Annotated in this window: 43 protein-coding genes (1 of these 43 running past the window's edge); 11 read left to right on the top strand and 32 right to left on the bottom strand. The window is 48.2% G+C overall.

What is annotated here, in order from left to right; genetic code table 11:
* The 5 genes from ACYVH9_RS25465 to ACYVH9_RS25445 all read right to left on the bottom strand — a co-directional run.
* Positions 1-256, bottom strand: the beginning of a protein-coding gene (locus tag ACYVH9_RS25465) for an alpha-L-fucosidase (protein ID WP_460639248.1). Its footprint begins 1,763 nt before the window's first position; the window shows 256 of its 2,019 coding nt (coding positions 1-256); its start codon is at positions 254-256; its stop codon lies beyond the left edge, outside the window.
* Between the two features lie 13 nt (positions 257-269).
* Positions 270-704: an L-rhamnose mutarotase gene (locus tag ACYVH9_RS25460; protein ID WP_460639247.1), complete on the bottom strand. Its 435-nt coding sequence runs from the start codon at positions 702-704 to the stop codon at positions 270-272.
* A gap of 16 nt (positions 705-720) precedes the next feature.
* Positions 721-3,072, bottom strand: a complete 2,352-nt coding sequence (locus ACYVH9_RS25455) for an alpha-L-fucosidase (RefSeq protein WP_460639246.1) — start codon at positions 3,070-3,072, stop codon at positions 721-723.
* 126 nt (positions 3,073-3,198) lie between these two features.
* Positions 3,199-4,701, bottom strand: a complete 1,503-nt coding sequence (locus tag ACYVH9_RS25450) for a RagB/SusD family nutrient uptake outer membrane protein (protein WP_460639245.1) — start codon at positions 4,699-4,701, stop codon at positions 3,199-3,201.
* A 19-nt stretch (positions 4,702-4,720) separates the two neighbouring features.
* Positions 4,721-7,795: a SusC/RagA family TonB-linked outer membrane protein gene (locus ACYVH9_RS25445; protein WP_460639244.1), complete on the bottom strand. Its 3,075-nt coding sequence runs from the start codon at positions 7,793-7,795 to the stop codon at positions 4,721-4,723.
* A gap of 270 nt (positions 7,796-8,065) precedes the next feature.
* Here ACYVH9_RS25445 and ACYVH9_RS25440 point away from each other — a divergent pair, with 270 nt between their 5' ends.
* Both ACYVH9_RS25440 and ACYVH9_RS25435 read left to right on the top strand, forming a co-directional pair.
* Positions 8,066-8,914 carry an AraC family transcriptional regulator gene (locus ACYVH9_RS25440; protein WP_460639243.1) on the top strand — a complete coding sequence of 283 codons (849 nt, stop codon included), beginning with the start codon at positions 8,066-8,068 and terminating at the stop codon, positions 8,912-8,914.
* Between the two features lie 274 nt (positions 8,915-9,188).
* Positions 9,189-10,262, top strand: coding sequence for a redoxin domain-containing protein (locus tag ACYVH9_RS25435; RefSeq protein WP_460639242.1), 1,074 nt, complete (start codon positions 9,189-9,191; stop codon positions 10,260-10,262).
* Positions 10,263-10,497: 235 nt separating this feature from the next.
* Here the strand turns inward: ACYVH9_RS25435 and ACYVH9_RS25430 are convergent, their stop codons facing one another.
* Positions 10,498-10,752, bottom strand: a complete 255-nt coding sequence (locus tag ACYVH9_RS25430) for a hypothetical protein (RefSeq protein WP_460639241.1) — start codon at positions 10,750-10,752, stop codon at positions 10,498-10,500.
* A 559-nt stretch (positions 10,753-11,311) separates the two neighbouring features.
* Between ACYVH9_RS25430 and ACYVH9_RS25425 the strand changes: the two genes are divergently transcribed.
* The gene (locus ACYVH9_RS25425) at positions 11,312-12,472 is read left to right on the top strand and encodes a DUF1624 domain-containing protein (protein WP_460639240.1); all 1,161 of its coding nucleotides are present in this window, start codon (positions 11,312-11,314) and stop codon (positions 12,470-12,472) included.
* Positions 12,473-12,599: 127 nt separating this feature from the next.
* Here the strand turns inward: ACYVH9_RS25425 and ACYVH9_RS25420 are convergent, their stop codons facing one another.
* The 4 genes from ACYVH9_RS25420 to ACYVH9_RS25405 form a co-directional block, all read right to left on the bottom strand.
* A complete protein-coding gene (locus tag ACYVH9_RS25420; RefSeq protein ID WP_460639239.1) occupies positions 12,600-13,070 on the bottom strand; it encodes an RES family NAD+ phosphorylase in 471 nt (156 codons plus the stop codon).
* A 3-nt stretch (positions 13,071-13,073) separates the two neighbouring features.
* Entirely contained in the window at positions 13,074-13,499 is a 426-nt protein-coding gene (locus tag ACYVH9_RS25415; protein WP_460639238.1) for an antitoxin Xre/MbcA/ParS toxin-binding domain-containing protein, read from the bottom strand.
* Between the two features lie 384 nt (positions 13,500-13,883).
* The gene (locus ACYVH9_RS25410) at positions 13,884-14,444 is read right to left on the bottom strand and encodes a GAF domain-containing protein (protein WP_460639237.1); all 561 of its coding nucleotides are present in this window, start codon (positions 14,442-14,444) and stop codon (positions 13,884-13,886) included.
* A 372-nt stretch (positions 14,445-14,816) separates the two neighbouring features.
* A complete protein-coding gene (locus ACYVH9_RS25405) occupies positions 14,817-16,040 on the bottom strand; it encodes an FAD-dependent monooxygenase (RefSeq protein WP_460639236.1) in 1,224 nt (407 codons plus the stop codon).
* A gap of 130 nt (positions 16,041-16,170) precedes the next feature.
* Between ACYVH9_RS25405 and ACYVH9_RS25400 the strand changes: the two genes are divergently transcribed.
* Complete coding sequence (locus ACYVH9_RS25400) at positions 16,171-16,797, top strand: MarR family winged helix-turn-helix transcriptional regulator (RefSeq protein ID WP_460639235.1); 627 nt, start codon at positions 16,171-16,173, stop codon at positions 16,795-16,797.
* A gap of 63 nt (positions 16,798-16,860) precedes the next feature.
* Here the strand turns inward: ACYVH9_RS25400 and ACYVH9_RS25395 are convergent, their stop codons facing one another.
* A complete protein-coding gene (locus tag ACYVH9_RS25395; protein ID WP_460639234.1) occupies positions 16,861-18,315 on the bottom strand; it encodes a S41 family peptidase in 1,455 nt (484 codons plus the stop codon).
* Positions 18,316-18,923: 608 nt separating this feature from the next.
* On the opposite strand from ACYVH9_RS25395, the gene ACYVH9_RS25390 reads away from it, so the two are divergent.
* A complete protein-coding gene (locus ACYVH9_RS25390) occupies positions 18,924-19,397 on the top strand; it encodes a Dps family protein (protein ID WP_460639233.1) in 474 nt (157 codons plus the stop codon).
* A 364-nt stretch (positions 19,398-19,761) separates the two neighbouring features.
* Positions 19,762-20,622 carry an AraC family transcriptional regulator gene (locus ACYVH9_RS25385; RefSeq protein WP_460639232.1) on the top strand — a complete coding sequence of 287 codons (861 nt, stop codon included), beginning with the start codon at positions 19,762-19,764 and terminating at the stop codon, positions 20,620-20,622.
* Positions 20,623-20,686: 64 nt separating this feature from the next.
* Here the strand turns inward: ACYVH9_RS25385 and ACYVH9_RS25380 are convergent, their stop codons facing one another.
* Together ACYVH9_RS25380 and ACYVH9_RS25375 are read right to left on the bottom strand one after the other, a co-directional pair.
* On the bottom strand, positions 20,687-23,002 hold the full coding sequence (locus ACYVH9_RS25380) for a tetratricopeptide repeat-containing sensor histidine kinase (RefSeq protein ID WP_460639231.1): 2,316 nt from the start codon (positions 23,000-23,002) through the stop codon (positions 20,687-20,689).
* 395 nt (positions 23,003-23,397) lie between these two features.
* Positions 23,398-25,464 (bottom strand): sigma 54-interacting transcriptional regulator, encoded by a 2,067-nt coding sequence (locus ACYVH9_RS25375; protein ID WP_460639230.1) that lies wholly within the window; start codon positions 25,462-25,464, stop codon positions 23,398-23,400.
* A gap of 428 nt (positions 25,465-25,892) precedes the next feature.
* Here ACYVH9_RS25375 and ACYVH9_RS25370 point away from each other — a divergent pair, with 428 nt between their 5' ends.
* Both ACYVH9_RS25370 and ACYVH9_RS25365 read left to right on the top strand, forming a co-directional pair.
* On the top strand, positions 25,893-26,321 hold the full coding sequence (locus ACYVH9_RS25370; protein WP_460639229.1) for a nuclear transport factor 2 family protein: 429 nt from the start codon (positions 25,893-25,895) through the stop codon (positions 26,319-26,321).
* Between the two features lie 274 nt (positions 26,322-26,595).
* The gene (locus tag ACYVH9_RS25365) at positions 26,596-27,417 is read left to right on the top strand and encodes an alpha/beta fold hydrolase (protein WP_460639228.1); all 822 of its coding nucleotides are present in this window, start codon (positions 26,596-26,598) and stop codon (positions 27,415-27,417) included.
* Positions 27,418-27,489: 72 nt separating this feature from the next.
* On the opposite strand, the gene ACYVH9_RS25360 is transcribed toward ACYVH9_RS25365, so the two are convergent.
* Positions 27,490-29,925 (bottom strand): TonB-dependent receptor, encoded by a 2,436-nt coding sequence (locus ACYVH9_RS25360; RefSeq protein WP_460639227.1) that lies wholly within the window; start codon positions 29,923-29,925, stop codon positions 27,490-27,492.
* Between the two features lie 245 nt (positions 29,926-30,170).
* Positions 30,171-30,551 carry a DUF6249 domain-containing protein gene (locus ACYVH9_RS25355; protein WP_460639226.1) on the bottom strand — a complete coding sequence of 127 codons (381 nt, stop codon included), beginning with the start codon at positions 30,549-30,551 and terminating at the stop codon, positions 30,171-30,173.
* Between the two features lie 122 nt (positions 30,552-30,673).
* Between ACYVH9_RS25355 and ACYVH9_RS25350 the strand changes: the two genes are divergently transcribed.
* Together ACYVH9_RS25350 and ACYVH9_RS25345 are read left to right on the top strand one after the other, a co-directional pair.
* Entirely contained in the window at positions 30,674-31,216 is a 543-nt protein-coding gene (locus tag ACYVH9_RS25350; protein WP_460639225.1) for an RNA polymerase sigma factor, read from the top strand.
* Between the two features lie 6 nt (positions 31,217-31,222).
* Positions 31,223-31,699 (top strand): hypothetical protein, encoded by a 477-nt coding sequence (locus ACYVH9_RS25345; RefSeq protein WP_460639224.1) that lies wholly within the window; start codon positions 31,223-31,225, stop codon positions 31,697-31,699.
* Positions 31,700-32,044: 345 nt separating this feature from the next.
* Here ACYVH9_RS25345 and ACYVH9_RS25340 read toward each other — a convergent pair whose 3' ends face one another.
* From ACYVH9_RS25340 to ACYVH9_RS25270, 15 genes are all read right to left on the bottom strand, one after another.
* Positions 32,045-34,066, bottom strand: coding sequence for a PKD domain-containing protein (locus tag ACYVH9_RS25340; protein ID WP_460639223.1), 2,022 nt, complete (start codon positions 34,064-34,066; stop codon positions 32,045-32,047).
* 162 nt (positions 34,067-34,228) lie between these two features.
* Positions 34,229-35,680 (bottom strand): SusD/RagB family nutrient-binding outer membrane lipoprotein, encoded by a 1,452-nt coding sequence (locus tag ACYVH9_RS25335; RefSeq protein ID WP_460639222.1) that lies wholly within the window; start codon positions 35,678-35,680, stop codon positions 34,229-34,231.
* A 12-nt stretch (positions 35,681-35,692) separates the two neighbouring features.
* Complete coding sequence (locus ACYVH9_RS25330; protein WP_460639221.1) at positions 35,693-39,181, bottom strand: SusC/RagA family TonB-linked outer membrane protein; 3,489 nt, start codon at positions 39,179-39,181, stop codon at positions 35,693-35,695.
* A 305-nt stretch (positions 39,182-39,486) separates the two neighbouring features.
* Entirely contained in the window at positions 39,487-40,608 is a 1,122-nt protein-coding gene (locus tag ACYVH9_RS25325) for a FecR family protein (protein WP_460639220.1), read from the bottom strand.
* A gap of 167 nt (positions 40,609-40,775) precedes the next feature.
* Entirely contained in the window at positions 40,776-41,381 is a 606-nt protein-coding gene (locus ACYVH9_RS25320; protein ID WP_460639219.1) for an RNA polymerase sigma factor, read from the bottom strand.
* 472 nt (positions 41,382-41,853) lie between these two features.
* Positions 41,854-43,374, bottom strand: a complete 1,521-nt coding sequence (locus ACYVH9_RS25315) for an aminotransferase class V-fold PLP-dependent enzyme (RefSeq protein ID WP_460639218.1) — start codon at positions 43,372-43,374, stop codon at positions 41,854-41,856.
* Between the two features lie 379 nt (positions 43,375-43,753).
* Positions 43,754-44,518, bottom strand: a complete 765-nt coding sequence (locus tag ACYVH9_RS25310) for a helix-turn-helix domain-containing protein (RefSeq protein ID WP_460639217.1) — start codon at positions 44,516-44,518, stop codon at positions 43,754-43,756.
* Positions 44,519-44,824: 306 nt separating this feature from the next.
* Complete coding sequence (locus ACYVH9_RS25305) at positions 44,825-45,562, bottom strand: SDR family oxidoreductase (RefSeq protein WP_460639216.1); 738 nt, start codon at positions 45,560-45,562, stop codon at positions 44,825-44,827.
* A gap of 83 nt (positions 45,563-45,645) precedes the next feature.
* Positions 45,646-46,512, bottom strand: a complete 867-nt coding sequence (locus tag ACYVH9_RS25300) for a helix-turn-helix domain-containing protein (protein ID WP_460639215.1) — start codon at positions 46,510-46,512, stop codon at positions 45,646-45,648.
* Between the two features lie 212 nt (positions 46,513-46,724).
* On the bottom strand, positions 46,725-46,940 hold the full coding sequence (locus tag ACYVH9_RS25295; protein ID WP_460639214.1) for a hypothetical protein: 216 nt from the start codon (positions 46,938-46,940) through the stop codon (positions 46,725-46,727).
* A 154-nt stretch (positions 46,941-47,094) separates the two neighbouring features.
* Positions 47,095-49,551 carry a TonB-dependent receptor gene (locus ACYVH9_RS25290; protein ID WP_460639213.1) on the bottom strand — a complete coding sequence of 819 codons (2,457 nt, stop codon included), beginning with the start codon at positions 49,549-49,551 and terminating at the stop codon, positions 47,095-47,097.
* A 62-nt stretch (positions 49,552-49,613) separates the two neighbouring features.
* On the bottom strand, positions 49,614-50,267 hold the full coding sequence (locus ACYVH9_RS25285) for a MarR family winged helix-turn-helix transcriptional regulator (protein ID WP_460639212.1): 654 nt from the start codon (positions 50,265-50,267) through the stop codon (positions 49,614-49,616).
* A gap of 374 nt (positions 50,268-50,641) precedes the next feature.
* Positions 50,642-51,637, bottom strand: a complete 996-nt coding sequence (locus ACYVH9_RS25280) for an alpha/beta fold hydrolase (protein WP_460639211.1) — start codon at positions 51,635-51,637, stop codon at positions 50,642-50,644.
* Positions 51,638-51,855: 218 nt separating this feature from the next.
* Complete coding sequence (locus ACYVH9_RS25275) at positions 51,856-52,659, bottom strand: helix-turn-helix transcriptional regulator (RefSeq protein WP_460639210.1); 804 nt, start codon at positions 52,657-52,659, stop codon at positions 51,856-51,858.
* 334 nt (positions 52,660-52,993) lie between these two features.
* Positions 52,994-53,833, bottom strand: a complete 840-nt coding sequence (locus tag ACYVH9_RS25270; RefSeq protein ID WP_460639209.1) for a helix-turn-helix transcriptional regulator — start codon at positions 53,831-53,833, stop codon at positions 52,994-52,996.
* 109 nt (positions 53,834-53,942) lie between these two features.
* Between ACYVH9_RS25270 and ACYVH9_RS25265 the strand changes: the two genes are divergently transcribed.
* Positions 53,943-54,821 (top strand): 3-keto-disaccharide hydrolase, encoded by an 879-nt coding sequence (locus ACYVH9_RS25265; protein WP_460639208.1) that lies wholly within the window; start codon positions 53,943-53,945, stop codon positions 54,819-54,821.
* Between the two features lie 159 nt (positions 54,822-54,980).
* Here the strand turns inward: ACYVH9_RS25265 and ACYVH9_RS25260 are convergent, their stop codons facing one another.
* Complete coding sequence (locus tag ACYVH9_RS25260) at positions 54,981-55,613, bottom strand: hypothetical protein (protein WP_460639207.1); 633 nt, start codon at positions 55,611-55,613, stop codon at positions 54,981-54,983.
* Between the two features lie 416 nt (positions 55,614-56,029).
* Positions 56,030-57,472, bottom strand: a complete 1,443-nt coding sequence (locus ACYVH9_RS25255) for an outer membrane beta-barrel family protein (RefSeq protein ID WP_460639206.1) — start codon at positions 57,470-57,472, stop codon at positions 56,030-56,032.
* Positions 57,473-57,671: the final 199 nt, after the last annotated feature.

Genomic DNA, 57,671 nt, shown 5'->3' with positions numbered 1-57,671 from the left:
GCGTTGGGTAACTGGAATACCCCGGATGCCCTTTGCTGTCTACCTGGATAAAGTCCGGGCGAGTCCGACGCAAGAATTCCGACAGCAGAACGGTATCCTTATTTTTTCCCAATTCCATATCGGCGGCCGTCGCGTGAAAATCGAAATGAAAACCGAAGAAGCGCTCCGAGCGTTTCGCATACCGGTGGCCCTGGGCCACTGAATTCCCGACGTAGGCAAGAAATAGCCCCACGATCAGAAGACTTGCTTTAGACATCATCGCGTTCTTTTCAGTCGGTGTGAAAAACTTCCTCCATTTCCGCCCAGATTTTCTGTTGAACCGCGGCTTCCGGTAGAGGGACCTGGCAGGGGGCCGTTTCGCGCCACCAGCGTAGAGTTACTGAGTCGGCCGCTATTCGCTTCATGTCTTCCTGGTGGTTGTTTCCCACATACTCGTAATAACTAAACAGGTAGGGTTTCCCGGCAATTTCGTGCAGGTAGATCGAGTAATTCCGGATGTTGCATTCGTTTATTTTCTTCAGTACCCCCGGCCAAGTGTCGGCATGCAGTTGCTTGTAGTAAGCCACTTTTTCCGGGTGTAAGCCGGTGACGGCCCCAAAGCGTTGCAAAGGTTGAGCGGAATTCTTTCCCAGCGGGTCTGTCTGGCAGGTCGCCAGCAACAGAATAGCCCCAAGGAGTTTGGTGGTGTGTAGCAGGTAAAGCATCGCTCTTTTCCGTTTGTTAAAGCCCATATACCGTGATCTGCTTTAAGGGAATGTCAGGTCGGCTGGTGGTGGCACTGAATCTCAAGCGACCGGCTTCCAGGGTGTCTATCGGCTGAATCCGTTTTCTTCCGATGGTGCTCCCGCTCGCCACCGTCCTCCACTGACCGTTGGCCCAGGCTTCGAGTTTGTAAGTACTGATGTGTTGTCCTTTGGCAATATCTTCCTCGATCTCCAACCAGCCGAGTTTTGTTTTTTTGCTTAAATCGATGACGGTTTCCTCCGCGGAACTGACTAACTCCAGCTTTTTCACCGTTTTGGAAAACATAGCTTCGATATTCCTGCCAAAATCGGCCAGTCGCTGGCGCTCGGCCGCGACAATTACTCCGCTGGTATCGGGCGTCATGTTGATCAACAGATTGGCCCCCCGGCCGATGGATTCCAGGTAGACTTTGGTCAGAAAATCGACACTTCGTAGGGTTTTGTCCGAGTCTGGATACCAGAACCATTTATTACGGGTGTGAATGTTTGCTTCGGCCGGAAGCCATCCTGCATTTTCGGGTCCCACCCAGTTTTCTCTCCAGGCTCCTGGGGCAACCGTGTTCCATAATGGGTAGGTGGCCCAGCCCTGCTCACTTCCGGACCATCGTACATCCGGCTTCGTGCTGCCGAACACCACCGCCTGCGGTTGTAGATTCCGTACCATGGTTCTGATGGCGTCTCCGTAGCCAGTTCCGTTTCGCTCCATCGTTTTGCCGTTCATGACATCCCATCCAAACGGATCGTAGGCACCGTCAAACCAGACGTAATCAATTGCGCCGTAGTTGCTGAGCAGTTCGTGCAGTTGGGCAATAAACTTGGTAAAATAGGTGGCGACATCGCCAACGATCTTCCGTTTTTCCACGGGGTCCGGTGTACTCGTGCAGTTTTCATGTTTGTCCCCCCCCGATATATACAAGCCGGGCTTAACCCCGTATTTCCGGCAGGCTGCCACAAATTCGGCCACCACATCCCCCTGGCCATTTTTCCAGGGCGAATTTTTGACTGAATAGTCCGTGGTTGCCGTGGGCCACAGGCAAAATCCATTATGATGTTTCGCGGTAAGTACGACGTGTTTCGCCCCGAAAGAAACGGCGGTTTTGATCCATTGCTCGGCATCCAGCTGGGTAGGATTGAAAACCCGGGCATCGGGTACGATCATCATGTTCGAACCCGTGTAGGTAGCGGGACCGAAGTGAATAAACGCACCCAGCTGGCGTTGCTGGAATTCTAGCTGTTGCCGTGACGGTATCAGCGGGGCGTTGGAACGGGTTTTCCCTTCCTGCCTGGCCGGTTGGTCGGGTGCAATCAGGACGGGCGTCCAGTTTCCTTCGTGTTTCGGTGTTTTTTCGGCCACCGAGGGTTTCGTAAAAAAGTGCTCAAAAAGCTGCCTGGGTGTTCCCGCGTAGGTGGCCCACTGCAAGTCTCCGGCGGTGCTCTGATCGCTGCCCGTGAAATACAAAATGGTTTGGCCGCGGTGATAACACAATTCGACGTCGGAAGCATTGCTTTCAGGAATTCCGGGGGGGAGCAGCGGGAGGTTACGAATGGATGGATCGAACGTGATGAAGGGTCGGCTGGCGGGTGCATCTTCCCAGGTAACGAGGTTTTTTGAACGGGTGATTCGGGTTTCGTATCCTTTTTTGAGGTCTTCCAGGTACAAGGTATAATACCAACCGCCTTCGTAGTAAAGCGCGGGGCCGCCAACGTATTTTTCCTTCCCATAGATCGCTCCCGGAATTTCTTTCCAGTTGATCAGGTCATCCGATTCCACATACCGAAACGTAAAGGGTTTCCAGGCCGGATCGTTGGTTTCGTAGAGCAGGACAAACCGGTCTTTCCCCCGGCACACGGCCGTATTGAAAAAGAATTCTTTGGCGTGTGCTTTCAGCACGGTCACGGGTTTCGTCCAGTTTTTGAGATCGGCGGAACTGGTCATGGAGATCTCCGTCATGCGTCGCCAGGGTTTTCCTTCGCCGTAGCTGCCAGCAAATACGTAGACCCGGTTGTCATGTACCAGCACCGTTCCGAAACCGTGATTTTTTAAGGGAACCGATACAACCTGACCGGACTGAAGATCGCGTATTCGTACCTCGTCTTCGTGAAAGTAGTCCCCCGGTTTGGCGCCTTTTACGTCCCAGAAACGTTGATTGTTTTCCAGAAGGTACAACTGATCCTGGAATACAAAAGGCGACGTTTCGACCAGGGGCGATCCGATGCGTCCCTGCTTGACGATGGGGTTGGTCCAGGTATCCTGCGCGAAAACGACACAGTTGGTGACCGCCCAGATCAAGAGGATATAGGCAGTTGCCAGCCCCTTTTTGGTATTCATTGTCATTTTACGGTACATAAGCTCTTGGATTAGTGTTGAAATACGGTCGGTACGCGGCCTGGTTACAATACGGTGGATTGGCCTTTTTAGGCACTGCACCCGGCGATTTTTCTCCGATTCAGGGTGCTAGTATCCCGCATTCTGTTTCAGTAAGGGATTGTTATCGAGTTCGCCCTGCGGAAAAGGGAACCGGTAGTGCTTTTGTTCGAATACCAGCCGAACACCACCGGGGTTAACTAAGGTGGGAAGTTTCTGGTGGGCAATTCCCCAGCGTTTGATATCGAAGTACCGGTGGCCCTCCAGGGCAAGTTCTACCCGGCGCTCGTGCCGGATAAAGTCGCGGAGTGTTTCTTTGGTAGTATACCGGCTCCGGTTGACGGGAGGCATATTGACGCCTGGTCTTGCGCGTATTTTATTCAAGGCATCGTAGATGCTGGCATCTGGCCCATCCGCTTCATTTTTGGCTTCAGCATACATCAGTAACACATCGGCATACCGCATGAAAACCATGTCCTGGTCCGAATCCGTCTTGGCGTAACTGAAGGGAGCATGCGAAAAATCGGCGTACTTCCGCATCACATAGCCGGTTTGCCCCGGATGCTGTGGTTCCGGCCAAGCCTCTTCGGCGACCCGGCGCATGTTCAGCACCAGCCGGGGGTCCCGGTTTGCGAACGGTTTTTCAGGACGGTAAAGCGGGGATTCGGTTATTTTCAGGCCATCGGTGCATTCAAACTCATCCACCAGATCCTGGTAAGGATTGATGCAGCCGTACCATCCAAGCTGGACATCCATGCTTTCGGTAAACGCGGTTGGGTTCGTGGGGCTGAGGTATTGGGTGGAAAAGATGATCTCCGGGTTAGTGCCCTGCGTGGCGGTCAGAAAGATGCCGAGGTAGTTATCAGCGAGGCCAAATTTTCCGGACTGGATGGTCTGCAGGGCGTAAGAGGCTGCTTCAGACCACTTTTGTTCATACAGCAGTATCCGGGCTTTGAGGGCAGTGGCGCTGCCTTTGACGGCGTGGCCTTTGTAGACGGCATCCGGCAGGGCATTGATGGCTGCATCCAGATCCTCATGAATGAACGCCAGCACCTCGGCTTTCGGACTTTTGGCAACTTTAGCCGCATCCGCATTCCCAGGGGATTCCCGGTAAAGAATAACATCCCCAAAAAAATCGACAAGGTGAAAATACATCAGCGCGCGGAGGAATCGGGCTTCCGCTTTATACATGGATTTTTTAGCTTCATCCAGGGAGACCTTGTCGATATTCGCCAGGAAGTAGTTGCAGTTGGCAATCCCGCGGTAAGTGGAATAATAGGCCATATTGACAGCTCCGCCAGAGGTAGCACTCGTGACACCGAGGGTCATGGCCGGGATGTTGTAGTAGGACCATTCGGCAAAGGCGTTATCGGAAAGGCAGTCCAGCCAGACACGCTGGTAGCCCAGAAAATCCGCCTGAAGACTTCGGTAGCAGCCAGCTAATCCCATTTTTACGTCGTCTTCGGTTCGCCAGAAAGTGCCACTTGATATTTGGTCGAGCGGGTGACGGTCCAGGAAAGTGTCCGTGCACGATGCCGAGGTGAAGAGCAAGGCCATCAACACGGATATCCGTATTTTTATGATAGATTTCATGGTTAATCTCTTTGGCTGCTTAAAATTTTACATCGAGTCCAACATTCAGAATTCGGACCTGGGGGAATTGCGCGAAGCGCCCCCAACCGGCGGTAGGGCTGCCGGATCGGGACAAGGTTTCCGGATCGGCTCCTTCAAATCGAGTGAAGGTAAGTAGGTTGTCTCCGGATGCGTACACCGTAATTCCTTTGGACCACAGCTTGTCGGTAATCTTTTTGGGCAGCACGTACGAAAGATTTATGTTTTTCAGACGGAGGTACGAGGCATCCTGCAAGTAGTAGGTAGATGGGTAGGCAGAAACTCCTCCATAGGTCCAGGATTCGTAAATGGCCGGTACGGTGTTGCTCGGGTTGGTAGGCGTCCAGGCATCTCGGAACTTGGTCGTTGGCGGTGTTCCCTGGAGAAAGGGATCCACGCCCCAGCCGTTGAGCGGTATTTTATTGCCTTGGGTTCCCTGGAAAAAGACACTGAGGGCAAAACCCTTCCAGGAAGCGTTCATGCCAAACGAATAGGTAAAATCGGGAAACACGCCTTTGATCGTTTTGCGATCCTCCGCATTCACAATTCCATCTCCATTTTGATCCTTGATTTTTAGATCTCCGGGCCTGGGCGGAAAAAAGGGCTGTTTGGGCGACGAGTCAATTTCTTCCTGACTCTGGAAAATTCCGATCCACTCGTACATGTAATACGATCCGTAGGGCAAACCCACTTCATTCACTCCCTTAACCGGTACCCGAATCTTCAGGAGCTTGTTTCGGAAGGTACTGAAAAGGAAGTAGCCGCCGTAGCTGAAATCGCCTACCTTATTCTGATGACGTACCTGGGCTTCCCAGCCAATATTCTGGAGCATACCATCGTTGGTTACAGGCCCACTTAAACCGAGGCTGCCGGGGACCGGTTGCGTGGTGAGAATATCGAAGGTATTCTTCCGAAACCAGTCCAACGTTACCCCAAGCTTCCCTTTGGCCACTTCCATGTCCAACCCCACATTAATGACCCGAGTCGACTCCCACCGGATATTTTTGTCGGTCAGCCGGGTCAGCAGCGTCGCAGGCTGAAGGGTCGATCCATACGGGTATTCGGAAAGATTCAGGATATCCTGGTAGGGATATAGACCTATTTCCTGGTTGCCGAGTGTGCCAAGCGAGGCACGCAGTTTCAGATCATCCAGCCATTTTACATGATCCTCCAAAAATGATTCTTTGGAGATTCTCCAGCCTGTCGATACAGAAGGAAAGGCACCCCAGCGGTGTTTCTGGGCAATCCGGGAGCTTCCATCGTAACGAAGGTTCCCCTCAAGGAGGTACTTGCCCTTGTAGTTGTAGTTAACCCGACCGAAGAATGACCGTAAGGCCCATTCCGATGAGGTACCCGAAAGACTCTGGCCTGTGGGGGAGCCGGCGTTGATTTCGGCCAGGGAAGGGGTTGGAAAGGTCTGTCTGGCGCCCTGCAGGAATTGCGTCTTAAACGACTGTTGCTCATAGCCCGCCAAAGCCTGGAGGTTGTGCGATGCCCCCAGCGATGTTTCATAGGTAAGCGTTGAGAAAACCGAAGGCAGGACATTCTGGGTATACCGATCCGTTACGCCCCCACTTTTTCCACCGTCATCCACATACGGAAAGTCGGCAGCTCCCGCTGGCTTGATAAACGCATACTGCGGTACCACCTGCTGATGACTTTTATACGTCTCGGCATTGAAGTTGAAACCTCCCTTGATCTGCCACTGGAGGCCCTCCAACAACTGAATATCTGCGTACCCCTGGGCATTCACGGCGTGCGAGTTAGTATGCTGATAGTTGCCGGGATGAAAATCTGTTTCCGGGCTGCGGTTGTGCCCTTCCCCAGCGTACGCGTAGCGGGCAACCCGTCCACTTCCGTCCGGCAGGAAAGGCGTATAATTGGGAGCCCCCTGGTAAACCAGCAACACCACATCGCTGTTGATGCTTCTTGGCTCCGCAATCCGCTTTTTTACCATGTTGACAATGGTTCCGATTCTTACTCTTTTGTTGATCTGGGAGTTCAGGTTCAGGATGGCGTTGTAGCGTTTGTAGTTGAAGGACGGGAGAATACCGTCCTGATCGAGATGCCCCAGCGAAATGCTGTAATTGGTGCGGTCATTTCCGCCGGAAAAACGGAGATTGTGATTAATAACCGTTGCCGGATTGAAATAATGGTCTGTCCAGTTGAAGTTGGGGTACTGCGCCGGATTGTCGGGTTTTTTATAGGCATCGATCTCCTGCTGGGTATACAGCGGACGAAGGCCAACCCGTTCTTTGGCCGCATTGAACATTGTCATGTATTCAACCGAGTTATCTATAAAATCCGGGAGTCGGGTAGCCGCATGGGAGCCTACATCGACCCGGTATTCCAGCAGAGGAGTACCTTTTTTGCCACTTTTGGTCGTCACCAGGATAACACCGTTTGCCGCACGGGAGCCATAAATGGCCGCTGATGCTGCATCTTTCAGAACCGATACACTTTCGATGTCGTTCGGGTTCAAATTACCAATGGAGCCGACAAGACCATCTACCAACACCAGCGGACTGGAAGATGCGCCGAACGAGCCCAGCCCCCGAATCTGAAACTGAGGGTCATCTCTGCCCGGTGAACCCGTAGGCTGGATCACCTGCAGACCGGTCACTCGCCCCTGCAACAGATTCGCGGCATTGGTAGCAGGGCGTTCCGTGAGGGTGTTGCCAGCCACGGTGGCTACGGAGCCGGTGAGGTTTACTTTTTTTTGGGTTCCGTACCCGACAACCACCACTTCGTCCAGGGCTTTGGCGTCGGGCTGCAGAACCACATCAATCGTAGCCCTATTTGCAACGGTTATTTGCTGGGTGCCATACCCAACAAAGGAAAACGTGAGGACGCCCTCCGAATTGGGTAGATTGATACGGTATTTTCCGTCCGCATTCGTCACCTGCCCCACAGCACTTCCTTTTACTATAATGTTGACGCCCGGAAGCATCTCTCCGCTCTCGTCACTAACCTGCCCCGTCACGGTATGCTGAGCCAGCAAGCCGCCCGGCAGCAAGCCGGTTAGCATAAAGAGCCAAAGCTTCAGTGTCTTGAATTTAAGTAAAGATCCCGGCATAAGCTGTTTCGTTTGGTAGTGTATAGTTGACTAAAACCACTAAAAATCAGGACGAAACAAAACTATACCGCTAAACACACTGACACTCTCCCTTTTTTAGCCTATTTCGGCACTTTTTAATCCAATTGTATGAATAACGAGCATTTTTACGCCGTTTCTGGTAATATTTTGATACAACAAGTAGATTCAGAGCACTTTTGAGTTTGTTTGAGGTAAGAATAATGCCTGTAAACCACCGTGAAGCCCCTTCTGATTGATCTGGACTATACGTTGACCGATACGTTTCTTGTCAAGGAGCTTAATGTTCCTTACTTTGTCAATACGCATCACTTTCATAAAGACTATGAAATCGTCTTTGTCAAAGAAAGCACGGGGAAGCGCATTGTCGGCGATCATGTGGAAGCTTTCAGTGAGGGGGATATTGTATTGGTGGGACCGGATTTGCCGCATGCCTGGTTCAATGACAAAGAATATTACGAGGGGCGCGGGAATCTGCTGGCCCGGTCGGTGGTCGTCTATCTAAAGAAAGCCTGGCTTGAAAAGGAACTCTTGCGTTTTCCGCAGACTGCGCGGCTCAAAAACCTGCTGGATAATGCGTACCGAGGGATAAAGTTCGTGGGCGAATCCCAGCGTCTGATCGGGCAGATTGCGTCGCGGATTTACGCGGCCGAAGGGCTGCAAAAGAGTGTCGATCTGCTAGCCATCTTATGCCATATGTCGGAAAGCAGGGATTATCAGTTGCTGGCGACAGCTAACTACCTTACGAACCATAACGAGCATGAAACCGCCCGGCTCAACCAGGTTTATGAATATGTAATGCGCAATTTTTCTTCTCAAATCACGCTCGGAGCTGCTGCGAATGTCGCTAATATGACGGCTAATGCTTTCAGCAGGTATTTCAAAAAACAGACACAGAAAAATTTCTCCCACTTCGTCAATGAAATCCGCGTAGGTCACGCCTGCAGGCTGCTGCAAAAGAAGGACCTTAATATAGCCCAGGTGTGTTATGAGTCCGGATTTCAGAGTGTTACCAACTTTAACAAGTTTTTCAGGCGACTAACCGGAAAGAGTCCGCTGGAATACCGGAAACAGATTTTCCGTGAAATTACCATGTTTTGAGGAGAGCGGCCTGGGTTCGTGACCAAACGGCCTATCTCCATAATAGTAGAAGCGTACGTCAAACATTGAAAATTGGACCTGCCATGCAACTATTAATAACATCAAAAACTTGCTGAGGGGCACACGATGAGCCACTATCTGCTTTTTTGACGACCATTGCCGACCCGTTCAAGGGTGAAAAAAGAAGCGTTTTCAAGATTGAACGGGCCAGTGACAATAACTGATTTTTGATTCTCGTTTATCTTCCGAATAGCCCGCTTTTTTCCTTTCCTCAATGAAATCGCTCTCCTTTTTACTCACCATTTGCGGATTCTTTACCCTATCCGTAAATGCCCAAACCGCCAAAAAAAGCAAACCCGGATTTGTATTCTCCGGCCAACTTTCAAACGCAGGGGGTAAAAAAATTTACCTCTACGAACGGGCTTTTTATAAAAAGAATAACCGTGTCGACTCCACACTGGCCGATCCATCTGGTAGATTTGTTTTTCGCGGAATGGTGAGTGAGCCGACCTACTACATGCTGCAGACCAGTGCCAATTCCCAAGTTATTGGTTTTTACCTCGAAAACCGGTCGATGCATATGGATGGTCATGCCGACTCGCTGTATGCGGCAAGGATAACGGGGTCACCCGAAGAAACGATCCGGCAGCACTATGACCAGGTTTATCGCAGATTCGATACCAATGGCCTTGAGGAAAAGGAAAATCAAGCCAAGAGCCGGGGCGATACGGCTGCGGTGCGGGGGTTAAAGAGTCAATTGGAGCAACTGCTCCGCCTGCAAAAGCAGGCTCAAGTAGACCTCATGAAGCAGTATCCGTTAGCGGCTGCCTCCGTTAATCAGGTCTCCGGGTATATAGCCAGCCGTCAGGCGACCGATCTGGCCGTAGCCGACTCCCTTTTACGAATCTACGAAGCGTCCCCTATTGCCAACTCGGGACAAGTAAAGTTCTTCAGAAAAGACTGGCTTATCGCTCAGAAAACCGCCATTGGAGCACGGGCTATCGACTTCGTCCAACCGGATACAGCGGGTCGGCCCGTCAGCTTATCCTCCTTCAAAGGGCGTTATGTATTGGTTGATTTCTGGGCCAGCTGGTGCGGCCCCTGTCGGCAAGAAAGCCCTTTTCTTGTGAAAGCTTATGAGGCATTTTCCCAGAAGAACTTTACCATTCTTTCTGTTTCCTTAGACAAAAACCGATCGAATTGGCTGAAAGCCATTGCGGACGACCAGCTGAACTGGAGCCACGTGAGTGATTTGAAATTCTGGCAGAATGAAGCCGCAAAACGCTATGCGATCAGTAGCATTCCCTTCAATATGCGATCAGTAGCATTCCCTTCAATATGCTATTAGACCCGGAAGGGAAAATTCTGGCCCTGAACGTACGAGGGGACGGTTTGTATGAATTTCTGAAAGCTACTTTACCCTAGCTTTCCGTCAATGCACCCAGAAGTCCCTTTTTCGGTAAGATCCTACCAGCTCGTATTCTATTGAAACACCCTACCCCCTCCTGCAATGCCGCCAGACAACCCCGCGTTTTCAGGAGTCAACACAAGGAGCGTCATTCGTTGCGTTACGGCGGGGCTCATTAACGAACTGTATCTCTACGGTTGATTTCCGCTTGAATGTTCTTCAAATCTTGGGAATTTCTGTAACCAATCAGAAAAGAGAAGATGAGCAAAATAACAGGGAGGATAAAACTTTTCTGGGTAGCAGCATAAACCGCAATGCCAACTAACATACCGATGAACACAGCCGTTGTGGTTTTCTGTGATTTTATTTTTTTCTCTTCAGACACCAGTTCATCGAGTGGCATTTTAGAGTAATCTTTACTTGAAAACATATAATGGTTAGGTTAACAAAAATCTGAACTTATGGACTCGTCCCTGCGCTCAACGTTGTCTTGGCGGTTTTTAAGGCCGGGCGCCTACCCTACTGGTCCACTTCGTCAGTCGCCGGCCAACTCTAGCGGTTAACCTGTCAACGGGGATTTTCTGATGAGTCAAAGACCTGAACTGTCGGGACCTTTAGCCTGGAAGTTAACCGAGCACTCCTCCTTTTCTCCTTTTCCTGCTTGTCGATGGCATCCAACGCAGCATGGCGCCCAATTTTACGGATTTCTTGCTGAGTATAGGAGGTTCGCTCACCTACATTCCTTTTTTTCAACTCACTGGGCCAATCTGACCCCTACAACAAAGAAATCTCTTTTTGTTATAGAATGACAATTTTAAGTATATTATTTCCTGTGCACATTGCTTTTCTGAAACTGCACGTTGAAACGATTCCGTTGGGTTTGGCTGACTCATGTTCCCAAAACATTATCGAACCCACTGGTGGCTAACTGGTATATTTACTGACGAGTACGTTTGACGCCCTTGCATTCATCTGATCTGATGCGAAGAATGAAAAGAAACGAAAGCATTGATTTCATGCGCGGCCTGGTGATGATCATCATGGCATTGGACCATGTGCGGGATTTGCTGCATGTTACCTCACTTACCCAGTCGCCAACCGACCTGAACACAACCACGGCAGCGTTATTCTTTACCAGGTGGGTCACCTATTTGTGCGCACCGACCTTTGTATTTCTTTCCGGCACCGCAGCCTTCCTATCGCTGAAAAGCAAAGAAAATCGTTCTGCTTCACGCGCTTTTTTATTGACCCGCGGGCTATGGTTAATTGTACTGGAATTCACCGTGGTCAATTTCGGCATTTGGTTTGACCTTACATTCGATTTTCTGATTTTTGAGGTAATCGCAGCGATCGGCTTTGGATTCATTATGCTTGGCCTACTCGTGAGCCTGCCCGCCCGGACTTTGGGAATAATCGGCATCACCATTCTGGTTGTTCACAATGCCATTCCATTTGCTTCCGGTGCGGACACTTCATTGCCAGTAAAATTACTATCCTCCCTCTGGACTCCCGGCGCATTTCCGTATGGTGAAAACAAGCTGTTCTTCGTAGGCTATCCACCCATTCCGTGGCTGGGTATTATGCTGGTTGGTTTTGGGATGGGCTCTTATTTTACCCGTTCCGAAGAACAGCAACGGAGTATCTTTTTTAAGTCGGGCTTACTAGCCATAGGGGCGTTTATCGTCCTGAGGACAGTCAACCTTTATGGCGATCCTGCTAAATGGTCGGTTCAAAAAAACACCTTATTCACTGGTCTCTCCTTCTTCAATGTTACTAAATACCCGCCTTCTTTGCTGTTTTGTCTCCTTTTTCTGGGAATCATGTTACTGATACTCGCCCTGGTTCAAGGTGCCAAAAACAAGTGGACTGCTTTCGTCTGCGTGTACGGAAAAGTCCCCCTGTTTTATTTCCTGGTGCACTGGTATATCATTCACCCGCTGGTATTTCTGATGGTTTTCCTGCAAGGTTTTAAGGCTTCCGATCTGGTATTTGGCACCAATTTCGGCAGGCCAAAAACAGGGAGTGGTATGGAGTTATGGCTAGTCTATCTGGTTTGGGCTGGCCTTGTACTATTCATGTATCCGCTTTGCACGTGGTATGGACGCTATAAGGAACGACACAGAGAAAAGAAGTGGCTCAGGTACATTTAAGCCGTTGCCAGCGTTGCGATTAGCTCCGCAGAACGATGGTTGCGAGACTTCATTAAAAATTGTCAAGGTTTGGCGTGACCGTGCGCGTATTTGTGAAAAATGAAAACCGTATGGCACCGATATAGACCTACTTTGCCGGCCACAGGCGCGGATCGAGCAACAACGGTTTTTCTTCGATGATCTGGATGGATGCAAACGCCGGATGCGCCGGGTGAAGCAGGTAATTGATCCCATCAGGCAGCACCGAGGAAGGCACCCCTAACGCCAGCACATCCGGTTTGGCCAGCCACTCCGCTAAAATGAACTGACTCTGGGCGTACGAATTTTCGTTCCAGTACGCTGGTAAGTCCCGGAGTTTCAGCATCCGCTGACTGTGATCAGGGATTTCCAAACGAAACAGTTGATAAACGGGCAGTTCCTGATACGGTACCTGCGGCATGTGCACCAGAATCTCCAGCAATGCCAGCGCCGGATGCTCCGCCGTGTAAAGAATTCCAATGCCGGGGGGATTCCAACGACCACCGTTTAAGCGGGTCCCCATAACGTCCAGCGGGCGGTCGGCGTATTTTGACCGGACAACGCGGTAAACTACTGACATCGTTCACCCAAAAATGCCGTGGTCAATGCGGCCCAACACCCGATCCACCAGCGTATATCCGGTCACCGTGTCCAGCGTTTGCAGGGGCGTCTGGTGGTCCAGTTCCCGCAGGGGCGAACGCAACCAGTGTAAAACCGTCGGGGGGCGCCCTTCAAACGTATCCAGCGCGTGCCGCAGCAGGTTCTCCAGCAGGAGCAACCGTTCGGAAGCATCCTGATTGATGAGCTGATCGTCTTTCAGCCGGTGCAGGTATGAGGCTGACAAACCCAAGGCAACCGCCAGTTCCTTGTCGGTCAGGCCAACCAAGGCGGCCACTCGGTCAGCTTCATTTCGTTGAACGCCTTTCCGACTGCGCGTGATAATTTCTTCTTCGCTCAGTAACGGACGGGAATCAAAGGCGGAAAATGAGGCATCGAGTGCGATGGTCATAGGCGTGAACTTTTACACTAAGATAAGTCTATTTATTCACTTTTACAAATCCGTACAAACGGTTTGGCGAATGCGGTTCTGCTGTACAAATGGCAGTCCTAAATTGATGCCACCCCAGCGCATGGGCCATCGGGTTAGGTGATGGCCTCGTATCCCGACCACCGTGAAAGGATGCAAATCATCAAGACAAAGTCGGTTTTCAGAACTATGATAGCCATTTTACGCCCAGCTACCCCGGAAGTAAATTGTAAAGGTGGCACCTTGACCCGTTGGCTTTGAGCCGCAATAGCGCCCCCGTGGTTAGCTGCCACGCACGACTAATTACAAAACAAACTACCCGTACCAGTCTGAAACAACTGAAAGATCCGGTCCAGATACGGCTTATCACCTGAAACTTTCCAGTTCGGCATTCCGTTCTTCCAACACCTTTTTTAGGGCTTCCAGTGCCTTATTTTTTCGGCGCAGTTCCAATAAGTTGACAACTTGCCTGCCCAGGATTTTTAGCGATGCGAGTTGGCGCTGAGTCAATTCTTTAGGTTCATTGTCGATAACACAGAGTGAACCCAGCGGGTAGCCATCTTCATTAACTAAGGGCACGCCCGCATAAAAGATTACATGGGGTTCTCCTTCCACCAGCGGGTTCCCAGTAAAGCGTTCATCAATTCTAGAATCAGGAACAATTAGCGTTTCATACGGATTCAGAATACCATGTGTACAAAAGGCGAACTCACGGGGAGTTTCTCGTATATCGAGCCCACGATTTGATTTAAACCATTGTCTTTTGTCGTCAATCAGACTAATGAGTGAAATCGGCGTTTGGCAGATTTCAGAAGCCAGCATAGTAAGGTCATCGTAATCCTCTTCGGGTAAGGAGTCTAGAATATCGTAGCTTCTCAAGGCATCCAGTCGCTTCGATTCCTCGGGATGAACAGATGGGTTTTGCATGTTTCAAGGTTGCTGATTAATAAACATACAAAAAATATTGCTTCATGTACTGTACTTCGTGGATGAAGGAGTACTCAAACCTAATCTCGCCAAAGGCTCTTTTCATAGTTAGTGTTGGACTTTTAGCAAGGAACTCGTTATTAAAGGCAAACCATACCCAGCTTAGTCTCATCCGGCCGTTGCCTACCCAGACAGGTTCATAAATCAACTCCATGTATGTATCAACTCAGCCCTTCTTATCTTCTGGTTATCAGGCAAATAACACTCTTTATATGAATTGGGTAGCATTTAATGGGATTTACCAGATTGTATAAACTTAGAGTGGCCGTTTCAAATCCAGCATAGCGCCCTGGTATATAGGTTAGACAAGCCCTATCCCGATGAGCGCTTCTGACGATATTCAGGCAGCGGCCTTCCGTCCAGCTGTTCTTCCTTTTCAGCATCTGACTTGCTGAACACGCCCGCGATTTTTTGTACTGTATCGCTAGCCAAAATACCCACCACGGTATTAACAACGGATACACCAAAAGCCGTTTTCGGATACGCTAACCGGGGTACGCCAGGCGGTAGCTTTTGGACCGACTCAACGTAAGGACGCATGATGGTTTCATAGCTCGCAAAACCATCCGTATGGTGTTCATGGCTACTCAACTCGCCCGCCAGAATGTAAGCACCCACGAAAGCTAGCGTAGTGCCTTTACCTGTAATTGGAGCGGGACAATAAGCAGCATCTCCCACCATCGCAAAGCGGCCCGATGACCAACGGGGAGCCTGGATCTGGCCAACACCGTCAAAGTAGATGTCGTCACTTTTTTCGACCTCTTCTGCCAAACGAGGAGCTTCCCAACCAGCTCCGTCCAGTCGGGCAAGTAAAATAGCCTTCTTTCCTGCTTTATCCAACTTTTCATACTCATTCTGAGGTAGCAAAAAATTGATGGAAGCCCGGGTCGTTCCCTCGTTGTCGGGTCTTAGCAGCAACATCCTGGAATCATCAGCTGTATACCAGCGGGCCCAATTCGTATCCGTTTCTGTCCTGGCAATTGTCAAATAAGCGGTACACAAGCCCAGATACCTGAAAACAGGCTCCTCTCCAAACATCAACTCCCTCGTCTTAGAGCGGATCCCATCAGCTGCGATTACTAAATCGTATTCCTCGATATGACCACTGGCAAATGTAACAGTAGCCCGATCCGCATCCTGCTCCAACTGGCTGATCTGATCATCAAATCGATAGGATACATTCTGCCGAGTTAGTTCGTAAAGGATGTTGACCAGATCACCTCGAACAATCTCTAACTCCTGGGTCAAACCCGCAGTACTTTCTTTGGGAAATGAAGCGGTTACCTGGTTGTTTTTGTCTACCCACTGCGTCCCCATCTCACCGGTATTAGCTGCTCTTATTTGGTCCTCAATACGCATCAGCCGGGCGATTTTGCGAGCAGGGCCGTTGACATCAATGTTTTGGCCCCCTAGTCGAAGTGCTGCTGCCCGTTCAACAACGGAAACCTCAAAGCCGTATTGATGCAACCAGTGCGCCAAGACTGGGCCCGCAATGCTGGCGCCAGCAATGAGAACTTTCCGTTTTTGCTTTTTCATTCTTTACCTTTGGTTTGCCTTGGAGGTCGTTTTATGAATTGAATTAAATCCGGAGGATACTTAGCGGATTACTGGAGAAAAAACAACGAAATCGTAGTTTTGTTCGAAAACAACTACGAAATTGAAAAGTATGGATAAAAAATCAGCCGTACCGATTTTAATTGAGTGGGAGCGATTCATCGAGGAGAACCCCCAGGGTGACGTAAAGGAGTTTGCTAGCTGGCTCTTAACAAACACCGATCCATTACGAAAGACCCCTATTTGGCTGGAATCTGAGCCATTAATGAAATCAGGAATGCGCCTGTCGGAGGCTTTTCAGGAGAATGACGATTTTCTGGCGTGGTTTTTTATGGGTCGTCTGATCCGATACGTTAAATTTTATACAAAGTCCATGCTCAGCCAACACGGTTTGAGTGGGCCCGACGAATTTTTGTTTCTCTCGCTCATCAACGAGATGGATCAGCCCACGAAAAAAGAGGTATGTGTGGCAAACGCCACCGAGGTAACTACGGGTATGGATATCTTACGCCGGTTGACCAGGCAAGGGCTGATCACTGAATTTCCCGATGAGCGGGATGGTCGCTCAAAGCGACTGAGGTTAACCGAGAAAGGTCAGGAAGCGGTTCAGGAGATAGCCTTGAGCTTGGCTCGGCTTCAACCGAGTACGCTGGCTGATCTGGAACCTTCCGAGCGAAAGCACCTGCTACAGACGTTACACTATTTGAACAATTACCATTTTCAATTCTATAAGCCATAAATCATCAATCAAGCTGGGCACTATCAGCTCTGGAACATTTAATTTGGTGGGAGTATGATGTAGTTACTTTTTTACAATCCAGCTTTTAGCGGCTTCTACGGCTGGATCGATTGTTCCAGTCGAGGCTTCCTTAATTTCCTCATCGGGTACCAGGCCATTGAAATAGGTTTTCCCGGTCCGATCCTGGCCTACCCCCTCAGCCAGGAAGAGCATAGCTCCGTCGGACAACTCGTAATTAGCATTGCTGGTGGTGAAACCGGCGGAACGTTGGCCAAAGGTACGTACGTTAGGCAGACCCTGAAACGAAATAGCCGTGTTTTCACCACTGCTTCCAGTGCCAGGGCCAATGAGTACCGCCACCCGAGCTCCCGGTTGACGTAAACGATAGGGAGAGGGTACGCGCGTGCCTGTTTTTTTAACGTATGATTTACCATGACGGTAGCCCCAGGGTATCCTGCGTTTTCCGACCAAGAAATAGCCCAACGTTCCTTCCCCGGTTAATGGGCCAAGGCCGGCAATCATGGGAAACATATTCCCACCCCCATTTTGACGCAGATCTACAATCCAACCCCGTACCGTATGCGCCGAATCAAGCTTACCAATCAGCCTTTGAAGCTGACTGGCAAAAGCCATTTCACGTCCAGCGTTGATGGCCGAAAACGGTGGAATGAAAAGGTAAGCCACACCATCACCAACGTAGCCTGCCTGGGGTTGAAGGTCTCCGCGCTCGGCCGACGCGTTGGCTTTCATGGCCTGCACGGCTTGGGGCCTCATAAAAAAACTGTGATTATCCCCGTATTTTCGTAACTGATTCAGGAAGTAGTCCAGTATCGGGTAAGTTTCGGCCACGGTCTGCATGCCCTGGGCATACGTCAATAGGTCTGATTCTGTCTGGGGCCAGGGAATGGAATCTCGAACCAGAGCGTGTTTCTTCACCAGGGATATGACTTTTGCCAGGTAGGACCTGACCGGAGCCGAAGACGAACGGCCCCCGGCAGTCCCCGTTTCAAAACGCAGATCGTCGAACCACACACGACCAGCGCCATTCAGATAGGCCCCAAAAGTAAACCGATTAATTTGCGATGAGGTGGGTAATACCAAGTCAAGCGCCTGCCACTCGACTGTCGGCTGAAGCACCAGCTGTTGGTTGGAGTGCGCAAAGCCTTTGTGGGTAGCGCCCTGCCAGGAGTTCCACCACACTCCTACCCCTGCGGGATTGTCGGTTTTGATAAAACCCCGCAGGTGCACCAGCGTAGGGTTGCTTAGTTGTACTGTACAGGTCTGGCTAAATCCAGCCGTACCGGTGGGAGTTGGGACCAGGTTGGTAATAAGCAGCGAGTACCGCCCACTTTTGGCCACGGTACTGTCGATAGTAACGGTGAAGCCCACATTTTGATCCACACTCCAGCTCTGTGGCAGAAAACGGTTGGTGTCCTGGGGCACCTCAAATCCGGCATTTTGAATACTTTGCCCCAAGGCCAGGGTACTGAACAGCAGCAGAGGTAGGAGCAGCTTCATTTAGGTAGAAGGTTAAACTGTCAAATCAGACGAATGATACGTAAAAGGCCTGATTGCACCTGTATAGTACTTAGGCAACGGTAAGCATTTGTCAAACAAGTAATTACAAATTTTCTCTTTAATTGATGTCCTTTTTTCCAGCGCTAAAACTAGCCAAAGGCAGTTGCAAGGTACCTGGAAGCATAGCATTGCGCTCCGTAGCGCCAACCGTGTATGCAATAGTAAACCCTCGAATAACGTGGTCAGTCAGAGAAAAAAATGTATCCTCCGGGCGGTTAGCATGTGTTCCGGAAAACAACCGAAAAAGAGCAAAACCATAGCGCCTAACCAATGCATGGAGTAACTCCGTGTACCTGCTACCCCTAGAGGGGCCATCGCGGCTCAACAACTAGTGTTCAGAACACTTTGCCTTTCTTTTTATCCCCATTTATTACTGAAATACAATCTGTTTGTACCGCTGTCTGCGACTCCTTTGCCATAGATTTGTCTCAACGAAATACCTTCCAACGTTCTAGAACTAGCTCAGCCAGTTGAAGCTACACCGGAGATTGACCGAGGGTAAATCCAATGGAATAAGATGCATTCATTTCATTTAAAAGTTATCATTTATGAAAACGTCAATCGGTATCGCTGCTGAAAAACGGGAAGTAGTGGCGCATCAATTAGCCAAGTTACTGGCTGATGAGTTCGTCCTTTATACCAAAACATTGAACGCGCACTGGAATCTGGAAGGCATTGACTTTCATTCGGTTCACCTTTTTTTCGAAGACCTCTATACGCAGTCGGCCCAGATTGTCGATGAGGTAGCCGAGCGCATCCGGCAATTGGGGCACTATGCACCTGCCACGTTGAAAAATTTTCTCCAACTTACTCACCTAACGGAACAGGACGAGGATGGCAACAACAGCCGCAGTTTGATTAAAAAACTGCTTAGTGACCATGAAAGTATAATTGCTTTCATCCGGAGTAATATCAATGAGTTTGCCGAGGCCCACCGAGATGCTGGCACGAGTGATTACATTACCGGCTTAATGGAAAAACACGAAAAAATTGCCTGGATGTTGCGAGCACACCTTAATTAGATAGGTAAATCCAGCGCATTAGAACAAAATAACCGACCTTATCCATACAATGCCTAATGGTATATAAGCTAAATACGCTTGAATAAAATCAGATTGGTAACGATTTCACCAGTACACTTTCAGAAGCACCTCTTGCGCTAACCTATCCCAACGCTTAACTAACTCCAAAATTTAGCTCCAGATTTATTGGATTCTCCAATAAATCTGGAGCTAAACCCCAAAACTAGAAACGCATAAAAACTTGATCTTCAAGCTTTTACCCAAGACACTTATCTAGACAAGGCTTGTTTTAAAGCTGGCATTTTATTGGCAAAGTAGTTTCTAGCGGTTGATAGTCATTCCTTCAGCTAGAACACTTTCCAATATGAAACGCAGCCTCCTCCATGAACTTCTGACGGTTCAACTCCTTGAAACAAGCCAATGGCCTTACCCAATTCACAACCATAATCATTTCGAATTAATCCTGATTCGAGAAGGCAGTGGGCGGCATATTATCAATGGCAATCAATTCACTTACCAAACCGGGGATGTGTTCTTTTTGGGGCCCTCAGACAGTCATTATTTTGTGGTTGACAAGCGGTCTTGTTTTTGCACGCTCTCTTTCACAGAGCTGTATTTTAACGGATTAATGAAACCTGGAACAGACAGTTGGCAACAAATTAAGGAACGAGCGCATGGGGAAAGTAAGCCACTCGTGGGTAGCATTATAACAAACTCCATAGAGCAAAGAAATATAAACACCCTTGTCGAGATGGTTTTAACGGAACAAAACAATTTCCGGCAACTGGATGCTAACCAAATTGTGGAGACCCTGATGAAAACGATTTTGAGTCTGGTTGATCGTCAACTCACACAACATCAAGGGCTGAGTTTACCGAACGCTGGTGCCTCTTCGCTCATGCAACGAATTGGCGTGTACATCTGCCAGCATATCACCATGCCCGACCGTTTGCGGATGGAGAAAATGGCCGATGTATTTAATTATTCACAAAGTCACCTATGCGCTTTATTTAAACAGCAGGCAGGTGAATCCATCAACCAGTACATCATCCGGTATAAGCTACAGCTCGTTGAAGCCCGGTTACGGCTGAGTACAATGAGTATCTCACAGATAGCGGATGAATTTAGATTTACGGATATATGCCACCTGAACAAGCTCTTCAAACGGTATTACCAAACCACCCCCACTGAATACCGACGACGCTTCACGTCCTTAACCGTGTAAAAAAACCGATCTATATCCACCGTTTAATAGGCTTCTTACCAATTAACTAACTTATGAGGTGGTATTACGGCTCACCAACTGAGTCGGCCTCCTTATTACCTGAGACACCAACTTTTTCTACAGAAAATGTCAGGCTGATCTGTACCCCCTCCAACTGGTTGATTTGCAATTGCCCACCAAGTTGTTTACTAAGTCCCCGGATCAGGCTCATGCCCAACGTGTGACTCCGGTCTGGGTTTAAATCAGGGGGAAAACCCACACCATTATCGCCGATGCTAAGTCGGTACGTTTGGTTACCTATGCTTTCTAACTCAACGTAAATGCTACCTTTCTGATCGGGAGAAAAGGCGTATTTTAGCGAATTGGTAATGACCTCGTTGAGAATAAGACCCAGTGGAACCGCTAAAATAACGTCCAGGTTTATGGGTGCCAGCGCCATTCGTTTGCTGACGGAATGCTGCCGATCAAATGTAACCAGTAGATAATCAACAATTTCATCAATGTACTCATCCATTGAAATCATTGATAACCGGTCCGATTGGTAGAGTTTTTGATGAATCATGGCCATTACCTGAACCCGGCTTTGGCTCTCCCGAATGGCTGAAAGAGCCGCCTTGTCCTTTAAAAAAATGCTCTGCGAACGCAGTAAGCTGCTGATTATTTGCAGGTTATTTTTCACCCGGTGGTGGATTTCCTTAAGCATCCACTCTTTTTCTTCTAACAACCCCTCTTTCTCTACGAGCAGGTTGTCTTTTTCATGCAGTAGCCCTTCTTTCTCGTCCAGAATATGTTGCAGGTCTTCGTTTTTTTGATGGATTTCAAGTTGTTTAGTTTCCAGGAGTTTGTTACTGCGCTGTTGTAACCGGTATTGCTTGTAGCTCACACCCAGCAAACTTGTCAGTAATACGGCACCGACAATCATGGCATTTCGGGCAGTGTTGGCCCGTTTGAGTGCCGATTGCTGAAGCTCACTTTGTTTGGTGAGCAGCGCAATATTCTGCTCCTTTGCACGCGTATCATATTGAATCTGCAATTGGGAAATCTGTTTACTTTTCGCTTCGTTAAAAAGAGAGTCGTTGAAGGTCTTGTACAGCTGAAGATGATGGATTGCCGATAGATAATTGCCCTGCGCAGAATCCACCTTGAATAGCATAAAATGAATATCGCGTAGCGCCGACAAAGCTGTCTTTTGGGGAAGAATAGTCAACGCTTTTGTTAGGTAGTACCCTGCTTCCTTGTATTTCTGATGCTTGACGTAAAACGCCCCCATATCCTGACGGATTTGCAGTGACTGTTCAAAATCAAGGTTATTTTTTTCGTAGCGTTGAAGCGCTTCCCGATAATAGTGCTCAGCCAGCGCGTAATTTTGTAGTGCATCGTAGCAATAAGCAAAATTCTGGGCTACGCAGGCTTTTTGAATAAGCGTATTCGTTGGAATTTCCGAAACGAGATGTTTCAGAAACAGAAGCGCTTCCTGGTTTTTTTGCTGGGCAATCAGGTCTTTGGCTAGTACACCGGCAGTGTTATACAGGGCGAAATTAGGCAGGCGCTCCTGACGCCAGGCTACAAGCGATTTTTTGAACCATTCAATGCTTTTTGGGTGATTACCAGCCGCTTCATAAACTTGCGCCAGATCGCCGTAAAAAGCTGCCGCCGAAGCCGTGTCAGCCGTTTTTTTCATGCTTTCCAGGCATAATAGCGAGTACCTTAGTCCATCATTTAAATTTCCTTTTAACCGCCCAATAATTGACAATAAATTGTACGTATAGTGGAGTTTGGGATACCGCATTACTTTATACCGACGCAACACGTTCAACAACTCCGACTCGGCCTCCACCAGCTTACCTTCGTATAAATGGGTAACGGCAATTTCCTTCAGGGCATGGACTTCTTCCACCGGTTTGTGCAGTTCGCGGTACATAGCGGCCACCCGCCGGAAGGTTGTCAGGACACTGGTGGAGTCGGGGGCAAAATTACGCAGCCAGAGGCCAAGACGGTACCGCGCGATGGCTTCACCTTCTTTGTCGCCCGACTGCTGGCAATCTGCAATCAATGTAGCAAATCTCGATCGTCCATTGACCGTGTTACCACCTTCCAGATCAGCCACAATCAGCAAACTTTCTGTCTCGTGCTGCCGGGTAATCAAACGCAGCGAAGTGCTCAGCTCTTTTGCCTCCGTAAGATACATCCGGCTACTGTCCAGATCACGCTTGGACTCGCCAGGTTTGTAAATATGAAACTTGCCCAACTCCAGTAAAATAAAAATCTTTTTATCGTCGGGCCTACTGGTTTGCAGGTCTTCGAGTAGGCGGTTCACCTGCTGCCGGTTTATGTTTTGCGCGCCAGCCATCTGAACAGACAACCACAAAACTAATAGCATACTGATTTCTTGATAACCGAAAGACCTCAGCCACTTCTTCAACAGTTTATGAAAATCACCCATACCAAATGCATGCTTTATATTGCATAGTAGGCAGTAGTATTTAGAGAAATAAAGGCCATTCCGTTCTAAATCGCGACCAATTAGTAATGGCTGAACAGGCAATTAGGATAAAGTATAGTTTGCGAAGGTTTGCGTAACCTATCCGTACTGGAAAAAATCCTGAAGGCCAGTGTTTAAAGGGTATATATCAATTTGCCTGGCGATCAACGTATCGGCATTGCCCTATTTCTACTCACGCGACTTTACACGGTTTACCTTCGCTCCGTACCTTTTAATATCCCCCATCAATATTTTGGTGCTGGTGCCCCTTGTCAACCACTACAGCTTTTGCCTCAACGAGGATCGGTTGAAGGAGCTGGCGGTTGAACGGCAAGCATTTTTCGAATACCCAGTTTTTCCATTCGATACTCAAGCGTTGTTGGTTTTAAGTTCAATAATTCTGCCGCCCCGCCACTTCCACGAATACGGCCATTGGTTTGTTTCAGAATCGCCAGAATGTAGTTCCGCTCCGTCTCTTGCTGAATCTGTTTTACATCCTGCAAATCCCTGGGTGACGAAATATCGGGTTGGGCATTTTCTCTAAAACTGCTATCTGATGGAAGAATTGAGTGCCGGTTGATGGAGAACAGGTTGTTGATTAGCGGGCGACCCAACGTGAGCGGGGACTGACCATCGTTGATGATCACAGCCTGTTCGATGACGTTCTCTAATTCACGGATGTTTCCTGGCCAGCTGTAATGGATTAGCTCATTGAGGGCCTTTTCGCTCATTCCTCGAAAGGGTTTACCAAGCTTACGGGCAGCCCGTTGGGCAAAAAATTGGGCCAGAAGCGGTATATCCTCCGGCCGTTCTCGTAATGCCGGCAATGTAATGGGAAACATGGCCAGGCGAAAATACAAATCCATTCGAAAACGCCCTTCGGTGACTTCTTTTTCAAGATGTCGATTCGTTGCGGCAATAATCCGAACATCGGTTTTGATAAGGTTTTTACCACCGACTCGTTCAATCTCTTTCTCTTGCAGTACGCGTAAGAGTTTCGCCTGTAATTCGAGGGGCAACTCTCCGATTTCATCCAGGAAGATCGTGCCGCCATGCGCTACTTCAAATTTACCAATCCGCTTATCGAAGGCACCCGTGAAAGCTCCTTTCTCATGACCAAAGAGTTCGGATTCAATAAGGGTTGCTGGTAGCGTCGCACAGTTAATTTTTACCAAAATTTTGTTTTTCCGGGCTGACAAATTATGAAGTGCCCGGGCAATAAGTTCTTTTCCAGTACCACTTTCGCCCAGTATGAGAACGGTCGTATCGGTATTTGCTACCTGCGTAACCTGGTCAAAAACCCGTAGCAGGCGTTGACTCCGGCCAATGATCTCTTCAAAATTGGCCAACGTTTTCACCTCCTCCTGAAGGTAAGTATTCTCTCGTTGTAACTGCTCACTCAACCGGGCAACTTCCTCAAACGCCAGGGCCCGCTCCAGCATTAATATCAGAGGTTGTTCCAGCCGTTCCAGTAGAGTAAGATGCCGGGAGAGGTACGCGTCGGGCCGGCGACTCAAAAAATTCAGGTAGAATGTATCCATTGACCCTACATTCAGTGGCATCAGTAAGGCCGATTCGAGCCGAAACGTTTTGGCCAGAATCCCCCCCAAGGGATTGGATTTACAATAGCTAGTGAAGGTATCCGCATTGTAACGTGTAGGACCATCTGGTCCATTGCCCCATTCAACGAGGAGAGGTAGATCGACGGGCGTTTTGGTCATTTGCCGGATATCAGCCAGGCTAATGGTTTGGTACTCTTCAAAACCAACGCGGTAATAATTAAACCACTGGACTACGTCTTTCTTTCGGTATTGAATGGATAAAAAATCGAACGGAACCTGGGTCTGAAGAATTGTTGCGGCATTCAGCAGCTTTTGCTCCCAACTCTCCGCAGCCGACAGGGCATCTGTCAGCGCAATCTGAAGGGATTTCTCTTCCCGGAGTTTCACCTCTATACTGTGCGCTTGTCGATATCGACTGATTTCCAGGACAGTTAGAATATCTTTTTCCCGAAACGGTTTAACAATATAGCCAAGGGGCTGAGTGGCTTTTACGGCATCCAGCACACGCTTGTTGTCGTTGGCCGATATGTAAATAAAAGGAATGTTGAGTTCTTCCAGTTGCCGGGCCAGATCAATACCGTTTTCCCTTCCCTTCAGGTAAATATCGAGCAATACAATATCAGGCTTATCGTGCTCAATAAGTGCTAAGGCTTCCTTCACGGAGTCGGCAACACCAATAACCGTATAGCCTGCCCCATTCAGTATAAGTTGCAGATCATTGGCGATAATGTATTCATCCTCAACGATTAAAATTTTGCAGTCTGAGTTCGAAGAAAGAGCGTTCAATACGGGTTGCATTGTCCTGACTTGAGATTAACAATAGCATACGCAGGCCATCTTTTCAGCTGTTTACAAGAATTATTCCATTCCTACTGAATTCCCACTTGGTAACAGACAAGCTTCTGTCCATGATTAGAAGCCCAAAATACCTCTAAATTGCTCACTTATCGAATAGAAGGACTATTATACCTTTACCCTACATCACGTATACTCCTTGGTCCCCTGCCTTTGCCTACGGAAAATTAAGACAATTCCAGTTTTTTTGGAGAACTCCAAATTAATAAAAACAACCAAGTAATCTGCAAACAGGTACCAAAGCCTATCAGGAATTGATAGCGAAGCATTTAATCTGATGAATTGAATTAACCTGCGAAAAGCTATTTGGCTCGACGGCTGGCACTCACCTTGATTGGAATAATAGCAAGGCTATTTCCTTTCCTAATTTTATGGCTAACCCAAAGCAAACCATTGAAGCTATTTATGGTGTTTTTTCGGACAACAACATCAGCCGGCTATTGCCCATGCTGGATGAGAACATGGTGCTTTATCATTCTTCATACGAATCTACAAGTATTGAATTCCACGGAATAAGCGGTTTTCTATCCATCATGTCAGGGCTTTATACCATCTGTGAAAACCTTTCGGTGAATTCGCTCGTCTATTTCAGGCCGGACAACGACGAGTTGCAGGGTTCCATCATAACAACGGGTTATTTTGAGGGTATACTTACCATCGATAAAAAGCCTGCGGTTTTGCCGTTTATGCATTTTTGGCAAGTAAAAGCTGAACGAGTTACTGAATTAAGAGCTTTTTGCTGGGACTCTGCCGAATTACAACATCGACTGGGGCCTGATTTTCGTGCTCGAACTGGCTGATCGTTCCGCAACCAATTGACCCCAATAAGTCGAGATAATGGCATGTCCAAGGCTTTAATCCTGTCTTTTTACTGGAAAAACAGCGGTTTGTACCGGTTTCATCTGCCCTTCGCCAAGTAGGTTTGTATCGACTGATACAGAGATGTTTAAACAAGTCAACTCATTGAGTATATGCGCTGGCAACTTCCGTTGAACTCATTCATGAGTAGAAGGATAATGGCTCTGCTAACGACGAATATTTATCTATCATTTCTCCACCTTTAATTCCAAAAACATGAGCAAGATCAAAGTAAGTGACGGTACCGAGATTTATTATAAAGATTGGGGAACTGGTCAACCCCTTGTTTTTCATCATGGTTGGCCTTTATCCAGCGACGACTGGGATGCGCAACTACAGTTTTTCGTGAGTAAAGGGTTTCGTGTTATCGCCCATGATCGCCGAGGGCATGGCCGGTCATCACAGACTTCCGAGGGTCACAACATGGATACCTATGTTGCCGATGTGGCCGAGCTCATGGAATTTCTTGACATAAAAGACTCGATTCACATTGGTCACTCAACGGGGGGGGGCGAAGTGATTCGTTACGTAGCCAGACATGGACAGGGACGGGTAAGTAAAGCCGTGCTGATCAGTGCCGTAACACCACTGATGGTACAAACCGAAACGAATCCAGACGGAATTCCAATGTCAGTATTCGATGAAATACGGGAAGGCACGGCTACCCATCGCCCCCAATATTTTCAGGATTTCACGCTTCCTTTTTATGGCTTTAATCGGGAAGGAGCCAAGGTATCACAAGGCATCCGGGACAATTGGTGGCGTCAAGGCATGATGGGGAGCATAAAAGCCCATCATGATGGCATCAAGGCATTTTCGGAAACGGATTTTACGGATGATCTAAAGAGTGTGGATGTGCCTGTTCTGGTTTTGCATGGCGAAGACGACCAGATTGTTCCTTTCGCTTTGACCGCAGTGAAAGCGGTGAAATTATTGAAAAATGGGAAACTGATTTCATATCCGGGCTTTCCACATGGAATGCCCACAACTGAAGCGGCTACCATTAACGCCGATCTGCTGGCTTTTATTCATTCGTAAGCTAAGCTTACTAGTCTTTCGTCCAGAGAAAAACAGCCAGGAACTAGTTCCTGGCTGCTCTAAAACCGCAAATTACCCCCCGTTTTGAACGTCGTCATTACGGATGCCTCTTTTATTCTTCTTGATCGCTTCTTTCAGCTTTCCAAATTTATAATTGAGGCTGATGTTGAAGGAACGGAAATAATCTCTTCGGATATCGAGCTGGTTAAAATTGGGACCAAAGGTTTCACGGCGCGCGTTTCTGAATTTGGTAAACGGATTGTTGAAAGCTGCCGAAAGCGATAATTTGTCGTTAAACACATCTTTGCTCAGACTAAACGAAGAGCTAACCATTGAATTGGTGGTACCCTGAATGTTGATATTCGGGCCAACCATCGTCAGGTTCCCATTCACCCGCCAGCCGGAAGTCAGCTTGTAGCCGGTTGCTATATTGGCCTGGTACATCAGCCCCTGGTTAGAAACCGCCTGGCCATTCACCACACCGGAAACTCTACCATGCGCTGCCCGTGAGTTCAAACTTAAATTCCATTTTTTGGTCAGGGGATAATTTAAATTTAGCATCAGCATAAATAACCGCGCCCGTCCCGTATTACCAAAGGTTGCCCTGGTAATATTGGTCTGTGGATCAAAAACGGCAACCGGCATGATCATGTCCCGAAAATTGGTATACCCCAATCCGACGTTCACAGAACCTTTTTTCGACTTGTTAAAGCCGAGCTGAAAATCGTGAACAAAGGCGGGGCGTAACGCCGGATTTCCAGTACGCTCAAAATTGGGGTTTGATCGGTCAACAAACGGATTGAGTTGGTAAATACCCGGCCGCTGAATACGCTGGGTGTAGCCAAAATTGAAACCGGCATTGTTTTTCAATTTGCGATTGATAGCCAGCGATGGAATTACATTGAAATAGTTCTGATCGACTTTGGAATCCGTGGAGATGAAATCCGCCTTTACAACCGTCTGCTCGATCCTGGCCCCCGCTTTCACCCCCCACTTCTTGAATGTATACTGGTACGTATTGTAAGCCCCGAAGACGTTCTGCGTATTGGTAAAACGATTGCTTCTGGTCAGATCCGGATCGAAGGTGTTCGTTTCTGGATCAAACGATTCAAATCGAAAATCGCTCCGGTTATCCCGCAAGATGACTTTCAGTCCCGCTTCAATGTTGATTTTTTTGACTGGATACACATAATCCACCTGGGCTGTTTGCTCCGAGAATTGCTGATCATTGAATTGACGGTAATCGGGTAGCGCAAAATTGATCTGTTCGGTAAAATCTACATATCCTTTTTGGTCATTGTTGTAGCCAAAATACCGGTAAGAGAACGTCAGAAGCCGGTTTTTGTCTACGCTGGAACCTCGCTGGTAATTGAAAGCTGCATCCATCCCCCGGCCATTGTCCCGACTCCTGTTATCGACTCGGTATTGTTCCCAAGGTTCAGCGTTGGCAGTGAGCCGGGAATTTTGAAATGCAAACCCGTTGCCCTTGCTGCCATTGATATTGAACTGCGCACTAAGCAGATTGAGTGTGTCAATTTCATAGCTGATTTCGTACCCCAAATAACCACTGTAATTGCCTGATCGGGTGCTACCGTTTTGGGTAAGACTGGCCGGGTTGGGGCCACTGGCTACGCGCTCAGACCATGTTCGGATATCCGGTGTTCGATACTGGTTTCCTCCAGTCATGACGGTCATTCCAAGTTTACCGAATTTGGCCGAAACCGTGCCGCCTACACCAGGTCCCCCTACCGGAAAACGCTCACTGACGTTGATGGTACCGTTGTAGCCATTATCGATTGTTTTGTGGGTAATAATGTTGATAATGCCCGCCAGCCCCTCCGCATCATATTTTGCGGGTGGCGTAGTGATCACTTCAATCCGCTCAATGGACGAAGCAGGCATACTCCGAAGTACATCGCGGTAATTTCGTTCCATCATGCTTGACGGTTTGCCGTTAATCAGGATTCTAAAGTCCGAATTCCCTTTGAGGTAAAGATTATTATCGGCGTCTAAAGACAGCAGCGGCACTTTCCGCATCATTTCCAGGGCGTTAAAAACTTTATTTTCAGGATCGGCCTGCATGTCGTAGGTAATTCGATCCACTTCCTGTTTCACAATCGGTTTGATCGCTGTCACCTTGATTTCCTTTAACCCAACCACCGCCGGAGCCATTTCGATTCGACCGAGGTCAACTGCGAATTTGGCCGTATCCGACAAATCTACCCGAATCGTTTTCTGCTTGTAACCGACGCCCACCGCGACAAGCATGTACGTACCTGGTTTTAACCGATCAAGTACAAACGATCCATCCGTTTTGGTAAAATCCACCTTGACGGCAGCCTGCTGCTCCGTGAGCAAATTGATCGTAATGTAATCCATCACTTTTTTGTCGACCGAATCGACAACAATGCCCGTGACCCTGCCCAGTATTGGCGATTGAGCCAAAGACTGTACGCAAAGGAGGCCAAAAACCAGCATGGCAACCGGAGTAATGAGTAGAGATTTCATCATCATTTATAGAGTTGACCGATAAAAAAAGGCATAAGAATCCTGTTAAGAGATCGCGTCTCTTTTAAAAAATATCCTTGATATAGAACCTGTTACGGAGTTACACTTGCATAGAGCAGCCGTATGATTGAAGAAACTAAGGTATAATAAGGTACTTTGCGATGCAAGGTACTATAACAAAATAAGCTCCCTTTTTGATGAGCGGTTATCTATCTGGACGGATGGAGGGGAAACAAAATGATAAATCAGTCTGCGGTGTTCTCTTTTTCTTTCTGCAGCTTTCGTTCCATGATAAAGTTTAAAATCAAACTTAAACCACCCATCAGAAAAATCATGGACCAATACCCTACTCCTTCATTAAAACCGTACTGGTGCACCAGTATATTTCCAAGCAAAATACCCGCACCTATTCCCATCAAAAGCATCCCAAATTTGAGCGTGGAATAGGAACTAGGCTCTTTACCCGTTAGAATCGAAGCGGGGATATTTCGTTCGATCATGGCCATACGTTCCCGGTGCCGTGTCATGGCCAGAACATAAACAACTCCGAAAACACCAGCAACAATTCCGATAATGACCAGCGCCTTGTCCATTTCAACGTCGTTTAATGATTTATTTTTGCCCATGAGACAACGACGATGGCACTCCGGTTACAGTATTTTCAAAAAAAATAATTCAAAATAAAAACTCACAAACTTGTAACCAGACCAGGCGATATGCAGTCTCACCGGCGAAGTAACTAATAGCCATGCAAAGTTTGGAAGATCAGGTCTATATTGATCGGGTAAAAAGCGGTGACCTGACTGCCTATGCGTTTTTGGTGGACAAATACAAAAACATGGCCTACACCATCGCTCTCCGGATACTTACTGATCCGTATGAGGCTGAGGACCTGGCCCAGGAAAGTTTTGTAAAAGCGTATCTGCAAATCAGCAGTTTTCAAAACAAATCCAAATTTTCAACCTGGCTCTACACCATTGTTTACCGCTCGGCTGTTTCTAAATTGAAAATCAGCCATCGAAAATTTCTAGCGCTGGATGAACAGTTTTTGGAAAACGAGACGGCAACGTTGCCGACCGATCCACTGATCACGTCCGAACGGGAACAATATGTCAAAGAGGCCATAAAAAAGTTGCCCAAACTTGAATCACTCGTGATTACCTTGTTTTACTTTGAGGAAAATTCCGTTGAAGAAATTGAGGCCATCACGGGCCTTTCCAAATCGAACATTAAGGTAAAACTTTTTAGGGCCCGGAAAACGCTGGAGAAAGAATTGCACTTCTTATTGTGAAAGCATATGGCAAAGCAGGAAAGCAAAGAAGAGACTTTACGACAGTTACTCATTCAGGCAGGTGTGGAAAGTGCGGGTGTTGAGTTCACATCCCAGGTTATAAAGGCGATACAGGCCGAAGAAACGGCTCACGAAACCGTTAAAAATTTAGTAGGCAATCACCTGTTGGAAACAACTTCGCCTGGTTTCGAGGCAGGCGTATTTGCAAAAATTCAACCCGCAAAACCTGCAAAACCGATCCTGCCCAACGCATTTTGGTACGGGCTCGCTGCCTTCGTTACCCTGTGTCTTTTAATCGGCTTGCAATCGACAGCCAGCCCGATGCCATTGCTCACTCAGCTTCTTAACCTGATCCCGCTACCCAGTGCCAGCACACAACGTATTCTAAAAATTCTTGCTTTCGCAGTGATGAGTTTTTCAAGCCTCTTACTCCTGGATCATTTCCTGCGACAAAAGCATTTGACCCTACCTCGACAAGCTTGAGATGGTCTGTAAGAATTGAGTGTTGGACTATCAATGGAAATCGGCACCGTCCACGCCCTTGTCAATTTTCTGTGAGCGTTTCTCGTTTCCGTCCACCTGCCGGAAGAATGATGCGGAACGGTGATCAACAGCGTCCCGAAGAAGGTAAAAAAGAAACCTGCCTGTTCGGACACAGAGCCTTTACAGACAGGTTTACGCTAATGGAGTTCGCGGGTTCTGATTACCATGTCAGATGCGGCCGTGACCACAGATGAGCACCGTAGGGAGAGTACGTATCTTCTTGTTAGGGTAAAAAAAGCATCCAGCCGTTGAACGTAGTGCGGCCTTTAAAAAGAGCCAACCGATTCAGTTATCCACTTTCCTGAAAATAATTGCGTCAACAAGAACCTGGCCAACGGACCCTTCGCTTAGTATGTCGATATAGCCATCCATACCCTCCCAGAAACTGAATTTTCCAATGAAGAGCGATTCGGTTGGTTTCACCCAAATTTCTTCGTCTCCCTTTCTGGAATGAACCTTCACTTTAAATCTCGGAACGGGATTTAGACCATTGTCGACAGGGTACTTTTTAGAACCCAGCGTTGCTCTCCGTTGGGGGTCAAAAGGTGTTTCTTCCGCGAAAAATAACTCGTATGTACCCGCTGCCAGGTCAGGCCGAAATCGAACAAACTCCCCTGGTGTGGCCCGGCCGCCATTGGTAAGATACCCCCCCCCGAAGCCTTTTTCTGTCCATCTTTTGAATTGGGGAGCAACCCAGAAGTAGGGAGTGCTGTAAAACCGGTTCTCACGCACGTCCGCATTATCAACGATCTCCTGATTAAGATTTCGGGTTTCGCTGTGGGCCGGTGGGTAAGTCGGGATGGCTAGCTCAACTCTAAAAGATTGAACGGTATTGTAGCCGCCCTTCCCCTCAACCCGTACATGAGCGGTGTAGACCCCGGAACGCAATCCACTCGCATCAACCGAGGCCTTTATCTTCTGGTCATTGCCCTGCCCTTCCAGGTGCAGGCGAAGCCACCCTTGTCCATGAACATAGTTAATTTTAGGAGCGCTCAGTTTTCCGAGCACACCCTTTCCGGTATTGACCAGCGTAACGGTTTTCGGATTGGGCTGCGGCCTGCTGTTCCGGGCCAGAAAGTGCAGGGTATTGGGAATAAGCTTTCGGTCGGGAGCGTACACATCCATGACGTGGGCCGGTCGAATCCGGAATGACGGTTCCTCCTGGCACGCCAATGCGAAAGAAGGAGCTTGCTGACTGACCCCGCCAATCGTGATATGCTGCGTAAAGCTGCTTCGAACAACGCCGTCATCGACCAGGAGCGTGACCGGATAAACTCCCGGATTCCCGAAAACATGCTTAGGATTCTTTTCATTGGAAACACCTCCATCACCAAATGTCCAGTAATAGGACAAAGCCCGGCCAGCATGCTGATTGATGTTCCGTGACTTTTCCCCAAAAAACGACAGTTGCTCCCCTGTTTTTCCTGGGCGAAGTGGGCTGATGATCGCCTTGGTTTCACCGGCCCGGTGCCGGTTATCTTCAAACGTCTGCCACAATAGAATCCAAGGGTCAAGCAAGATATCCGCAGCATTGTCGCCCGTTTTTACCCGAAAAACAAAATGGGAATGGGCGTGACTACCGATATGGACCCCCGACCCATCGGCGTAGTGGACACCCGGCCCGATGGGCGTATGTTCCGGTATCCGGAGATTTAACAAATGGTGATTCTGGATGCTCCATGTATCGCCATTGTCCCAGGTATGGACTCCTCTCCACCGGTTGTTGTTATCTCCCTTTTCTAAACTATTGGTAAAATAATGGTCATCGATCGGGAAGGGCGTAAAGTGCGGAGTACCTGGCCGATTATTTACATCCAGGCCACCGTGCAGTTCAAATCCGTTGTACGCCCCCATCCAGCAGTCATCGGCGTTGTAGCTATCCGAAATCCGCAGGTAGTTTTCAGTACTGGGGTACATTGGGTAGAGGGTTGATGGGCATATCCGTGTCGTCATATCGGTCACGGCAAACCGGGCCTGCTTTTTAGGAACGGATTCACTACTCTTTCCACCGTGTTCGTCCTTGATAATCTGCCCGATGGTATTCACTCCGTCAAACCAAATACGCATACCATTTATTACATACGGCTCATAAAAGCTTTCCTGTGACCCTACATAGCGCTCCATTGTCATCAACTGGCCGTCGATCAACACCTGGCAGGTAAAATGGTAGAGGGTAGCCCCTCCGGGCTGATCTTCTTTGAGTTTACCCAAATTGGTTATGATAACCGCTGACGAGACATCCTTCAAGATCAGTGTCCGCGTTTCGCCATTTTGAAGTCTGAACTTCAACGTGTCCTCCTTGTTCATCTCGAGGGGTGTAAGCGTAGCCTTGGCCTTCCGATAGATGGTTTCTCCCCGAGCAGATGCCCCGAAAAACAGAAAAAAAACAAGGGCTGAACAAAACACGCTCAACGGCGGGATAAAAGGGTATGGTCTAGTAGGCTTCATCGTTAAATCGTTATCCTCTTCCTATTTGTTGACTTGGGTAGGCTCGAAAAGGCCCGGCAGGGGATTCGGCGCGTTAGCATTCGAATTGATTTCGTTTTGCCCATAAAAAAACCGTTCCGGTAGCCGGTTGCCGGTTGCTGGAGTAAGCTTTATGCCAATGCCCTCTTTCCGGGTTCTTCTGACGTCATTAAAGCCAACCAGCTGGCAAAAAAAAGTAACGTAGCGCTCTTCCAGTATTTCTTCCAGAAGCGCCCTTGTTTTGTCCAGTTGGCCTGGATTAGCCATGCCGCCCGGCGCGAAATCAGATTCGGTGTAAGCCGTGTAGTTGAACGCATATTTTGCCCGGTAGCTAGGGTCGATGTACCCTCCCGAGTTCATATACCCCCGAAAGCTGTTCAGGTGCCTAAGCGACAAAGCGAAATCGGATTTACGGGCCGCGGCTTCCGCCAGAATCAGCAGATTTTCTTCGTAGGTCACCATCGAAGAAGAGGCATTCATCGCGATAATTCCGTTGAAGGCATCCCCACGGGCTACGGACAGGTAATTGGGTTCGATCTCCCCCGTAATACCCCGGGTTCCCAGATTGACAAAGTAAAAATTGAAGCGTGCCGTTTCATCGGTTTTAGCATTCCCCCGGTAGCTTTTCGCGGTCGGATCAAGAATTGTTGTCAGATAGGCATTCCGGGAATTTACGTCGCCGGCCCGATCTTCCACGTTATGGGCATAATACCGGTTGCGGGTACCAGCAGTTGCCGTATGAGGAGTGAGCAACGATCCTGACGGATTAGCGATTCCTTTTGTGGCTTCATCATACGCTTTCTCATATTCCCTGGTCTCCATATACAGCCTCGCTTTCAGCGTGTGGGCAACAGCAATCCATTTCACCGGGTCACCATTGAAGAAAATATCGGATTTGTTGGTCACTGCACCTTTTCCCGATTCGAGCGCCACAATCCCCTCATCCAGCAGTTTTTGAACACCAGCATAGACATTGGGCTGCGGGTCGAAAACAGGGTTGGGAAACTGTTGCGGATTGCCAAACTGGGAAAATGGAATATCGCCATAAAGCGCTGCGGCACTCCCCATGACATACGCTTGCACCACGCGGGAAATACCGATGCCCCGCTGGTTGTCGACCTCGGCGTATTTGCTGATCGCTTTTTCCAGCTGAATGTAAGTTTGGTTGTAGATAAAGGTCCAGGCATCTTCGGTTTCCACCGCCGTATACTGGTAATTCTGGTAGTTCAGATATTGCCTCTGTATGCCAGTCATATAGCCAGACCACATGTTGGCAATGATGGCGATCCTGGACCCGTTGAAGTTAACTGAGGCCACCTGCGCGCCGGTAAGCATCATGTCCGCCGGAGCATCCGTGACATTATTCGGATCAACGTTCATGTCCTTTACAAAATTGGAGCAAGAAGTTGCAAAGACAAGAACCGTTGGTATGATAAAATGGAGTAGTCTTTTCATGAGAATAACTAATTAATAGTTAATGAGTACAGAAAACAGGTAGGATCTTGTCCCGGGGTTATCAAAATAATCCAGCCCCCTGCCCAGCGAAACCTGCGTATGATTGGAATCCGGGTCTACACCGCGCACCCCAGTCCACAGAAAAAGATTTCGGCCCGATAGCCTGAATTCTACGGATTGTAGCCTGGTTGCTCTGCGGAAAGCTTCAGACTGTACAGTGTAGCCCAAGGATACCTCCCTCAACCTGGTCCAGCTTCCATCCACCACAAACTGTTCCTTGAGTCCACTAAAGCCTCCACCCAGCGTCGTGTAATACGATTCGTCCAACAGCACCTCACCGGCTCCGAGGTCCGCGATATTCCCTCTGACTGTCGTTCCGGCCGGAATCACATTTCCTCTGAAGTTTTTCAGATCCTTGGTCAGCGTCACTTCCTTACCAACATCTTCATGCGTGCCGTGTGAATACATGACACCCCGGGTTCCTTCGAAAAAATCACCGCCCTGGAACGTTTCAAACAGCAGCCCGAGCGAAAAAGATTTGTACGAAAGATTGGCACCGAACCCGCCCCGCCAATCGGGATTGGGATCACCGATTTTAGCATTGGCCGCATTGACGGTGGGAAAGCCGTTCGCATCAAATACCTTGTTACCCTGATCATCACGGGCATAATGCCCCCCCATAAACACGCCAACCGGCTGTCCTTCGAGCGCGTTTATAGTCATAAAGCCGCTTATTCCGCCGACTTGTACAGCGGTGGCACCGGCAAGATTCGTCACGAGGCTACGATTTCTGTTCAGGTTCAAATTGAGCGAAAGCTTAAGATCATTGCGCCTGAATACATCATAATTTAAATCGATATCCACGCCCTTGTTCTGCAAGGTCCCGGCGTTCTGATAAGAGCTGGTAAAACCCGTCGAATTGGGTACGGGCACAGACAGGAGCAAATCGGTTGTCTTGTTTTTGTAGTAGGTAACTTCGGTTCGTAATCTGTTCCCGAAAAACCGCAGGTCGGCTCCTACTTCATATTCTGTTTTTCTTTCCGGCCTCAGCTGATCGTTGCCAAATGCTGCGCTTTGCAGGTAGGAGCCGTTTCCGTAAAGCGAATTACCAGGCACGAACAGGGTTGCTGTCCGGTACGGTGCCGGCTGCACCCCAACCACGCCATACGAAGCTCTCAGCTTTCCGAAAGACAGCCAAGTAGCCTTTTCAAACAATTTCAGTTTTGAAAATTGCCAGGCTACATCGCCGGAGGGGTAGTAAAACGTGTTGTCCGAAGCTTCGCCAAAAGTTGACGCAGCTTCGCCGGCGAAAGAAAAATTAAAGAAAACAGCATCATAAACCGATAATCCAAGCACGGAGTAGGCCCTGGCACTTCTGATGTGCGTTTTGTAGTTGTTCGGATTTCGGTTGATCGTTTGGGCATTTGAAAAATTCCACGGCCCATCGGCAATCAGGAAATCCGTCATTTCTCCCCCCAGGTCGGCATACTTCCGGTCATTCATATTAAATCCGGCAATCAGGTTCGCCGAGAAATTAGGGCTAAAATCATACGCATACCTCCCGATCAGGTCATAATTGAGCTGGTTTTCAAGGATGGTCAGCTCGCTATACCTACCATTTAGATTTACGCCGTCTGCCGCAGCCGAATTAACGGGGAAATAGGTTTGGCGCACGTCCGAAGCGTTATCAATCCCGAACCGGTTAATGATATCAAACCCTTTTACCGGTGTGATCGTCAACTCAGCGCTGCCAATAAACCGGTTGACCGAATTCGGATTTTTTTGCTCGATCATCGTCCACAGTGGATTGTTGTACACCGGGTTGGAACTGTTTCCCAGGTAGTTTCGGTACGACCGTTGCCGGTTGATAATCGGGGCTGCATTCGGGGAGCTGTAATAGCTGCCTTTGTAGTCGGTTATATCAAAATCGGGCGTCATCCGGTAGTAGCCCAAGAGCATACCCGCCGTGTTGTTGGATCGTTGCACGCGTTCCGACCGGATCATCGCATAAGAAGCATGGGTGGAGAGCTTGATGATATCATGAAGCTTACTTTCAATGTTCAGCCGGATCGTGCTCCTCCGGTAATCGCTGTTATGCCTGAAAACGCCTTTCTGGTACACATCACTGAGACTGAACATGTAATTTGAATTGGCCCCTCCACCACTCAGGTTCAGACTGTTATCAACAGCATACCCGTTTCTGAAAACGGCATTGAACTGCTCATTGGCAAAAATATCGCGGGAGTTTTTCTTGATGATGGGATAATACCTGGTGCCCGTCGCATACCCCTCGAAGAACTCCCCGGCTGTATTGACCTCATCGGCCCCACCTGCTCTGGCTTCAATTTTGTCGCCCCAGGCATTGCCAGAGGCTGGGTTGAACTTGCCCTGATCACCCTGACCAAATGCAGTTTGTCTTTTGTGGTAACGGTTTATTTCATCCAGTGAATAGCTCGTTTTGAACGAAATCTTCATTTTATCATTAAAGGAGCCGTTTTTCGTGGTAATCACGATCACCCCGTTTGCCGCCCTGGATCCCCAGAGGGCAGCCGCCGAAGCGCCCTTCAATACCTGAATGGAAGCGATATCATCCGGGTTGATATCATTGACACGCGATTGCTGAACGACACCACGAATATTCGTGCCGCCATGAACCGAGCTGTTTATGGGCACGCCGTCTACGATATAGAGCGGCTGTGATGACCCGGACAAGGTGCTGGCTCCCCTGATCTGGACAAAAGACCCTCCTCCGGGATCACTACCCGACGATCGGCCGATAAACACCCCGGAGGCCTTGCCGGCCATTTTGTTGAGCAGGCTGGTTTCTCCGGAGGCAGCGATGCTTTTATCCGTTATTTTTGAGCTGGCAGAGCCTTGCTTATCAGCTGCTTCTTTAAACCCAAGCGCAGTGACTACGACTGCATCCAGCATTTTGGTATCCGACTCTAACACAATAGTAAAAGTAGTCTGATCCCCAATGGGTATCTCCTTATTGACGTAACCGATGTAGGAGAATTTGAGCGTCACGTTTTCTTCCGGTACCATGATCTCAAAAGCCCCTTCGGTATTCGTAATGGTACCGCGCTGGGTTCCTTTCAGGACCACACTGACGCCCGGGAGCACCTGTCCGCCTTCGTCTTTTACGGTACCTCGGATCGTTCTTTCTTTTCGGAGATGAAAGCCATCCTGCGCTTCGATCGGTGCGGCCTCATCGCGCTTCGACTGGCGTGAAACCTTTTGCAGGATAATCTGCTTACCTTCCAATTTGTACCGGATGTCCGCTTTGATCAGCAGCTCATCCAGCACACCCGAAAGGGGTTGCTGATACGCGGTGATTGTCACCTTTTGGTGAGGAGGTATCAGGTTTGCGCTGTAGGTAAAATGTACCCCCGCCAGCTTTTGAATCTGGTTAAGTACACTGCGTAGTGCTTCGTTCTCTGCCTGGATGGATATTTTCTGATTTAATGCATTTTGAGCGTCTGCCGTCTTGGCAAGGCTCACTCCTGCAAAGAGAAAAATCAGCAAGAATTGGTGTATCGATATTTTCATAATTCTACCTACCAGCCAAAGCATTTGTCTGTGTTTTTCCATAATTTTGATCGTTTTGTCGGAAACTTGAATCGAGTTGAAGGCAAAAAAATCCCGTTCATCTTTGTATAAAGATGTCAATGCGTAGGAGCATACGAGTTTACGGGAAGGGTTGGTGGTGGCTCAAACACCACCAACCCATTTGAAAAAGGAATAAGAGAGATTTATTGCATAGGCATTGATCAGGTTGGGTTAAAAGGCTATTGACAAGGTTTTTTCTATTTATCAGGGGTAAATGCCGAACATCCGCTTCCAGAAATAACAACCCCTCCCCTCATGGGTGTGTAAGTGGCATCAATGGCCTGGCAGATGCTATTGATTCGCTCAAGGAGCGTTTCTCCCCTGAACGAAGTGATGATGCGACAATTGGCAAAAACAGTTTCGTCGAATTCGATTTCAATTCCGTAAATGCTTTCCAGCTCTTTGAATACATCAGTTACCGGGGTGTCTACAAACGTCTGCTCCCGGGCATCGGTTTGTTGACTCCCTCTTTCCAGATCCTTCAAAGCTGCTTTTTCCAGTTGAAGATTTACCCGGTTGAAAACAACCTGCTCGCGTGCGGTGAGCACAATACCCGAACCGGATGGGCTTTTTGCCGTTTTAGGAAGGTCGAATTCACTGGACCGGTGAACGGCTACTTTGCCACTTTGTACACCAACCTTAACGAGGTCATCTTTCGGAAAAGCCGTCACCCGGAAACGTGTTCCCAATACCCGGGTCACCGTTTCACCAGCGTACACCAGGAAAGGTTTGGACCGGGGTGTGACTTCAAAAAAAGCATCCCCAACCAGGGTTACTTTCCGGCTTTCTCCGGTAAATTTTTCAGGAAAATTCAGACTACTTCCTGGAAATAGCGTCACAACACTGCTATCACTTAGCACTAGCGTCTGGTGATGTTGTGTGTTATTATGTTTGGCAACCAGCGCATGGGAAACGGGGGAGGTTGGTCTGGAGTCGTTCCTGCGGTAGAGTGATTTCCAGGCTTCATCAGAGCTCCACCAAAGCAAGCCAAAGCAGGCAACCAGCACTGCCGCAACCCGCCACCAATAGCTGATTCGCAACGGTTTTACCTTTTTGGGAGTTGATTCTGATTCATTCAGTTTACCCACAAGCTGTTCAACCCTGTGCAGAACTTGTTCGTGCGGAAGTTGCGTATGATACCGTTGATGCAGGGTGATTACCATAATCCGCGCCTTTTCGTAGCGTTCCCGATGGTCAGGAGCAATCGCCACCCACGATTCCCAGAATACGTTTGATTCAGGATCGGGGTTGAGGATAGAATTCCGGAAGTAAGGGTCCCGGACTAAATCTTCAATCGTGAAAGCGCTATAATCGTGCATGGAGGCAGTGGGTAGTTAACCGATGAGTCATCTCTTCGAAATAACCCATGGCAACTATACCCTCAAGTTCATGCTTATAGTCTGTTTTGCGCCAGTACATACCCAAAAAAAGTCAAGTTTTTTTTGGGCACACCACCGCTATTCATAAAAAATTGACACACAAAAGGTTATCTCCCGGAGAGATTGAGAAAGGCCGCAATAAACAGGACAATGGTCCAGCTTTCTTTTATTTTCTTTAGCGTGCGGTGAAGCAGGTTGGCCACACTTTGTCGGGTCAGCCCCATCACATGAGATATTTCATCGAATTCGAGCCCCTGGTAAAACCGAAGGTATACGATTTCCCGCTGGCGCTTGGTAAGCGTATTTAAAACAGAATTCAGTTGCCTGATCTGAGCGGTTTCCTCTTCCTTTAAGACAATGTGTGATTCAATTGAAATATCAGCGCCAACCTCAAAAGGCACGTCACGGGGTTCTTTAAAACGCTTTAAGCGGATACTTTCTTTGAAAATTTTGTTCCGCAGAGCCTTAAGCAGGTACGTTTTAACAAAATCCGTTCTGGACAAAAAGGCACGGCGCTCCCATAATTCAAGAAACAGCTCCTGAATACAGTCCGAGATGAACTCATCATCTCGGTTCAGATTGAGCCCATAATTGTAAAGTAACTGGTAATAGTGCAGTGCAAGCTTTCCGAAGGCTTCCTGGTCGCCAGCCCTGAACTTGTCCCACAACAACTCGTGCGAAACCTGGTGAGACAGGTTGGAAGTATCGTTCAACAACTCATGAATAGGGTTTTGCTTTTCAAGATCAGGTTAGCCATGCAATATTAACCATTCATTTTCTATTTCTTTTTTAGGGATCAGTAATTTAACTTGTAATTAAGCCTGCCTTTTTTTATAAAAAAGGCAGGCCGTGCTTTAGGGTTATCTTACAAAAGTGGCCTGTGCCCCGATCAATGCGGTCGTGATTCGGGCTTCAGGATAGAAGCTCATTATCAGCGGGATGTAGATAGATTGTAGACTCGCGTTCAGACCTGTCTGGGTACCTGGTGGCAAATAGGGAAGATTAGTGGGTTTTACAGCCGGAGCTGAGGCCAATGGCCATCACAGTTCGTAGCTGATCAGGGGGTAGTAGCTAACTGACCTTAGCCCTAATCTGGCAAAATATCCAGCTTTTTGGGCTAAGGCCATCAGACTAAATGCAGCACTTTGTAGTGGGGTTTCGTAGATGAAAGTATCTGTACCTACCTCAATGATCAGCGATTGCGCTCAATACGTCGAAGGAAGGTTGAAGATAGGAACGTTCGGGTTTGAACCGGGGTTGACGTTTCTGGAGTAACTCTTTGGCAAATTGAATAAACCGGTACGCATCAGCGAAAGTAGAGATATAGCCAAATGAGATGCGGACGGCTCCCCGGCGTTTACCAATCGTATTAATCAAATCAAAGTAGTCTTTAGCACCCTCTTTGCTAAAGTACTTTTTCAATTCGTCTTCTTCCAGAGCGTGGTTGGTTTCATCGACTCCCGGGTTGCAGAAACAACCGGTTCGTAAGGAAATGTTCCGGGCATTGGCTAACGTCTCGATCTGGGTGAAATCGTACATGTATCCTGCCTCGTCAAAGAAATTCATAGCAATCGTGCCACCCCGCTTGTGGGTATCCTGCGGACCATAGACCTTAATCAGGGGCTGACCATTCGGATGCTGAAGCGCATGGAGTTGCTGGAGCGTCCAACCGGTCAGGCAGGCGATTCGTTTTCGTATGCTATCGATGCCCACCGATTTGATGTGTCGCAAACCGGTTTCGATGGCCGGAATCGCCAGATAGTTGATGGTACCATCTTCAAACCTAGCGTGATTTTTGTCGTAATAAAATCCATCACCCTGCACGGACACAATGGTAATGGTGCCGCCGGCAAACCAGGGTCTTTGTAACTTCTCAAACGCCTTTCGCCGGACGAGCAAACACCCCAGTCCCGTCGGATACCCAATAATTTTGTAGAAGGAAAGGGATACAAAGTCGGGCTGGTGCTGACTTAGGTCCAGCTTGTCGGCTGGTGCAAAGGCGGCCGCATCGAGCAACACATCCCAGCCTTGCTGCTGGGCAATCGTGATCCACTCCAGATCATGCTTGACACCGGACACATTCGATTGAGCCGGGAATGCAAAGAGTTTGTTTTGGCCGGCAACCGGCTGGGCCAGGTTATCCATCAGCTCATCTTTGTTGATCCTAAGGTCAACTTTTTGAATTGGACTGTAGGTAAAGGAGGCTCCCTTTTTCCGGGCAAACTCCCGGATCCCATTGACCGAGTTATGATTATCAAAGGTGAGCAACAGCTGATCGCCGGTTTGAAAGGGATAAGACTCCCCCAGTAATTTCAGCGCACCGCTGGCGTTCTGCGTGAAAATACAGACGTATTCTTCCCGATTGGTATTCAGGTAGTGCAATACATAATCTCTGGCTGATTCTGTAACGGCCGTGGAGTAATTTGAGGTGGGATTCGAGGAATGTGGATTGCCGAATACCTGTTGCTTCAATTGTTGGGAGTGCTGGTCAACCTGCTGTTGGGTGTACAGTCCCGCGCCGGTAAAATCCAGGTAGATGTGTCCATGCTCGTCAAGTCTTGCAAATTCCCGGTCTCGTAAGGCGTCTAAATGAGTGGTACTTTTAAAAGCCGGGTAGGCACTCAAAAAGTCGGCATACGCATTGACAAAAGCATCATCAGCACGTTTTTTTTTGCTCTTGAAGAAGGCATCTAACAGTGTTTTCATGGAGAGAATCAAATAAGGTTAACAGGTAGGATTGCCCCCTTCAATGGTTTAGAACGGGGCAGGAAATTGTCAATTGAAAATTTCGGTGTTGGCTTTACTTTTTAGCCATTAACGGTTTGGCTTACCTGGCTGGCATATTGGCTTAACCACGCGTTTCCCAGCGAGACAGTAAAACCTTTGTCAAGCAGGTTGCGCCGTAAAAAACCACGGGTGACTGGAGAAATAGAATGCAGTGGGCGATGGCGGCTAACCTGACTTTCTTTACAAAGGGTTCGCCTTATTCGTTTAATGATCAACATAAGACTTCGTTCGGAATAGACATTCTGGTTGTGGCAAAGGTCTAATCCAAAAAAAGCCGGTACTTGTAAAAAATCGTTTTTTATGGGAAGCGTTTAAAACTTTCGGGCGACTCCCCCGTGAAGAGTTTAAAGTCTTTGCTAAAATGAGCCTGATCGAAAAAATTATTCTCAAAGCAAAGGTCCATCAGTGACTTGGGACCGTTCAACTGATTCAGAACGGCATTGAACCGTACAATAGAAGCAAATTTTTTGGGGGTTGTACCGACCAACTTTCGAAATCGTTTTTCGAAAGGGCTTTGGCTAATCATCAATTGTTGATTGAGCTGGTGGATTCGGATGGCTCCTTTGGACTGATGAATGAGCCTAACGGCTTCCATAATGAGCTTATCCTCCGGCTTATCGTTTAACTGGGACAGCAGAAAGTGCTCAATAACCGTGATGCGTTGCGGATCGGTTAGCGCAGCCGCTAATTTTTCTTGGGTATCGCGGACTGTTTGCCGATCAAAAAGATCTTCAAGGGGCACACTTAAATTGAACAGCTCATTGGCTGGACATGCCGAAAAGTGCGCCAGCCCCAATTCGGTGAAATAGACCAAAATGGTCCCAATATGTGCCGAATTAGAAAACAGCTTAACTTGATTGGCAATGCCCGAAATACCGGCAGTAGCTAAATTATCTTCAAAACCCGTCTTCCCGGTTTTCAACTTTCCGCCATACTGAAAACCAATCACCAGGCTGGTAGAGGGAAACACTTTGTAAACACTTTCCTGCGTTTGTTCAGAAATGACAAAATGGCTGATGAATGGCTTCAGCCGATCAATGGGAATAACTTTGTCAAAGCGCATGGGAAGCTCAATTCGTATAGGTAAAGATACTACTTCAGCTTATATTGTACTACTGCCCGTTTTCAAGACCAGAATTCAGCTTTTGACGATGAAAAGCTATGCTCCGTTTTCTGGAGCCTGGCAGCTTGGTAACGACTGCTGAGCTAAGCCTTCTATTGCTTCGTCGCCCAGGGCGGCCTGGGGATGTACAAGATTGGAAAAACCGTTTGTCGGGGAAGAGACCATCCGGCGGTAAACTAAAATGTCCCATACCGGCCGCAGAGACGGGCATGGGACGATTAAAAATAGACGCGATCCTTGACGCTTTCACCAAGGGCACGTTGCCGGTTCGGGAAAATACTCCTCGCTGAAGAATTTTCCGGTTGGCCCATCTTGATCGATCATAGCATATTTCGTAATCCGTTTCCCGGCCTGTTCCACGGTGCTACTCCCTTGAAATCCTGTAAAATCAGTCTGGGTATACCCTGGACATACGGCATTGACTTTAAAGGAAGTATCCCGAAGTTCATACGCCAGATTGATCGTGTACATATTCAGGGCTGCCTTTGAAGACTGATACACAACATACCTGGGGGGATAAGCGCTATTGCTAAGATCGGCAGCTAAGTTTAGCGAAGCCATAGACGTGCTTACATTGACAATACGGGGTTCGGGCGACTCCTTTAATAAATCATAAAATGCCTGTGTAACCCTCGCCACACCAAATAAATTGGTGTCAAACACGGCTTTAAACTGATCAATGCTCGAGCCGAGCGCTGATTGTTCCAGATCGCCCGAAATACCGGCGTTATTGATGAGAACATCCAGGATTGGCGTTTTAGAACCAATCAATTCCCGAGCAGATTGGATCGATTTCTCATCGGTGACATCTAACTGGATGGCTTCAATATGGCGGAGGCCCACAGCGTTCAGTTCTTCAATCAATGATCGACCGCGATCCAGAGAGCGACTGCCCAGATAAACGTAAAATCCATTTTTGGAGAGTTGTTTGGCTACCTCAAGGCCGATGCCCCTGGTGGCGCCTGTAACGAATGCTGACTTCATCTTAATCAACTTTTTTAACGTGATCAAGCAAAAGTAAGCAGCAAGAAACCGGTGCAGCTGGACAAATCGCCTTAATCTGAGGACTAATCCCGCAAGCCTGTCGAAAATTCTCTGACACTCTTGCCCGTTCTTTTTTTGAAGAGTCGTGAAAAATAACTGGGGTCATTGAATCCCAGGTCATACGCGAGTTCCTTCACCGAAACGGTGGAATACCGAAGCTGGCGCTGGGCTTCCTGGATGACCCGGTTAGTAATCCACTCTTTGGGTGAAACGCCGGAAGACGCCTTGACAACCGTGTAAAGGCTGCTGGTGGTCATTCCCAGCTTACTGGCAATAGCGTCCACACTTGGCTGCTCCGTCAGGTCGTTTTCTACGGCAAGCTTGAATTCGATATACTTTGCATTCTTTGGATTTAACCAGGTATCCTGATTTTTACCCTCGAAGTAGGCGCTGTTGAATTCGGTGAGCAAGGTGTTTAAATGCGCCAGGATAATGTCCGCATGGATGCGCTTCCCGGAAGAGTGAAGCAGATGAAACAAGAGGGAAAAAATTGCCTTCACTCGCTTTTTAGCATCAGGATCAAACGTCATGACGTTTGAATGAAATGGATTGAGTAGAAAAGGGTAAGCGTGTGGAAGCATCGTTAGGGTGCGCTCATCGAATCCTATCTTGTAGTGCTGGTTCTTTTTTTTGGGAGTTTGATTAGAAAAAATCTGATTGGGTAATCCAAACACCACCTGACCATCAGTGATCGTTACTTCTTCCAGGTCTGTCTTAAAGGTTTCCGACCCGTGATCCATAAACACAAAATAGTAATAAGATAGCTTGTGGGGTTGAAGTAGCTTGTCGAGAGCATCTCCTGGAAGTTCGATCAAACAGTTTTCATTCACCGTAATCGCTACTTTATCATGGTGCTTAATCTGGTCAAGCAATCCTTTCGTTTCTTGCACGTCCGTTCGTCTGTTTTTGGGGGATAAACAGTAAAAAATGTTTTATCGTGCCCGAGACGAAAGAACAATAAAAACCCCGGTGGAATTGGGCGCTAGCGGATGCCTTGTTACAAAAACCGTAGCGAAGATTTTTCATCGCGCTCTGTCTTTATTGCTTAAATTCAGTCATTTTAAACGGCTCCCAATTTACGCCAATTTTTGAATTTTGTGCCTCAAGCTTTAAGCAGGAGGTCCTGAAGGTTCTCCTGGCAAATACGCCGACGGTTTTTCAGGTTGGTCAGTTGTTTTCTGTGCGCTTGCAGGGTATCAAGAACACAAAAGGCCGACTGAAAATAAGTACTTTGCTCCATTTTCGAAATGGCCGTTTGCAAGGTTAAAATCTCACTGCGGAGCCTGGTAATGGATTCTTCCTCATGCTGCTTTTCCATCATAACTTTCTCTTTCCTTTATCCTGCTCAATTAGCTAGCGGACCGGGTATTCGGCCCAGCAATGGACCCACTAGCACCACCCATTCAGAGGGCTGGCTTACCCGAACTTTCTAGGCCAGGTTGGTGGTAAAAAACAGTCTGTATGGTGTTCTTTTAAAATTCCACAATGAAACCGAGGGTCGGTGTCACGAAGGGATCGGCATTCTTTAGCACCGCGGGAAGTCCGTTTTGGCCGTCAGATTGCAACGGTTTTCCATCCGTAGTGAGGTATCCGGATCCATCGGGGGCGCGGCTCAATACAAACTCAGGATAGCCGGGCGTGGGCAGCACCAAAGCGTTCTGCACATCGAAGAACAGATCGATGGTCTTGTTTCGGAAGTTCCACTTTTTGTCAATCCGAAAATCGAACTGGTTTAAGGCAGGTAACCGAAGTGTGTTTACCCGACTGAAGTCCAGTACACCCTCACCCAATGTCAAAAAGTTGCGCTGCGATTGCGCCAGGTCGAAGGGTGTGTAGGGAGCCCCACCTGCATAGCGGTATTTCAATCCCATCTCCCATCCTCGCCGGAATTTGCGCCCCAGCAGGCCCGAAAACAGGTGCCGGTTGTCCCAGGCGGACGGCCGCAATTTTCCATCAAGACCAGAAAACTCCGAGCGTACATAGGTGTAGGAGGCCACCACAAAGAGATTTTTGACTAACTTTTGCTGAAAAAACACTTCCATGCCATAAGCGCGGCCCCGGCCCGTGCTCGTGACGGCCTCATTACCAATGGCGTTGAAGTTATTGCCCAGATTAGCCAGTGAGATGCCATCCCGCACTGATACAGGATAGCGGCTATACTGTTTGTAAAATCCTTCTACCGTCAAGCGAGTCGTGGTTTTCGGCAGGAATTCAACCCCGGTTACAAAGTGATTGGAAGCAATGTAATCGACGTTTCGATTAACCAGTTGGCCTACCTCATTGCGAAAGCCCAACACCGTGTAAGTGGGTATTTTAAAATAGCGCCCCACGGAAGCATTCAGGTTCCAGCGCTCATTGAGGGCGTAGCTCAAAGATAAGCGGGGTGAAAGCGTTCGCCATACGTTCAACCCCTTGTCCGTAAAGGTGTTTCCGTCAGACCGTACCCCCGCCGACACGCCCAGTCGATTGCTCAGAAACGAGCGACTCACCTGTCCAAACAGCCCAAAGCGGGCAAAACCAATGGCCGAAACGGATTGCAGCTGCAAAGCGGGTGTTAAAACGGTGCCCAGTGAATCACGTACCTCATTACGAAGCCGGGCCTGGAAATCATTGGTAAACTGTACATACTGGGTTACGAACCCAAATGCGTAACGCCAACCGTTGATGAACTGATTGACATCCAGGCGTAGCTTGTTTTCCGTTTCCCGGGAACGGGTTCGCAGCACCCGGGCCGATTCATCACCGGTGCGTCCATCTTCGAACCGGTCGAGGGCGTTGTCAAAGGCGTTGCGGCTTAAAGCAATATTGAGATACCCGTTTGACAACAGCCGCCGGAGATTCAGCCCACCGGTGTAATTCCACTGGTTGATCAAGGGACTCCGCCGGATAACAAATTCCTTGTCGGGCGTTGTCTGGCGGGGCACGCCGAAGCGGAACTCATCAATGGCCCCTACACCAATGGCTGTCAGAGTCGTTTTCTTGTCCAGACGGTGCGTAATTTTGGTCTGGAAATCCCAATAATTGGGCCGAATGGGTAGATCGAGTAGCTGAAAGAAGTACTGAAGATACGACCGCCGGGCGGAAGCCAGAAAAGTAGTATTGCGGGCCAGGGGTCCTTCGGCTGTCAAGGCCGCTTCCGTGCCGCTGAGCCGGAAATTTCCCTGCAGGCGGTTCGGATTTCCTTCCCGCTGCCGAAACTGAAAAACCGATGCCAGCGCGTTGTCGTACCGGGCATCAAAACTGCTCGAAGACAGCGTGACATCTTCGATAAAGGAGACGTTGAGAATGCCTTGTGGGCCACCCGTGCCACCTTGGGTCTGGAAATGGTTAATCACCGGAATCTCAATACCATCGAGATAAAACACATTTTCGTTGGGCGCTCCACCCCGAATAATGATGTCATTGCGCAGCCCACCCACCGAGCCGCCTACGCCAGGTAAGGTCTGAATGACTTTGGAAATGTCAAAATTCCCCCCCGGGTTGGTCTTGATCTCCTCTGTCGTCAGCCGCTGAATGGAATTTGGCGTACTGATTGTCGAAACAGCCGCCGTTGCACGGTTGGTCGTGACAACCACTTCCCCTAGCTGCTTGCTTTCTTCATCTAGCTCAAAATTGATTTCGTTGGCGTTCCCCGACGAGACAACGATATTAAACTTTTGCGCTGGTTGATAGCCAACGTAGGTAGCTCGAAGGTTGTAACTACCCACGGGCAAAGCGAGTTGAAAGCGACCATCGGTGTCGGAAGTGGTGCCCATCGGCTGACCCGTTGGCTGGGTAGCGTTGTCGACCTGCACCGTTACTCCCACGAGCAATTCTTGGGTGCTACGATCCCGAATACGACCATTAATGACCCCGGTCGACGGGGATTGGGAGAAGGTCAAAAAGGGGAAGTAAACTAGTATAACAATGCAGAATCGTAAAAACCTCATTTCAAATAGTGTAATTTTGCACTAATAACACTAAAAAAAGAAATAGGTTATACAATAATGTACTATTTTTTTTCTTGTATGTGTTCTAACAGTGTGTCGAGGGATTCGTTGCGCTCACTGAGAAAGATGGGATTGTGAAAGTGATGTAGCTTGCTCAACAGGTAGACCAGGTGATGTTTTTCCGTAAGTGTCAGGTTACCGCCTACCAGTGTCGCAACCTGACTCATCCTCGGCATAAGGGCAAACATCACCTCCCGCCCCCGATCGGTTAGTTTCAACCGCTTTGAACGGCGGTCGTCGGGATCATCAAACTGTTCTATCAACCCATGAGCCAGCAACCGCCGAAGAACCTCGGTGCCCATGGTTTTTTCGTGAATATTACGCTCGATTAGTTCTGTTTTGGTGGGCAAATTTTCATTTTTCAGCAGTATCACCAGATAAGTAAAGTCGTCCAGCGTCGTAAGGGGCGAATCCTCAATGACTTTTTTGCTGTACAACCGGGTGTAGCGGTACAGATACGAGACCATTATGCCAATGAGGGTATCGGGTGATACGGCTCCCTTAGCATCACCCTCCAGGGAAGGATTAGGTCTTGATGCGGTTTCGTTCAACAACCAGGCGGCAAAGCTGGCTACCGTTTGTTGCTCGGGATCGGTTATATCCTGCTCAAACGACTCGGCATAGTTGAGTAGCTGCCTTAGTAATTGATAGTTCATAGTGGTATGGCCTGGGGCAAACCAGTCTGCCCGCATTGTTTGGTGCTTTACAAATATAGTATGTTCTTGTACCAGTTCGGATAAGGTGCTGGGATTAGCCGATGAAGGTTTATATGCGTTGTAGGAAATCGGACCCGTTGCCTACAAACCACTTATTTCCTTTGGATTTACCGTTTACTAACCAAAATTTCCGGTACAATACCTTTCAAAAAGTCCATCCACTCAATAATCCCGTATGCATGGTAGCCCGAAGAACAGGGATTTTTGATGTGGCCCTCCAGCCCAGTTGTAGGACGTTGAGTTGGGAGCAATCATTTGGTGGATGAACGTATCATAACCCTCGGACTGTGGTGAATGTGAAGCCTATCCCCAGGTTACTGTGTGGCTTTCTGGGCATTTTTAATGATAAGATTGGTTAGCTGACCCGTTACCTGCTCAGGCAGATCGTGTCCCATGCCATCAATCAATTGAAAAACCGCTCCTGGTACCGTATCTGCAATATCTCGACCAGCTTCAACCACCACAATTGGGTCTGCACTACCATGAATGACCAGGGTAGGAACGTTGATGGTCTTAAGTTTGTCCTGCCGACCCGCATAGAAGCCCGCCAGGGAAACGGCACCGTGCCGATGTAAAGCATCTGGATAGTATGATCGTTGAACCGCCTGCAATACCCGCTCCCGGGCCTGGGATTCCGTTACGGGATATGTGGGTCCCGACAGGATTTTCATCGACTGTATCTCCCGATTAATGTAAGCCACTGTATCAGAAGCAGGCCCGGGGGGCGGTATTTGACTGACAAGGTCCGTCTTGGCCACCAACGGAAACGTTGGTTTACCTCCACCGGCCATGATACTGGTCAGCGACAATGTATGTCCCGGGTGGTTGTAGGCAACCCGCTGGGCAATCATGCCGCCCATAGACACCCCAACGATATGTGCTTTTTTTATACCCAATGCCTTCAGCAAACCCACGGCGTCGGTGGCCATGTCATCGAGGGTGTACGGCAAGGGAGGGGTTTTCTGTTCTGCCAGTGCTTTTCCAATAGCCGCAAAATCGGGTAGACCAGCCTGATGAAACTTGGTGGACAGGCCAACATCCCGGTTATCAAACCGAATAACCCGGTAACCCCGGTCAACCAACTGCTGACAAAAATCAACAGGCCAGAATGTCAGTTGGGAATTCGTGCCGGCAATCAACAGAATCGTTGGCGCTTTGCGCGGTCCCTGGCTTTCGTACGCAATCCTGACGGTTCCTACGTGTACTTCCCCTTTTTCTATTTTGGTAGTATTTGGACCTGAACTCCGGCACCCCGTCATGAAACCAATGATCAGCGTAAGGCAGGTAAGGTATTGAACGCTCATTTTCATAACTATATAGGAATGAACTGCTGCTGTACGAGCACGCAGTGGTTGTCTACAAAAGTTGTAATTGATAATCGTTAGACTGATCGGTTGGCTTAAAAACGGATTGTCCCTTTGGCAATCGGTTAGCCGCCTTCACTTTCCGAATTGATTGGCAAATGTATTGAGTCCGTTTTGGCCAAAATAGAATAAATCCGACATCATGGTTTTTTACAAAAAGTGGTTCAATTTACCAGCACGAAGGAAGAGCTGTCCCTTCCCAATGTTTCTTTTGCAATGAACTGTTTGGGGGTAAAACCCGAGAACTCTTTGAACTCCCGAATGAAGTGTGAGTGATCGGAATAGCCAAGGTCACAAACGATGTCCAGACTATCGACCACCATCCCCTTTAAACGGTGCAATGCCTGCTCAAACCGAGTCAGTCGCAAGTAGGTTTTAGGCGAAACACCCACAGACCGTTTGAATAACCGTTCTAACTGCCGCTCCGAAACGCTGTGCTGTTTAAGAAGCTGTTGCACCGACCAGTACTGTTCCATCGGAGCGTGCCACAGGCTCTGCTGAACTAGCGCGTTTACAGTGACCTGCTTATTGAGCTTTTCTATTAAATAGTGCGAAAGAATGACGACTCGCTCGTAATGATTGGCGGCTATGTTTAACCTATCATTTAAGTTTGTCGGATGCAAATCACACAAATCGGGTAACTCATTAACCAGCTCATGGGCGTCAATACGAAAAAGCGAATGCAAAGCATGAGGGTAAAAACTTACGCCAACGTGCGCATATTGTCCTCCAACTGTATATGTCGTCTTCTGAATATCAATCCCACTGAGGTATGTGGCCGGGAGCGCCTGTCCAGATTCCGTTTTGATGGGGGCAAAATTCTCAATATCCTGATAAATCAACCTGGGGTACCGATCCGCAAAACTTTCAATGGCCACCTCCTGATGATGGCTATTCAGTTCGTAAATCCAGAAATACCTTACGTGGCGTTGAAGAACAGCAGGAGGAGCTAGTACGTGGTATCCCATGCAACCGGTGCATTTAAAAATCGAAATGACTTGTAACCTTAATTATTTCTAAAGTGATCGTAAACGGTTGAATAACCTGCTGTTTCAATGCAATTAGTCCGGAAGCAAGTTAGTGATTGAACATAAATAATAGAAGGAGCGCTCGCGATATATCATCCCCTTAACCAGCACATATTGCACTAACGGTTTTAAAATTAGTGGTAATTCCAACTCGTTGAATTCGCTTGCTCAAGCAGGATTATGACAACGGTTTTCCAGCCATCAGCGGCCTGATTTGTTACAGCATGGTTGTTTTAAAGATTGACAACGGATAGTTACCAGTTCAAATGATGGTTTATTCATTTCTGTTGCGTAGGGCGGATGGTGTGACCCCTGTATATTTCTTGAATTGCTTACAAAAATGACTTTCATCCGTATAGCCAAATTCATCCGCAATCTGAGCCAGGGTCAAAGGACTATACAGTAAACGGGCCTCAATAAGCTTGATTTTGTGTTTGATGATATACTGCTTCAAGGATTCGCCGGTCTGTTTTTTAAAAAAGATGCTGATGTAGGCCGGTGCATAATGAAATGCATCCGCCAGGCTTTCAACACGTAGTTTTTGAGGCTGGTAAATGTGTTGACGAATATAGAGAAGAATGGCCTCTACCGAATGATGCAATAGGGGTCTGGTCGCTGTCTGATCAAACAGATTTCGAGCCAGAATCATCAGGATACTCCGCATCAGGCTGTCTCGAATAATGACGAATTGAGGTGACTGATGTCGTTCATATTCTGCCTCTAATACCATCAGCAGGGCGTGCAGTTTCTGCTTCTCCCGGTTGTCCAGCACAATAGAGCCACGACTCTGTGACGAAGTGGTCAACAGGGTTTTGATAATCGGCTGCCAGGTGCTGTCTTTTTCTTCAATGGAATGGTTGTAGATCGATTCATTGAAACGAATGAAGCAAAACTCGGTCAGTTCCTCAATAGCAAATTCATGGAAATCCTGTGGTCCTAAAAGAAACACATCGCCCTCGGTATAGGAAAATGCATTGCCGTTGATGTGATGAATGCCCCGGCCTTTGAGGATAAAAATGATTTCGAAGTAGGTGTGGGTATGGACCGCATGCATCCAGTTTGTTGCTTCGAAATGGTAGATATTAAAAGGAGTATGGAGGATGTACCGTTTCATGCGCTCGCTAAAGCTATAAATCTACCAATAAAGAATGGATTTTTACAACTCGATCCATTATCTCCCCACTTAGCTTTGTCCTTGTATTGTAGGTTATCTAAAGCAATCCATGAAATACGCTCTTCTAATATTGACCGGTTTTTTAGGGATCACGTTGTTTTTCTCATTTTCGGCCCACAATGAATCCGACGAATGGGTTTCCTTACTGGACCCGAACCTAACCCAGTGGGAATCTTATCTCAGCTACGCCCACAAATCCGACTATAATGGAAAGATACCAACGGATGCATCGGGCAAACCGATTCCCCCGATAGGGTATAACAAAGACGAAACGCATGTTTTTTCCGTCTTAAAAGACCCCAGCGGCCCCGTCTTACGGATCAGCGGTGAGCAGTACGGGTGCTTGTTCACCCGGAAGTCCTACGAAAATTACCATCTCATGCTCGAAGTGAAGTGGGGAGAGAAAAAACATGAGCCTAGAAAAAGCAAATTGCGCGATTCAGGCATTCTCTATCATTCCATTGGCGAAGCGGGTGTTGAATATTGGCGATCCTGGATGCTTTCGCAGGAATTTCAGATCATGGAAGGGCATATGGGTGATTTCTGGTGCCAGGCTAACTCCGCCATCGATATCCGTTCTTTTCCTTCTGAGGGCATTATGAACCGGGTAGCGGATGAAAAACAACCCTTCGCCCCATTCAAGGGAAGCGGTGATTACTACTGCGTCCGGTCCGCCAATTTCGAAAGTCCAGCGGGTGAATGGACCAAACTAGAGCTGATTTGCTTTGAAGGAAAAAGCCTCCATCTGGTCAATGGACACGTAGTGATGGTTCTGAAAGACTCCCGTTATATCAAGCCCGATGGCCAGGAAGTTGCCATGAGGCAGGGTAAAATCCAGTTACAGAGTGAAGCGGCTGAAGTTTTTTACCGAAACATTCGCATCAAGCCTCTGAGCGCTATGCCAAAAGCGTATGCGGGCTTGTTTTGATGCCCGCATCCATTCATAAATTTACACGAACTCGCTGAGCCTGTTCAGGGAAATCCGCCATGTTACCCGTTTTACCCGTTTAAGCCTCTTCATTGATTTTCGCGAGCAACAAACAGACTGCGAATGAATTCGGAAAAGCTAACTGTAAATAGATAGAGACTAGGATTCTATCATATATAGCCGTATCGATGGCAGACTCAATAAGTTGAGCAGGACCAAAGCCATCAGTCCATCAATGGCCTGGTATAAAATGCGGTAGCCGATCAGCCATACAATTGCCCCCGTCCACAGGAGTAATAACACCCCTAAACCTACAGAGGCCGCCCAAGCCCAATGATAGCCACACCCTTTTAATACCTGCTCGGCCATAGGCGATTTTAGTTTGACCCATAAGCAATAAGCCAGGTAAAAGGGAGCCAGTCCAAACATGGACACAATAAACAGACCGGGGCCCAAGAAACTTCCCCCGGGCAAATCGGTTAAAATAGAGGAAGATACGCCAAGTGTCCTTCCACTTGGATCCAGAATCAATTGGCCTCCACCCTGTATACCACCCACACCAAGTACCACCAGAAGCACAATTAAGAGATAAAAAGCAGCCGGTCGGGCGGCTTTCACCTTGAAAATGGGCGCGTTTATCATTGTGCATTTTTTATTGCAAGTAAACAAACGGGCGGTGAATAGGTTCGAACTTTTTAACTTTTCACGGAGCGTTTTTTTGATGACACCCACCACCTGGGCTAAATAAATTATCTTTTCAATACGCTGGATAAGTCCCTTGATATCAATCAAAGAAGTGCATTCCGACCGTTGAACGAAGCGTGGGGCAAGTGAGTGTATTTCGAAGTTATGACTAGCATTGATTTTATTACTATGCTAACTCAAGCCTTTATATTCATTCCGGTCACTGCCATGCTGGGTAAGTGTCCAGTTAATTTTATTAGCGAATTCACTACGAGTTATTCATGCCAGCCGATCCATGGAACGGGTGGCAGGTTTAATCCGTGACGGGTTCGGCAGGTATGCGTCAGCCAGTGGCTATCAAATAGGCCTGAACGTAGGCATACTGTCCGGCAAAACTACATTACCCCAACGGCAATGCATGAAGTTTCGTTTATCTTGTATTAAAGAGCGTTTTCTTGAGAATAATTGAAGGACCATTTCGCAAAAACTTAATGCTACACAAGCCTAATTTCTGGCGGTCATTCTTACTTTAGACGGTCTACTTCTTCCGGGTCCGTGTCTCGTTTATTCGTTAAAACAACCTTTGATCGGCCAAACGTGTAGTTAAAGGTGATTCGCCAAGTCCGGCTCTGCCACTTTCTTAGCGTCTCCTGTTGGACCGATCCATAGTAATAACTAGCCTTATATCGGTCGCTGTAAAAAAGATCGTTTCCATTTAAGGCAATAAAGCCTTTTCCTTTAGCAATCACTTTTTTTAGCCCCACCGAGACGGTACCCAATGAATAGAGTTGCGACAGTTCATACAAACTAGGAGAATCATATTTAGCCAGTAACGAGGCAGACCAGCCCTTTTTGAATTGCCAGTCGGAACTGACTTGAGCAGTCCAGCTCCACTGTCCTTGCTGAGTCGGTACGACAATGTGATTATATAAAGCGGCTAGATCGGTGCTGACAGACCAACTCTTGGCCAGTTGCAAGGCTTGCCCGGTGGCGATGTACCAGGTTTGGAGTCGGCCAATACTCTGGGGGCGGGATTGGTTAACTTGCCGCAGCGAATCATAAGCCAATACATCCAGCGTCGCGTCCTTCATCTGGATGAAGTTGACCGTCAAGAGCCGGGTATTTTTGAGCAGATAATTAAGCTCTCCAATATGAGCTAGAGCCGGATTGAGTGCTGGATTGCCGGCCACCTCATTGTAGGCATCCGTATAGTACGTGAAGGGGTTTAGATTCATATACACGGGCCGGATGAGACTTCTCCGGTAGGAAAATGTCACTTGATGAGCCCCCAATTGGGTCGTTAGCGAAGCCGATGGAAAAACATACCCATACTGACGATTGACCACCTGACGCGTGGGATCAAAGCCCACCGTATGTTCATAGCGCAATCCCGTTTTTAGGTCTACCCGTTTGAAGGGTTTGTGAATGGACACATAGGCGGCCTGAATCCGCTCGCGATACGTGAACGCATTCGAATACCCCGGTAAAGGAGGCTGATTGAGGCCTAGCAGCGAATCCAGACTCACCAAACTAGCGTTGGTGACATAGCTAGCTTTGACGCCCGCTTCCAGCAGGGCAAACCTTGTTTTTTGGGTCCAATCGACTTTAAGCGCACGGACGGCGGATGACCGAAATTGATCTTGGCTCGAATCAAATTTAGAATCGGGCGCTCCGCTGGCAACATAGGTGTTGCTAAACTCATCCTGTTGGCTTGCTTCATGGCGGTAATAGTCTCCATCGATGGACAAGCTGTAGCTAAGCGTATCCAACGTCCAGACATAAAACAAGTGCAGAGCCTGGCTCTTGGCTTGCGCCTGGTTAGCGCGCTGCAAGTGAACCCGTAACGGGTTAGCGCCACCGATCTGAGCTAATTGACCATCCGTTAGACCGCTCGTCCATCGGTGCATGCCCTTACCATCCAGGCCAATTACGTGCTTGGGTGCGAACTGGTGGCTGACGCCCAGCATACCCGTCAGATCCGTTGGCTTAATGAATTGACGGCTTTCTTGATGAAAGCGACTGCCCGCTGCTTGTCGGGCCTGTCTTAGCCCCTTAAATAGTTGGAGACAAAATCTAAAAAGGATTTGTCACTAACTTTAAGGAAATGAAGAAAGAAAAACGAGTTTTTACTCCCGAACACCGGGAATCAATCCTGAAAGAAGCCGC

The sequence above is a fragment of the Larkinella harenae genome, from assembly GCF_054780515.1.
Note: the sequence above shows the minus strand (reverse complement) of the source record. Positions and strands in the feature narration are given on the sequence as shown.

Excerpts from the sequence above, each read along its gene's own strand:
- ACYVH9_RS25460 (WP_460639247.1), bottom strand. The coding sequence starts at position 704 with ATGCTTTACCTGCTACACACCACCAAACTCCTTGGGGCTATTCTGTTG.
- ACYVH9_RS25455 (WP_460639246.1), bottom strand. The coding sequence starts at position 3,072 with ATGAATACCAAAAAGGGGCTGGCAACTGCCTATATCCTCTTGATCTGG.
- ACYVH9_RS25450 (WP_460639245.1), bottom strand. The coding sequence starts at position 4,701 with ATGAAATCTATCATAAAAATACGGATATCCGTGTTGATGGCCTTGCTC.
- ACYVH9_RS25445 (WP_460639244.1), bottom strand. The coding sequence starts at position 7,795 with ATGCCGGGATCTTTACTTAAATTCAAGACACTGAAGCTTTGGCTCTTT.
- ACYVH9_RS25435 (WP_460639242.1), top strand. The coding sequence starts at position 9,189 with ATGAAATCGCTCTCCTTTTTACTCACCATTTGCGGATTCTTTACCCTA.
- ACYVH9_RS25430 (WP_460639241.1), bottom strand. The coding sequence starts at position 10,752 with ATGTTTTCAAGTAAAGATTACTCTAAAATGCCACTCGATGAACTGGTG.
- ACYVH9_RS25425 (WP_460639240.1), top strand. The coding sequence starts at position 11,312 with ATGAAAAGAAACGAAAGCATTGATTTCATGCGCGGCCTGGTGATGATC.
- ACYVH9_RS25420 (WP_460639239.1), bottom strand. The coding sequence starts at position 13,070 with ATGTCAGTAGTTTACCGCGTTGTCCGGTCAAAATACGCCGACCGCCCG.
- ACYVH9_RS25415 (WP_460639238.1), bottom strand. The coding sequence starts at position 13,499 with ATGACCATCGCACTCGATGCCTCATTTTCCGCCTTTGATTCCCGTCCG.
- ACYVH9_RS25410 (WP_460639237.1), bottom strand. The coding sequence starts at position 14,444 with ATGCAAAACCCATCTGTTCATCCCGAGGAATCGAAGCGACTGGATGCC.
- ACYVH9_RS25405 (WP_460639236.1), bottom strand. The coding sequence starts at position 16,040 with ATGAAAAAGCAAAAACGGAAAGTTCTCATTGCTGGCGCCAGCATTGCG.
- ACYVH9_RS25400 (WP_460639235.1), top strand. The coding sequence starts at position 16,171 with ATGGATAAAAAATCAGCCGTACCGATTTTAATTGAGTGGGAGCGATTC.
- ACYVH9_RS25395 (WP_460639234.1), bottom strand. The coding sequence starts at position 18,315 with ATGAAGCTGCTCCTACCTCTGCTGCTGTTCAGTACCCTGGCCTTGGGG.
- ACYVH9_RS25390 (WP_460639233.1), top strand. The coding sequence starts at position 18,924 with ATGAAAACGTCAATCGGTATCGCTGCTGAAAAACGGGAAGTAGTGGCG.
- ACYVH9_RS25385 (WP_460639232.1), top strand. The coding sequence starts at position 19,762 with ATGAAACGCAGCCTCCTCCATGAACTTCTGACGGTTCAACTCCTTGAA.
- ACYVH9_RS25380 (WP_460639231.1), bottom strand. The coding sequence starts at position 23,002 with ATGCTATTAGTTTTGTGGTTGTCTGTTCAGATGGCTGGCGCGCAAAAC.
- ACYVH9_RS25375 (WP_460639230.1), bottom strand. The coding sequence starts at position 25,464 with ATGCAACCCGTATTGAACGCTCTTTCTTCGAACTCAGACTGCAAAATT.
- ACYVH9_RS25370 (WP_460639229.1), top strand. The coding sequence starts at position 25,893 with ATGGCTAACCCAAAGCAAACCATTGAAGCTATTTATGGTGTTTTTTCG.
- ACYVH9_RS25365 (WP_460639228.1), top strand. The coding sequence starts at position 26,596 with ATGAGCAAGATCAAAGTAAGTGACGGTACCGAGATTTATTATAAAGAT.
- ACYVH9_RS25360 (WP_460639227.1), bottom strand. The coding sequence starts at position 29,925 with ATGAAATCTCTACTCATTACTCCGGTTGCCATGCTGGTTTTTGGCCTC.
- ACYVH9_RS25355 (WP_460639226.1), bottom strand. The coding sequence starts at position 30,551 with ATGGGCAAAAATAAATCATTAAACGACGTTGAAATGGACAAGGCGCTG.
- ACYVH9_RS25350 (WP_460639225.1), top strand. The coding sequence starts at position 30,674 with ATGCAAAGTTTGGAAGATCAGGTCTATATTGATCGGGTAAAAAGCGGT.
- ACYVH9_RS25345 (WP_460639224.1), top strand. The coding sequence starts at position 31,223 with ATGGCAAAGCAGGAAAGCAAAGAAGAGACTTTACGACAGTTACTCATT.
- ACYVH9_RS25340 (WP_460639223.1), bottom strand. The coding sequence starts at position 34,066 with ATGAACAAGGAGGACACGTTGAAGTTCAGACTTCAAAATGGCGAAACG.
- ACYVH9_RS25335 (WP_460639222.1), bottom strand. The coding sequence starts at position 35,680 with ATGAAAAGACTACTCCATTTTATCATACCAACGGTTCTTGTCTTTGCA.
- ACYVH9_RS25325 (WP_460639220.1), bottom strand. The coding sequence starts at position 40,608 with ATGCACGATTATAGCGCTTTCACGATTGAAGATTTAGTCCGGGACCCT.
- ACYVH9_RS25315 (WP_460639218.1), bottom strand. The coding sequence starts at position 43,374 with ATGAAAACACTGTTAGATGCCTTCTTCAAGAGCAAAAAAAAACGTGCT.
- ACYVH9_RS25310 (WP_460639217.1), bottom strand. The coding sequence starts at position 44,518 with ATGCGCTTTGACAAAGTTATTCCCATTGATCGGCTGAAGCCATTCATC.
- ACYVH9_RS25305 (WP_460639216.1), bottom strand. The coding sequence starts at position 45,562 with ATGAAGTCAGCATTCGTTACAGGCGCCACCAGGGGCATCGGCCTTGAG.
- ACYVH9_RS25295 (WP_460639214.1), bottom strand. The coding sequence starts at position 46,940 with ATGGAAAAGCAGCATGAGGAAGAATCCATTACCAGGCTCCGCAGTGAG.
- ACYVH9_RS25290 (WP_460639213.1), bottom strand. The coding sequence starts at position 49,551 with ATGAGGTTTTTACGATTCTGCATTGTTATACTAGTTTACTTCCCCTTT.
- ACYVH9_RS25285 (WP_460639212.1), bottom strand. The coding sequence starts at position 50,267 with ATGAACTATCAATTACTAAGGCAGCTACTCAACTATGCCGAGTCGTTT.
- ACYVH9_RS25280 (WP_460639211.1), bottom strand. The coding sequence starts at position 51,637 with ATGAAAATGAGCGTTCAATACCTTACCTGCCTTACGCTGATCATTGGT.
- ACYVH9_RS25275 (WP_460639210.1), bottom strand. The coding sequence starts at position 52,659 with ATGGGATACCACGTACTAGCTCCTCCTGCTGTTCTTCAACGCCACGTA.
- ACYVH9_RS25270 (WP_460639209.1), bottom strand. The coding sequence starts at position 53,833 with ATGAAACGGTACATCCTCCATACTCCTTTTAATATCTACCATTTCGAA.
- ACYVH9_RS25265 (WP_460639208.1), top strand. The coding sequence starts at position 53,943 with ATGAAATACGCTCTTCTAATATTGACCGGTTTTTTAGGGATCACGTTG.
- ACYVH9_RS25255 (WP_460639206.1), bottom strand. The coding sequence starts at position 57,472 with ATGCTGGGCGTCAGCCACCAGTTCGCACCCAAGCACGTAATTGGCCTG.